Genomic DNA, 55,542 nt, shown 5'->3' with positions numbered 1-55,542 from the left:
ACCGGCGACGTACTCGCCCGGAGCGCATTGCCCCTTGTAGTGGCCCGAGGCGAAGTCACCGCCGGGAGATCCGGACGGGCGGTTGTCGCCGCGGTCGAACCAGACCGTCCGGCCGGCGCGGCCCAGCGGGGTGGCGGACTTGCCGCACAGCAGGGCGGAGAACGCCGCGCCCTGGACGCTGTAGCCGACGGCGGCGTGGTCGGGCGGGCATTGGACCTTCGTGTACCCGGACGCCCAGTCGGTGTCCACATAGGTCTCGCCGCGGACCACGGAGTATCCCGCCGGGACGGCGAGCGTGCCGGTGCACAGACCCCGGTTGCCGGTATGGGCGAGGCCGGTGAGCCGCTGGCCGTCGGGACAGGCACCCTTGCGCGCGCCCGGATTCCAGTCCGCCGTCGCGCGGACCTTGCGGGAGGCCTGGAAATCGGCGTAGTCGAGATTGAGCATCGACCAGCGCTCGGCCGCCGGGATCCGCCCGGTGCGGGACGGCGAGTCCACCAGCCGTCGCCAAGCAGGGCCACGCCAGTCGGTGCCGTCGAGAACGTCGACGCGCCGGCCCGCGGTGTCCCACGAGAGCAACGACCATCCGTTGCTCTCGCTGCCGTCGTGGAAACCGACGGCGGGCCAGTAGGCGAAATCGGTGTCGTTCTCGGCGAGGTAGCCGACGAAGTTCTCGAACCAGGCCCGGCTCGCCGCGTCGGTGGTATTGCGGCCTTCGCCGAACTCGCTGATCCAGAGTGGCGCGGTGTAATGCTTGCCGGTCTCCGCGGAGACGAAGAACGCTTGCCGGTAAAGGACATCGCGGAGTTCCTGCGGGGACAGGTCCCGGTAGCGCGGATCGTGGGTCTCGCCGGTGCCGGTCGCCCCGGAATGGTTCGGACCGGTGTAGCCGTAGAAATGCGCGGCGTAGACCAGTTTCCCGGAGTCCACAAGCGTATGCGACAGCGTGCGGGCGGGTTCCAGGGTGGGCCTGCCGTGGGGGAGGCCGTCCACGGGCAGTCCGGTCCAGTTGATGCCTTCGACGATGAGCAGCAGGTCCGGATTGGCCTCCGTCTGGAGGCGATCGGCCACCCGCTGGCTCGCGCGCTGCCAGTCGGTGCCGTTGCCCCAGCCCCAGTTGGGATCGTCGAAGACGTTGCGGCGGACCTCGTTGTACAGGTCGGCGCCGACCACCCGCTTGTTCGCGGCGTAGCGGCGGGCCATGAACAGCCAGTCGTCCTGCCATTGCTGCTCGGTCTGCGCGGTGTTCCAGCGCTCGTTGCCGTCGAGACCGCAGCACCAGCGCGAGGTGGTCGTGTGATTGTTGAGGATCACCGCGAACCCGCGAGCGGTCAGCCGCGTGACGACACGGTCGTAGACCTGCAGCGGGGTCAGGCCGCGCAGCTCCGGGTTCGCCGGGAGGGCGGGAACCGGTGCGCTGTCGTGGATCATGGCGTTGGAGAAGGGAAGCCGGACACTGTTGAGGCCCAGCTGTGCCAGCCCGTCGATGACGGTGTCGATCGAGACCCGGTCCAGCCCGAGCGGCGTCTGGTAGGCGATCTCGCCCGCGTGGTGCGAGTTCGGATCGTTCACGTCGCCCGAGCCGTTCCACGTGCCGCTCGCGCCGTGCCAGTTGGCGGCCTTGAGCTTGAACCGGTCGCCCGCCGCGTCGACGATGTAGCGGCCGCGCGTGCTGAGCGGCGCGACCCAGCCCGCCGGATCCGCCGCGGCTTCGGCGGCCGCGAGCGGGGGAGGGGGAACCACGACGCCGACGGTCACCAGCACCGCGAGCAGCACACTCTTGATCGTCACACGCCGGAGCTAACCAGTCGCACGGCCGGTTGTATACGGACGATCGGGTTCACCTGTTGGTAGCTTCCCGTCATGACCATCGCGTTGATCATCGGCGACCTCCAGCGAGGCATCACGGGAAACTACCCGTTCGCCAAGCAAGTCCTGCCGCCGCTCACGGCACTGCTGCCCCGTGCCCGCGCGGCAGGCACGCTCGTCGTGTTCGTGCACTTCGCGTTGCGGGGCAACGGCGCCGACCTGCCTCCGGGGAACGCGTTGTTCAAGACGTTCCACGAGTCCGGTGACACCTTCCACGAAGGCTCGGCCGGAACCGGGATCGATCTGCCGGTCGCCGGCGAGGACGTGATCGTGCTGAAACGCCGTGCCAGCGCGTTCGCGGGCACGGATCTCGATCTGGTGCTCCGCGCGCGGGGAGTCGACACCGTCGCGATCGCCGGGGTCGCGACCAGCGCGATGGTGACCGCGACGGCCTACGACGCGGCGGACCGCGGCTATCACGTGACCGTGTTGCGCGACGGCTGCGCCGACGGCGACGAGGCGATACACGACTTCCTCCTGGACAGGGTCTTTCCGAGCCGGGGTTTCGAGGTCGTGTCCTGTGAGGACTGGCCCTCCGGGAGTCCTCGATAAATGCCAGGCGGGATCCGCCCCCGATGTGGCACCGTGCACGGTGAGCGATCAAGGGGGCGGGGATGGAGACGCGGCGACTCGGGCGCACCGACGTCGAGGTGACACGGCTGGGGTTCGGCGGCGGCCCGCTCGGCGGGCTGTTCGCGCCACTGGACGACGAGACGGCGGCGGGGGCGCTGGCCGCCGCCTGGGACGCCGGGATCCGGTACTACGACACGTCGCCGCATTACGGCATCGGGCACTCCGAACGCCGGATCGGCGAATTCCTGCGTTCGCGGCCGCGCGATTCCTACGCCTTGTCGACGAAGGTCGGCCGTCTGCTGGTGCCGCAGGACCCGGACGGGAAGAGCGATCCGGCCGGTTTCCACGTCCCCGCGACGCATCGCCGTGTCCGCGACTTCACCCGTGACGGCATCAGGCGCAGCGTCGAGGATTCGCTGGAGCGGATGGGGCTGGACCGGATCGACGTCGTGTATCTGCACGACGCCGAGGAATACTTCGACGACGCGCTGCGCGAGGGATACCCGGCCTTGGCGGAACTGCGCTCCGAAGGCGTCGTCGGCGCGATAGGCGCGGGCATGTACGACACGGCCATGCTGACCACCCTCGTGCGGGAGACCGACGTCGACGTGGTCATGCAGTCCGGCCGCCACACGTTGCTCGACCACAGCGCGCTCGACACTTTCCTGCCCGCGTGCGAGGAACGCGGCGTCTCGGTCATCGCGGCGTCGATCTTCAACTCCGGGCTGCTCGCCGTGCCGCGCCCGGCCGAGGGAGCGCGTTTCGATTACGAGGCCGCGACAGCGGATGTCGTGCGGCGGGCGAACGAGATCGCCGACGTGTGCGAGGCACACGGCGTGACACTTCCGCAGGCGGCCATGGCCTTCCCGCTCCGGCATCCGGCCGTCGCCGGGATCGCGGTGGGGATGCGGTCCGCCGAGGAGGCGCGGCGCAACGCGGAATCCTTCGCCGTGGAGGTGCCCGCGCGGCTGTGGGGCGCTTTGCGCGTGGCGGGCTTGATCAGTTCGGACAACGATTAGGGTGGCTCGATGACGTCGGTCAAACAGGTCCAGATCACTTTCGATTGCGCGCAACCCGAGCGTGTCGCCCGTTTCTGGTGCGAGGTGCTCGGTTATGTCGTGCCGCCGCCACCGGAGGGGTTCGCCACCTGGGACGACTACACCCGTTCGCTCCCGCCCGAGAAGCAGGACGCGGGGTTCGTGTGCGGTGATCCCACGGGAGCGGGGCCGCGGATGTACTTCCAGCGTGTTCCCGAAGGCAAGGTCGCCAAGAACCGGGTCCATCTCGACGTTCGGGTCGGCACCGGGCTCGTGGGAGAAGAACGCCTCGCCGCTCTCGAGGCCGAGTGCGCCCGGCTGGTCGCGCTCGGCGCGGTCCGTGATCGGGTTCTGCTGGCCGACGAGGAAAACGAGTCGTGCATCAATATGAGGGATATCGAAGGCAACGAGTTCTGCCTCGACTGACACTCTTTCGGCTGACCGCCATTCGCAGGATCGATTCGCAACCGTTGCACAATTCGTGTATCGTCGTGGATCGCTCACGAAGCGCGAACGACCACCTGGAAAACGTGGGTGACGTGCCGTTTCGTCACCCTGCGGGCCCGGCCACCCTCCCCCTCGCGCCGGGTTCCGTGAGCCCGGCGGCGCCCGGCGGAAGCCGGCCCCCTCCCGGTCGATCCGAGGCGCCGCCGGGAACTCAACCGCACTCGCGGGCCAGGCGGGTCGTCGTGGGAAGACACGCGCGGCGGCGTCGTCGCGGCGGTCGGAACGAGACGTGATCTCGTAAGCTGGCCGCGGTGTGCGCCCGCGCAGGGAGGACTACACCTGAATTCGTGAGGTGTCGATGGACGTCGATGAGGTGAGCGCGGGGTCTTGGACCCCGGGCATGGTCGCCGAGGAACTGGGCATCTCGCCGGTGACGCTCCGGACCTGGGCGGCGCGCTATGGCGTCGGTCCCTCGCTGCGGCCCGACGGGCGTCATCGCCGGTACTCCGACGACGACGTCCGCAAGCTCCAGTACATGCGGCGGCTGATCGATCGCGGCATCCGGCCGCGCGAGGCGGCGGCCGCCGTGTTCTCCGGCATGGACGATGTGGTTCCCGAGATCTCCCTCGACCAGCGGCTCGGCGAGATCGAGCGGGCCGCGGAGGATCTCGACTTCCCGGTCATCGCGGCTCTGCTGGACGAAACGCTCGACACCATGGGCGCGGCGAGGACGTGGACCGAGATCCTGTTGCCGATCCTGCGCGACCTCGGCCTCCGCTGGAGCCGGGGCGACGTGTGCTTCGAGTCCGAGTGGGCGCTCACCAGCGAAGTCTCCTACGCGCTCCAGCGTTATGTCGCCCGGTTCGCCTACACGCCGTCGGATCGGCGCGTGCTCATCGCGTGCTGTCCCGAGGAACGCCACAGCCTGCCCGTCGAGGTCTTGCGCGCGTCGATGGCGGAGGTCGGCATCCCCGCCGTCTATCTCGGGCACATGGTGCCGGCGGAGACCACGGCCGGGATGGTCGCCAAGCTCGATCCGGTGCTGGTCGTGCTGTGGTCGATGTCCCCGGCGACCGTCGACAACCTGCTGCGCCAGCGCCTTCAGCGCCGCGGTTTCGAGGTCGCCGTCGCGGGTCCTGGCTGGGAGGGGCTCAACGTGCGCGGTGCGCCCTGGGTGAACGACCTGGCCGAGGCGATGGACCTCGCCGCCGAGCGGCTGAAGGCCTGAAGCCCTAGCATCGCGTCGATAATGAATCGAAACAAGAGCAATCCCGATCCGCTGTGGCTGTTCGGTGATCAGCTGGGACCGCACTTCCACGGCACGGACGGGAACCGGGACCGTGAGGTCCTGCTGATCCGCTCGGCCGCGGCTTTCGCGCGCCGCCCGTTCCACCGGCAGAAGATCCACCTGGTCGAGGCGGGGATCCGGCGGCTCGCAGCGGATCTCGGCGACCGAGCCCGGATCGTCGACGCGCCGACCTACGCGGAGGGACTGCGCCGGTTCGGGCGGCCGGTCGTGGTGCACGAACCCGGTTCGCACGCCGCCGAGACCCTCGTGCGGCGTCTGCGAGAGCAAGGTCTGGTCACCGAAGTGCTTCCGACACCCGGATTCGTCCGGTCCAAAGAGGACTTCGCGACCTGGGCGAAGGAACGGCAGCGGTTCGTGATGGAGGACTTCTACCGCGATCAACGCCGCCGGTTCGGCGTCCTGCTCGACCCGGACGGCGGCCCGGCGGACGGGAAATGGAACTTCGACCACGACAACCGCCGTCCGCCACCGGGCCGGTCGACGCTGCCTGTTCCCGCACCCTGGTTCCCGTCCGAGGACGACGTGGACGATCAGGTGCGCGCCGACCTCGACAAGGCGGAACAGGACGGCGAGATCCATCCCGTCGGTGTCGACGGCCCACGCCGTTTCGCCGTCAGCCAGGGCGAAGCGGAGGAGGCGCTGGACCGGTTCCTGGACCATCGGCTCGCGACGTTCGGTCCCCATCAGGACGCCATGCTCGGCGCCGACTGGTCGATGTCGCACGCACTGCTGTCGGTGCCGCTGAACCTCGGCCTGCTCGACCCGCTCGACGTCGTCCGGCGGGCCGAGGAACGGTATCTGTCCGGCACCGCGCCGCTGGCCAGTGTCGAAGGGTTCGTCCGGCAGATCCTGGGCTGGCGGGAGTGGATCTGGCACCTCTACTGGCATCTAGGGCCGGAGTACCTGAAGAGGAACGAACTCCACGCCCACCGGAAGCTGCCCCGGTGGTGGCGGGAACTCGACGCCGACGCGGTCGAGGCGGCCTGCCTCCGCACCGCCCTCGCCGGCGTGCGGGACCGCGGCTACGCCCACCACATCGAGCGGCTCATGGTGCTGGGCAACCACGCGCTGCAGCGCGGCTACGACCCGGCCGGGCTCACCGCCTGGTTCGCCACCGCGTTCGTCGACGGATTCCCGTGGGTCATGCCCGCCAACGTGATCGGGATGAGCCAGTACGCGGACGGGGGAGTCGTCGGCACGAAGCCGTACGCGGCGGGTGGCGCGTACATCAACCGGATGAGTGACCACTGTGGTGGCTGCACCTACAACCCGAAGAAACGAGTGGGCGCGGACGCCTGCCCGTTCACCGCGGGTTATTGGGCTTTCCTCGACCGCAACGCGGATCGGCTGCGGGCCAATCCGCGGATGCGGCAGCCGTTGAACGGCCTGGGCCGCCTGGCCGACCTTCCCGATGTCGTGGCGAGGGAAAGCCGGCGAACGCAGTTCTGACCGGCGCGGCGTCAGGCGTCGCGGATGCTGAAGGTCGTGAGGCAGAAGCTCCCGTCGTCCAGGCGATCAGCGATCACGGTTCCCTTGGCGGACCGGTTTTCGACCGTTCCGGCGACGTCCGCCAGAACGAATTTGGAAGTCCCGCTGGTCCTGGTGATCGCGACGCGGGAACCGAGCGGGAGAAGGGAATCGATCTTGTCGTCCATGAATCTCTTCTGCTCTTCGCAGGCCAAGGCGATCGCCCCCGCCTTGTCGGCCCCGGCGATCTTGCCGAGGAAGTCCGTGATCACCTGAACTCCCTTCTCCGGCGTTCGCGGCGCACGCCTCGTCACGGTGACCCTCGGCCGCGTCGCCCGGCTGATCGTCGTGCTGGTGGGGCTTTCCTCGCTGCTCGTGGGTGCCGAAGTCGGCACCGGGCTGGACCACGGTGCGGGCGGAGGGGTGCTGCCGCCTTTGCCGAGCAGGAATCCGGGAGTGGCGAAACCGGTGATGCAGAAAGCGACCAAGACGATCACGGCGATCAAGATCCCGACGGCGAGGCCGGGCTTCACGGTCGCCGGCCCCGCCGGAGTGTTCTGCTGGTCTGGATAGCTCATCGGATTCACCTTCCGTGCGGATCTGAATGGGCGATCCGACGGCGTGTTCCCGGCGCGGGTTCCGACCTTTCGGAGATCTTACGGTTTTCCGGATTCCTTTCCGTGAAAGGGAAAAGCGTGCAGGGGGAATTCGGCTTCGATGAGTGAGCGGCCGCCTGCCCGGACTTCGCCGCCGCGGCCCGTCGCCGTGATGGTGGCCGGGCTGCCCAGACTGTCGCCCATGTCCACGCTGATCGCCGTCCCGAGATACGCGGCGAGGCACGCGGTGCTGTTGGCGTTGGCGATGTCCTCCGGGACGCCGATGGACGGCGCGAACATCCGCGCCGCGAGCGACCCTTCCACCGACGGCCGGGAGTACACGTAGACGCCGAGAAGGCCGGAGCGGTCACACGCGTCGCGCAGACGGTCCATGTCCGGCGTCAGGGCCGCCAGCGTGGCGCGGTCGGGCACGGACGCCAGGACGCGTTCCCGGCCGATCCCGGCGACGCGCAGCTCCGGCTCGAACCCCAGTGCGGCCGACACCAGCGAGCGCTCGGCGGCGTCCGGCTCCCGGTGCTTGACCGGACCGGGGTCGAACGCTGCCTCGGACGACCTCCCGTTCGGTTCGCACCAGCCTTCGAAGACACGGTCGCCGGTCCGGAGCGTGGTTTCGAAACGCCGCCGGCCGCCGGCGAGGGCGGCCAAGGCGGCGATCGTGCCGTGACCGCAGGCGGGCAGCTCTCCCGCCGACGTGAAGAACCGCAGGTCGATCGGACCGTCGCCCGGCAGGCGGACGAAGACGGCGTGCGAGGTGCCTTGAGCGGCGGGGACCTCACGCCGCTGGTCGTCGGTCAGCGGCGCGTCCTCCAGTACCACCGCGGTCGGGCTGCCGCCCGCGTTCCCCCGCAGGCAGGCGCGGACAAGGATCACGGACGCGGTGTCATGTCTCATGTCACGAACACTATCGAAATTCGTTCATCCTTTCGTGGAAGCCGGAAAAAGAATCACCGAATTCGGCCGGAACTTTGCCATTCGGATGTCATTTCGGAGACGGTTCCGTGCAGCTGTCCCCAATTCCCCGAAATGAGTACGCTGAACGGCGTACCGGATATGCCAGAGGGGTTCGGGAGGGTGGCATGGACGCGGTTTCCGCGGCGGCGATCACGTCGTTCTTGATCAGTTATGGCCGACATTTGGCCGGTGTCGCGAGCGAGGTCGTCGACCAAGGAGTCAAGGAAGGACTTCGCGCAGGCGTCGGGAGCGCTGGACCGCCTCGCGGAGCAGCCGGACAACAAGCGACTGCAGGGCGCAGTCGAAGATCATCTCGACGAGATCCTGAGTGCCGACGCCGATTTCGCGGCCTCGCTTTCTGAACTGGTCGAGCGGATGAAAGCGACCGGTCACCCCGGTGTTCAGGTGCGGGACTCGGGAGCGGTGGCCATCGGCGGGAACGTGTCCGTCAAAGGAACCCGTCAGGTCGCCGGGCGGGACATCACCATCTCCGCCCCAGGGAAATGACATGACGCGCACGAACAGGGCCGGGATTTTCGCGGCCGGGCTCCTCCTGGTCGTGGCGCTGACGTCGTGCGGCCGTGAACCGGGCACCAAGGACCCCGATTCGCCACAGGTGACGGAAACGTCCACCGGGTTCACGTCGATCGTGCCGTCGTCGGAAGCGGTCCCGGTGCCCGGCGTGTCGACGTCGGCAGGCGCTGGGGGAGTACCCGGCGGCGATCAGCCCGCCGAGCCAGTGCCCGGCCAGCACGACCGGCTTGCCCCCGGCGATCCGGTCGAGCACCCCGGTCAGGATCTTCCCGGTGGTCTCGAAACTCTGCGGCCCGTCGGGCTGGTCGCTGGAGCCTCCGCCGTGCAGCAGAACGACGACAGGCCGTCCCCCGACCGGATTCCCCGTGCAGGACACGTTCACCGAACGCTCGCCGACCTTGATCTTCCGCGTTCCGGTGAACGCGGCACGCTCGGCCGCCGGGCTGCCGCTCGCGGGCGATCCGGACTCCGGTTCCGTGGCTTCGTCGCAGCCCGACAGCGCGGCGCCTGCCACGGCGCAGCACAGCGCGATCAGAGCGGATGCCTTACGGGACATGGTGAACTCCTGGGATGAGAGAACGATTCACGCGGCGACGCTACGGATTCGGCGGCCGGGAATCGTCACCACGCGGTGGACACCTCCGCGTAGCTCTCGCGGGGGACAAGCCCGCGCTACGCTGAATGATCGACAAGACGAGGAGCGCGGATGGAAAACGGCGGAGTCCGGGTCCACGGCGAGTCTGGGCAGGCGGTCCTGCTGCTGCCCGGTGGTGCCGAATCCTGTGACGGCTTCTTTCCCGGTCTGGTCGAAGGTCTCGTCGCCGACCCGGGCTGCCGGGTGATCGTGCACGACCGGCCGGGCACCGGCACCGCGACGGACGACGGCGCGCTGGCGGACGCCGCGTCCCACCTGAGCGCGCTCATCGACAGCCTGGACTGCGGCCCGGTCGTGGTGGTCGGGCAGAGTCTCGGCGGCGCCGTGGCCGTATTGCTCGCCCGCGAGCACCCCGAGAAGGTCGCCGGCCTGGTCCTGCTCGACCCGACGCCCATCGACGATCCCCGGACGTGCGCCGGTCTGGAACGCGCGGTGGGTGTGCTCGGCAAGCTTTCGACCGTTCCCGTGCTGCGTCACGTGTTTCCGCGGGTCGTCAAAGCCGCCGTTCTCAGAGCCGCGCGACGTCAGGATCTCCGGCCGGACTGCGAAGCCGCGTTCGTGCGGACGGCGGACGCCGACCTCCCGACGCTGGGGCGTGCGGTCCGCGGCATCACGGCGCTGTCGAAGGAGGTGCGGGGCGCCGCCCTGCCTCGGTTGCCCGCTGTCGTGGTGACCGCCGACCGCAAGCCGGACACCGCGATGCGGCGCTCCCACGAGCGTTTCGCCGCCGCGTTCGGCGGGCGGGTCGAGTGCTGGCCGGGGGCGACGCACAGCGTGCACCTCGACCATCCCGACGAAACCCTGGCGACGGTACGGGAACTGGTCTCCGAGGTCGGCCGCGCGGCCTGAGCCGATCGGGCTGTCAGGGGCGGACGAAAGCTTCGGCCGGTAGCGCGAGGCGCTGCGCCAGCGTCTCGTCGTGGCGGGCGATTTCCCCGAGAAGCGCTTCGATGGACTCCTCGTTGGCCCGGCGCAGTTCGCGGTCGTCCGTCGTGCGGGCGCGTGCCCGCGCCAGCTCGTCGAGCAGTTCGGACGGGAGCTTGTCGGCGTCCCGGCCATGGTGCGGGTTGAGGCCGGAGCGGACACAGGCCAGCGCGATGATCTGGTCACGCACACCGTCGAGCATCAGCATCGCCTGCCATCGGCGACCCCGAGCGATCGCGGAGCGCGCGTGCACCCCGTACAGCCAGCCCATCCCCGCGAGGTGATCAGGGTCGGGGCCCGCCGGGCTCGTCGGCGTGTTCGCCTTCCCGAACACAAGCTCGAATCCCGGCTCGGTCGCCCGGAACCGATCGTCCGGCCAGAACGAAATGTCGATCTGCAACGAACTGGTCAAGAGGAAAACCCGATAAAGGACACCTCGGGCCATGACATCGAGATGGTGGGCCACGTCGTACTCGGCATAGAGCTGGGCGGTCCAGCGTGCGCTGACCTCGCCGGGCTCCGCCTCGGACCCGATATCCGACCACGCGTCCTCACGTCCTGTCGCGGCGGAGCCGACCAGCGCCGCCGCACTCACCTCGGCATCATCACGTGCCCAGGACAGAAGAGTGTCCCGGACCGCCGTTCTCTGCGCGATCGAAAACATGCGACCGACCCTAGAGGCCGCCCTGCCGGTGATCCGCCGGGACTTCGTAGATGATCTCCAGTCCGTCCTCCTCGTCCCATTGTTCGCCGACCTTGACGAAGCCGTACTGTGACGCCAACCGGTAAGAGGCGTTGTTGTCGGGGCCGATCGTGACCCGGACGGTGTGCACTTGCGGCTCTTTGGCGGCCCGTGCCAGCAACGACTCCAGCGCCGCTCGCGCGTAGCCGCGTCGACGGTAGGACGGGTCGACGGCGTAGCCGATCTCCACCATTCCCGAAGTGTCGGGAGGCCCGTGGTAGCCGGCTGTTCCGACGGCCGACAGGTGTTGCCGATCCCAGATTATGCCGGTGACCCAGGCAGCGCTGTGGGGATCCGCCGCGACTTGCCTGCTGCGCCGCTGCCACAGCCCACGCCGGTCCGATCCGGTCAGGTAGGCGGTCAGCGGCACCGGGCTGGTCGCGGTTGCTCCGGCCAGATCACCGCGAGCGAGCGAGTCGAGCACCGGGCCCGTCAGACGCACGATATGAACATCCGGCTTCGGTCGTTTCCCTGTCGTTGCTTGATGCTCGTCCGGCACGGAGGCGAACCTGCCACGGATCAGCGCGCGACGCACCCGAAATAACACGGTCGCCGACCAGCCCGCCGCGTCGTAGAGCGCCGGCAAAGTGCTCGACAGCAGTGCAAGGCAATGAGCACACTGCGACGGTGATCCGTTTTCATTTCCGGTTGAGGCCGCTGGCCGAGGTGGAGCCCTGGGGTGAGCGCGGTCTGCACTGGTTCGCTTTGACGGACGGCTGGTACTGGATCGAGGTGGACGGGCACAAGCTGTTCCGGCACCCGTCGAACGCCGTTGAGGGGCTCGACCACTACGTCGTCCGGCTGTGGGAGGACGTCCAGGAAATGCTGCCGTCTGTGCTGGAACCGGTGCCCGCGGACCTCGTCGACCACCTGACCGGCGATCAAGACGCCTGGTGCGATGCGGCCGCGGAGGACGATGAGACAGCTCTCGACTGGTACAGCAGCCACTTCCTGTACACCGGTTACCTCTCAGCCTCGCCAGACATCGTCTGGTGGCGGTCGATCGCCGACCGGGACATGATCACCGTCGACTGGCGGCACACCGCCGAGCACGGACTTGACTGCGCGGTGCCAAGGCAAGGACGGGCAAGCGTCCCCACCGAGTTGTTCCTGCAAGCAGTGGAGGAGTTCGACCGGGAACTGATCGAGGCGATGGACAGGCGTATCACCGAGATCGAGACCCGCGGGCTGGCTCCGGACATCCGGCTCGACCTCGACCAGCTCCGCCACGAACACCAGCAGCGCTCACGATCCCTCGCCGTCACACTGCAGCACGTGCCCGCGACGGACTGGGCAGCCGTTCGCGAAGGCATCGCGCGCATCTTCCCGACACCTACGCGGAAGCCGTCATCCGTCGCCCACCGAAACCGGACGAGTGACCAGGAGCGGGTATGACCGACGACGTGGCCGGCCGAGTGATCAAGGCCGAGCAGGATCGGATCCGGTGTCTCCTCGACGTGGACCGCGACACCTACGAACGCTTGCACGCCGCGGAGTACCGGTTGTGCAACCCGACCGGCGCCGTGTGGACGAAGTCCGAATACCTGGATCTCCTCACCAGCGGGCGGGTCGCCTACCGGGAACTGGAGCTGACCAGCGAGGTGGACGCCATCGTCGGCACCGACGTCGTCGTCCTCCGCTACCAGTGCGTCATCGAACTCACCGTCGACGGCGCGGACATCCCGCGGCACGAGGCCTGGCACACCGACGTCTACATCACTGTCGACGGCACGTGGCGTTGTGCCTGGTCGCAGGCCACCGGCATCATGGACCTTCCGGCTGCCGCACCCGGATCCGGCACGTAGTTCTCGCCGCTCGTTACCCTCTCGATCTCGCGCGACTTGGGCGCGTGCCTGCCCATACGAAGCCGCGCTGAGCGAGTACCGGCCGTCGTCAGCGCAGCTTGTCGACCGACGCGATCCGCTCCCAGTGGGCACCGAGCGCGTTCAGCAGCGCCGCCGTGTCGACATCGCCTTCGCCGCCCAGAAGTGCCTTGTCCAGCCGTCGGGCGCGGCGGTTCACCTGGCTCAGGACCGTTTTGCCCTCGTCGGTGAGGGACAGGAGTTTGCGCCGGGCGTCGTGCGGGGACTCGACGCGCTTGATCAGGCCGCGCCGTTCGAGCCGGCGGCAGAGGTCCGCCATCGTCGAGGTGTCGAGCGCGACGGCGCCCGCCAGTGAGCTCTGGTCGCTGCCGGGGTAGGCGCGGACCGCGGACAGGACCGCGAACTGCGGGCCGGTCAGGACCGGGTCCACGTGCCGGTTCCAGGCGGCGAGGTAGGCCTGGTAGAGCCGCCGGGCGCCGTAGCCGGGGGCCGCCAGCAGATCCGAGGGCGGTGCGGGCGTGACTGCCGCCGTGTCGTCCCTGCGTCGGCCGGTGCGCGCCGGTTCACCCATCGCCTTCTCCTTGTCGGCTCCACCCGCTGCCCGGGCCCCCGCAGTGATCCTACGTGTCCGAACGGTCGCTCACGGGCAGGCCGCCGAGATCCGCCCGCGGCGACCTCTTGCGCATCCGGATAGTACGTGTTCGGATGAAAGAGCGTACTCGGATAGTACGTGCTCGGATTAGTGTGGAGGTGTTCGACGATGGACCAGAACCTGTTCAACGACATCTGCTTGCGCCAGCTGACGTTCTCGGGGGTGCACGAGGGCGAGACGGTGGTGGTGCTGACCCGAGGCGGCGAGCGGGCCGAGTACGCCGACGCCTTCCTGTGGGCCGCCCAGCAGCTGGGCGCTTCGGCCTACCACATGCGGCTGCCTTCGCCGTCCAGCGCGGCGGGCGCGTGGGCGGTGGGCGATTCGGGACTCGGGAACATCCCTTTGGCCGTCGAGGCGCTCAAGAGCGTCGACATGGTGGTCGACTGCACGTTCCTGTTGTTCAGCAAGGAACAGTTCGCCATCCAGGACGCGGGTACGCGGATCCTGACCGCCGTCGAGCCGCCCGAACTGCTGGCCCGGCTCATGCCGACGAAGGAACTGCGCGAGCGCGTCGAGATCGGGGCCGAGCTGCTCGCGAAGGCGGGCACGATGCGGATCACCAGCCCGGCGGGCACGGACGTCACCTATCAGCTCGGCGTGTATCCGACGCTGTCCGAATACGGCTACACCGACACCCCAGGCCGCTGGGACCACTGGCCGGCGGCGTTCGTGTTCACCGGCGGCGCGGACGACGGCGTCGACGGGAAGATCGTGCTGTCGCCCGGCGACGTCTTGCTGCCGTTCAACACCTACGTGCAGACCCCGGTCGAGATCACCATCGAGCAGGGCTTCATCCGCGACATCCGCGGCGGCGCCGGATCGTCCGGATTGGACGCGGATCTGCTGCGCTCGTACATCGAGAGCTTCGAGGACCCCCGCGGCTACGGCATGAGCCACGTGGGCTGGGGCCTGGACGAACGCGCGCACTGGCACGGCCTGACCCAGTTCCCCGGCGGGATGGGCATGGAACTGCGGAGTTTCTACGGCAACGTCATGTTCTCCATCGGGCCCAACAACGAACTGGGCGGCCCGAACGACACACCGTGCCACTTCGACATCCCGATGCGCGGCAATTCCCTGTACCTGGACGACGAACTGATCGTCGACAACGGCGAGCTGACCGTGGCCGACATGCGTCCGGCGGCTCGCCGATGAGCGACCACCACATCGGGATGATCGTCCCGAGCTCGAACCTCACGATGGAGACCGAGCTGCCGCGGATGCTGCGCGCCAGGGAGGAGATCGAGCCAGGGGACCGGTTCGTCTTCCATGCCGCGCGGGCCCGGATGCGGCACGTCGAACCCGAACAGCTGCGGGCGATGAACGCCCAGGCGGGCCGGGCGGCGGCCGAACTCGCCGACGCCCGGCCGGACGTGGTCGCCACGGCGTGCCTGGTCGCGATCATGGCCCAGGGCCCCGGCTACCACTGCACCGCGGAGGACGACATCACGCGCGTGCTGCGCGACGAGGGCTGCGAGTCGCCGGTCGTCTCCAGTGCCGGCGCGCTGCTGTCCGGCCTCGCGGCGCTGAACGCCCGCAAGGTCGCGATCATCACGCCGTACATGAAGCCGTTGACCAAAGCGGTGGCGGACTACATCGAGGACGCCGGGTTCGAGGTCGCCGACGCGCTTTCCCTCGAGGTGCCGGACAACCTCGCCGTGGCGCGGCTGGACCCGGCCGGGTTGCACGAGCACCATCGCAGGCTCAATCTGTCCGATGTGGACGCGCTGGTGCTCTCCGCCTGCGTCCAGATGCCGTCGCTGCCCGCGATCCAGCCGGTGGAGGACGAGGTCGGGATCCCGGTCCTGTCGGCGGCGACCGCCACGACGTACCGGATCCTCTCGGAACTCGGCGTCGAGCCGACGGTGCCGGGTGCCGGAAGCCTGCTCGGTGGAGCGAAAGCCGTGACGAAGACGGGAGGCGGGCATGGCCGCGAGTCAGTCGTTTGAGGTCGTTGTCGTCGGAGGCGGGCTCGGTGGGCTCTGCGCGGCGTTGTCCCTGCGGCAACGGGGCCTGCGCGTCACCGTGGTCGAGGCCGCACCGGAACTGGGCGAGATCGGCGCCGGGATCCAGACCGCGCCGAACGCCAGCCGGATCCTCATCGGACTCGGGTTGCGCGCCGACCTGGAGCGGGTGCGGACGGAGCCGCAGGACCAGGTCCGCCGCCGCTGGGCCGACGGGAGCATCATCGCCCAGCTGGCGCTCGGCGGGAGGGTGATCGACCAGTACGGCGCCCCCTACTGGCACTACCACCGCGCCGACCTGCACCGCGTCCTGCTCGACGCCTGTCTCGACCCGGACGGCGCCGGTCCGGTGGTGCGGGTGGCGACCGGCGCGCGGGTGGTCGAACTCGACCGGACGGTGCCGGACCGGCCCGCCGTGCTCACCGCCGACGGACGCCGGTTCACGGGCGACGTCGTGGTCGGGGCGGACGGCATCCGGTCTTCGGTGCGCGACCTGGCCGGATTCGACGACACGCTCGCGTTCTCGGGCGAGATGGCCTACCGGGCCCTGATCTCCGGCGACCTGATCGCGCAGGACCCCGCCACCCGGTTCCTGGCCGACCGGTACCACTCCACGATCTGGTACGGCCCCAACAAACACCTGGTGCACTACATGATCCGTGGCGGGGAGTATCTCAACGTGGTCGCGATCGTGCCGTGCACCGAAGCGGTCGCCAGGGACTGGAGCGGGCCCGCCACCGCCGCCGAACTCGCCGCCGAGTACCACGACTGGGACGATCGGGTCCCGACCATGCTGGCCAAGGCGAAGGACGAAGACGTCTCGGTGTGGGCGATGTACCGTCGGCGCCGTGATCCGGTGTGGGTGGACGGCCGGGTCGCCCTGCTCGGCGACGCGTGCCACGCGATGCTGCCGTACCAGGCGCAAGGCGCCTCGCAGGCGATGGAGGACGCGGCCGTGCTGGCCGAGGAGCTGGGCCGTGTCACGCGCGACGGGATCGACGGTGCCCTCGTCCGCTATGTCGACCGGCGGGCCAAGCACGCGGGGATGGTCCAGGACGCCTCGTTGCAGAACATGGACTTCTATCACCTGCCCGACGGTCCCGAGCAGCGCGAACGGGACGAGAAGCTGCGGCGCTTCGACGGCGAATCCGACGTGTCCTACGACTGGCTGTGGAACGGCAGCCCGCTCACCGACCCCGACACCGAGTCCATCCACTACCAGTTCGCCCGCTGAGGCGCGCTGGTCGGCAAATCGCAACGGAGCGGTTCATGCGTACTGGTGATCAGATCGTCCAGGACCTGCCCTGGCGTTGGAGCGTGCAGGGAAAGATCTTCCTGATCGGCGGGCTGGGCTACATGTTCGACGCCTGGGACGTCGCGTTGAACGGGTTCCTCACCCCGCTGGTCGGGACGGAATTCGGGTTGTCCGCCGGGACCAAGGGACTGGTGGCGACCGCGAACCTGATCGGCATGGCCGTGGGCGCGGTCGTCTGGGGCACGATCGCGGACCGGATCGGCCGCAAGAAGGCGTTCAGCGTCACGCTCCTGCTGTTCGCGTTGTTCTCCGTGCTCGGCGCGCTAGCCCCGAACGTCGAGACCTTCCTGGCCCTGCGGTTCCTGGCGGGTATCGGGCTCGGCGGCTGCATCCCGGTCGACTACGCGATCGTCAGCGAGTTCTCCCCACGCCGCCATCGCGGCCGGGTCCTGTCGGCGATGGACGGCTGGTGGCCCGTCGGGACGACGCTGGCCGCCGTCACCGCGACGGTGCTGCTCCCGGTCCAGGGCAACTGGCGCTGGATGCTGGTGCTGATGATCCTGCCCGCGCTGCTGCTGTTCTGGGTCCGGCGCGGTGTGCCGGAATCGCCGCTGTACCTGGTCCGCAAGGGCCGTGAGGCCGAAGCACGCGCCGTCATCGACGACCTCGTCCGCCGCACGGGGACGACACCGGAGCCGTATTCGATCCCGCCCGCCGTCGTGGAGGACACCCGGGGCGGCGCGATCGCGGCGGCGTTCGACCAGCTGCGCCGGGTATGGGCGTACAACCCGCGGATCACGGCGGTCGCGTGGTCGCTGTTCATCAGCGTCATGCTGGTCTATTACGCCGCGCTCAGCTGGATGCCGTCCATCCTGAAGGCGCAGGGGCTGAGCGAGATCGCCGCCTTCGCCTCGACCGCGTTGATGAACGCGCTCGGCATCGTCGGGGTCGCGGTGGCCGTGCTCCTGGTCGACAAGGTCGGCCGCAAACGGATCATCGCCGTCGCCGGGCCGCTCACCGCGCTGTCGCTGGTCGTGTTCTCGCTGCTGCTGGACTCGCCCGCGGCGGCGGTCGTGGCGATCGGCGCGTTCGGCCTGTTCGCGCTGTGTGTCATCCCGGTGATGTACGCCTACGTCTCCGAGCTCTACCCGACCGAACTCCGCGCCTCGGGCTTCGGCTGGGCGTCGTCGTCGAGCCGGGCGATCACCGGGTTCGCGCCGCTGCTGTTCGGCAGCGTCCTCTGGCCGGTGCTCGGGCTGCCGCTCACCTTCACCGTGCTCGGTGTCCTCGTGGTGGCCGCGGTCGCGTTCATGATGATGGGCGCGCCGGAGACCCGCGGCCGCGAACTCGACCGGATCGTCGACGCGTCCGAACCCGTCACCGAGACGCCTCCCGCCACGAGGTCCGCCCTGTGAAGCCCGCCGCGTTCCGCTACCACCGGGCCCACGACGTCACCGACGCCGTCAGCCTGCTCGGCGAGCTCGCCGCGGCGGGCGAGGACCCGAAACTCATCGCCGGCGGCCAGAGCCTGATGCCGATGATGAACTTCCGGCTCGCCCGGCCGACGGCGCTCGTGGACCTGGGCCCGCTGCGCCGGGAACCCGCGCTGAACGCCTTGCGGCGCAACGGATCCGTCCTCACGATCGGTGCGATGGTCACCCATCGGACGGTGGAGATCGCCGAGCTCGGCCCGGATTTCTCCGTGCTCTCCCGCGCGATGCGCTGGGTCGGGCATCTGCCGATCCGGTCGCGCGGCACGGTGGCGGGCAGCATCGTGCACGGCGACGCGACCGCGGAATGGTGCCTGCTCGCGCTGCTGCTCGACGCGGTGATCGTGGCGGAAGGCCCGGGCGGTCCCCGGGAGATCCCGGCCGCGGAGATGTTCCACGGCTTCTACACCACGGCCGTCGAACCGGACGAGGTCGTGACGGCCGTGAACTTCACCCGACCGGCGCCGAAGGCCGCGCTGACCGAGTTCGCCCGCCGCCACGGTGACTTCGCGATCGTGGACGCCGCAGTGAGTCTTGATGCCGAAGCCGGGGGACGGGTCGTGCTCGGCGGCGTCGCACCCGCGCCCGTCCGGGTGCCCGAGGCCGAGGCCGTGCTCGCCGGCGGCGCCCCCGGACCGGCGCTGTTCGCCGAATGCGGGGAGGCCGCGGCGGCGGCCATCGATCCACCCGACGACGCGGCGGGCAGCGCCGCCTACCGTCGGCGGCTGGCGCGCACCCTCGTCACCCAGGCGCTGCACGAAGCCTGGGAGAAAGGAGAAACGCGATGACCGCGCGGTTCGACGGGCGAAACGGGCGCTGGGTCGGGGCATCGGTACCCCGGCGCGAAGACCCTCGCCTGCTCACCGGCCGGGGCCGGTTCGTCGACGACATCCAGCTGCCCGGCCTGCTGCACGCGGCGTTCGTCCGCTCCACCGTCGCGCACGGCACGATCACCGGGATCGACCTGTCGGCCACCCTGGCGGTCGAAGGGGTCGTCGCCGCGTACACGGCGGCCGATCTGGAGCTCGGTGACATCGTCGCGCTGCTCGACCGTCCGCCCGAGGAGTTCTCGCCGACCGCGATGCCGATCCTCGCCCGGGAGAAGGTGCGGTTCACCGGCGAACCGGTCGCGCTGGTCGTCGCACGCGATCCGTACAGCGCCGAGGACGGTGTCGAGGCCGCCGTGGTGGATTACGCGCCGCTCGAAGCGATCGTGTCCGAGGAGACGGCGTTCGCCGAGGGCGCGCCGCTCGTGCACGACGAAGCGCCGGGAAACGTGCTGGTCGACGTCTCGATGTTCGACACACCAGGCGTCGACGCCGCGTTCGAAGCGGCTCACACGGTGGTCGAGGTCGTCACGAACAGCGGACGGCAGAACGCGCTCCCGCTGGAGACGCGGGGAGTGGTCGCGTCCTGGGATGATCGCGACGACCAGTTGCTCGTCCAGATGTGTACCCAGGTACCGCATCAGGTGCGCACGGCGATGGCGCGTTCGCTGCGGGTCGCCGAACGCACCGTGCGGGTCACGGTCCCGGACATGGGCGGCGGATTCGGCCAGAAATGCGTCGTCGGCCGCGAGGAGATCGCGGTCGCGGCGGCGGCACGACGGCTGAACCGGCCGGTGAAATGGATCGAGGACCGCCGTGAGGCGCTCACGGCGGGATTCCTTGCCAGGGAACAGCGTTACCGCACCCGGGCGGCGTTCGACGGGGACGGGCGGATCACCGCGCTGGACGTCGACGTCGTCTGCGACATGGGCGCCTATTCCTGCTATCCGTTCACGGCGGGGATCGAGCCGCTGATGGCGTCGGCCGAGATGCCGAGCGTGTACCAGGTGCCCGAGTACCGCGTCCGGGCTCGCGCCATCGCCAGCAACAAGGCGCCGACTGCGCCGTATCGCGGGGTCAGCCGTCCCCAATACGTCATGACGATCGAGCGGGTCATGGAACGCGCCGCCCGCGAACTCGGGCTCGATCCGGTCGAGATCCGGCGGCGCAACGTGATCACCCAGTTCCCGTACACCGGTGTCAACGCCATCACCTACGACCCCGGCACCTACCGCGAATCGCTAGAACTCGCCGAAGCCACGATCCGCGACGAGGGCTGGTACGACATCCGGGACCGCGCCGCCGCTGAAGGCAGGCACATCGGCATCGGCTACTGCTGCTTCTCGGAGCGGACCGGATACGGCTCGGGAGCCTTCGCCAAACGGAAGATGGCCGTGGTCCCCGGGTTCGACATCTCCGAGATCCGGATGGACACCACCGGTTCCGTCGTGGTCACCAGCGGCACGATGAACCACGGCCAGTCGCACGAGACGACGCTGGCGCAGATCGTGGCCGACCGGCTGGGCCTGCACCTCGACCAGGTCAAGCTCCGGCAGGGCGACACCGAACGCATCGCCTACGGCTGGGGGACTTTCGCGTCCCGCTCGGTGACGATCGGCGGCTCGGCGGTGGCCCTCGCGGCCGGGAAGCTCGGTGAACTGCTGTGCGAGATCGCCGCGCACCTGCTGGAAACGAGCGCCGACAACGTCCGCCTCGACGGTGACGGAGGCGTCGTCCAGATCGACGACCCCGAGCGGCGCGCGTCGTTCGAGGAGATCGCCGACGTCGCCTACCTGCGCAGTCATCTGCTGCCCAAGGACGTCGAACCGACGCTGACGGCCACGGCGAGCTTCGATGTTCCCGGCGACGGCACCTTCTCCAACGCCACGCACGCCGTGGTCGTCGAGGCCGATCCCGGGACCGGTCAGATCAAGATCCTGCGCTACGCGTGCGTGGAGGACTGCGGCGTGGTGATCCATCCGCAGGTCGTCGACGGACAGTGCCGCGGCGGGATCGCCCAGGGCATCGCCGGCGCGCTGTTCGAGGAGATCACGTACGCGGGCAACGGGGAGCCGTCGACCGCGAGCTTCATCGACTACCTCGTCCCGACCGCCACCGAGATCCCCGACATCTCCGTCACCCACCTCGAAACGCCTTGCGCGTTCACCGAAAACGGGGCGAAAGGCGCGGGGGAGGGCGGCACCATCGGCGCGCCCGCCGCCGTGCTGAACGCGGTCAACGACGCCCTGCGCCACACGGGCGTCGAACTCGACGCGACCCCGGTACATCCGCAGACCGTGCTCGCCGCGCTCGACGCGGTGAGCCACGGGGAAATGAGCGTCCCGACATGAGCGACCGGCACCTGATCGAACTGAAAGTCAACGATTCCGAACACGAGGTCCTCGTCGAGCCGCGCAAGACCCTGGTCGACGTCCTGCGCCACGACCTCGGGCTCACCGGCACCCACGTCGGCTGCGAGCACGGGGTGTGCGGCGCCTGCACCGTCCTCGTCGACGGAGAACCGGTGCGGGCTTGCCTGATGTTCGCCGTCCAGGCGGAGAACGCCGACATCCGCACGGTCGAGTCGTTGAACCGCGACGGTGAACTTTCCGATCTGCAGCAGGCTTTCAGCGCGCACCACGGTCTTCAGTGCGGGTTCTGCACGCCCGGATTCCTGATGCTGGCCGAAGGGTTCCTCGCCCAGCGGCCGGACGCCGGGCGCGAGGAGATCCGCGAGGCCGTGTCGGCGAATCTGTGCCGCTGCACCGGATATCAGACGATCGTGGACGCGGTCGAGGAGACGGCCGTCCGCCGTTGCCACGCCGCGGAAAAGGAGGCGACAGCGTGATCCTGGAGAACCAGCTTTCCGTCCCGGCCGATCCCGGCGCGGTCTTCGTCTTGATCAACGACGTCGAGCGCGTGGCGGGCTGCCTGCCCGGCGCGACCCTCGACGGCAAGGAGGACGACGCGTACCTCGGCCGCGTCAAGGTCAAGGTCGGCCCGATCACCGCCGCCTACTCCGGCACCGTGCGGTTCACCGAGGTCACCGAAGACGAGCGCAGACTGCGTTTGCTGGCCAGGGGAGCGGACAGCCACGGCAACGGTGACGCCGAAGCCGAGGTCACGCTGACCGTGCGCGAGGCGCCCGGAGGCGCCACCATCGAGCTCCGCACCGACCTGTCGATCCGCGGCAAACTCGCCCAGTTCGGCAAAGGCGCGATCGGCGCCGTGTCCACCCGGCTGCTCGACCAGTTCGCCCGCAACCTGGCGGACCAGCTGCGGGCGCGGCCCGGCCCGGCGGAACCCGCGTCCGTCCCCAAGGCCGTTCCCGCCGCCGCTCCGGAAGCCGTCGACGGGCTGGCCGTGCTGCTTCCCGCGGGCGTCAAGCGCTACGGCGTCATCGCGGCCGCCGCGGCGCTCGGCCTGTTCCAGGGCTGGCTGCTGGGCCGGATCCGCACCCAGGACAAACTGATCAAGGAGCTGCAGCGTGCCCGTCGATGACCAGCCCGGCCTGCACGGGGCCGAAACCGACACCGTGTACGACCGGGCCGGTTTCGGCGCGGCGGCACGCCGCGGATCGCGTCCGGCGCTGATCGTGGTCGACCTGACCCGGGGATTCACCGAACCGGAATTCCCCAGCGGCGCCGACCTCACCGCCGAAGTGACCGCGGCCGCCGCCCTCGTGGCCGAAGCCCGGCGGCACGGCGTCCCGGTGATCCACACCGCGATCGCCTACACCAGAGCCGAGGCGGACGGTGACTCCGTCGCCTGGCTCCGGAAAGCGCCGGGGATGCGGGCGCTGCTCGAAGGAAGCGACGCCGTCACCCTCGATCCGCGTCTGGACCAGCGCGACGGCGACCATCTCGTCGTGAAGAAGGGCGCGTCGGCGTTCCACGGGACCGCGCTGGCCGCCCACCTCTCGGGCTTGGCCGTGGACACCGTTCTCGTCTGCGGCGCCACCACTTCGGGCTGCGTCCGCGCGACCGCCGTCGACGCGGTCCAGTCCGGTTTCGCCACGCTCGTCGTCCGGGAAGCCTGCGGCGACCGCGCTCGCGGGCCACACGACGCCGCCCTGTTCGACTTGCAGGCGAAGTACGCCGACGTCGTCGCCCTCGACGACGCGGTGGCGTATCTCGCGGAAACCTCGGATCGCCGCACGCTCACCCAGCCCGCCTTGGCCGATCTCGGCGACGTGCCCGCGACCAGCCGCTGGGTGACGTCGGGGCAGGTCCGGCTGCACGTGCTCGACTACGGACCCGCCGACGGCGTCCCGGTGCTCGTGCTGCCCGGGATCACCAGCCCTGCGGTGACGATGGACTTCGTGGCGCGGCGGCTCACCGATCTCGTGCGCCCGCTCGTGCTCGACGTCCGCGGCCGTGGACTGTCCGATGACGCGCACGGTTACGACCTCGCTGGCTACGCCGCCGATGTCGAAGCGGTCGTGGCCGGACTCGGCCTGCGCGATCCGATCCTCCTCGGGCACTCCATGGGCGCGCGGATCGCCGCGCGGGCCGCGGTCACCGGCCGCTTGTCCCTTCGTGGCACCGTGCTGGTCGACCCCCCGCTGAGCGGCCCCGGACGCGGGCCGTACCCGACCACTCTCGACGCTTTCCTCGGCCAGCTCGACCAGGCCCGCAGAGGAACCGACGCCGACGAGGTGGCCCGGTCGTGGCCGCGATGGTTGCGCCGGGAACAGGAATTGCGCGCTCGCTGGCTCTCTTCGTGCTCCCGGGCCGCGATCGCCGCCACCCACGCCGGGTTCGAAGCCGAAGACTTCTTCGACGACTGGCCGAAGGTGCCCGCGCCGGCGTTCTTCCTGTACGGCGGCGCGAGCCCGGTCGTCACCGCCGCCGGTGCGGCCGAAGCCGTCGAGCACAATCCGTCGGCCGAATTCGCCGAGGTCCCGGATGCCGGGCACATGGTCTTCTGGGACCGGCCGGAAGAAGGACTGGCGGCCCTGCGTGAGGTGTTGGGGAAACTGGTGTCAGCGAGCGGCGGTCCGCGTGCCGGGGATGGCCAGCGCGGCGACGACGAGCACGGCGGCGAGCCCGAGTAGGCCGGTGCCCAGGGTGGCCGCGGCCGCGATCGCGCCGACCAGTAGCGGGCCCCCGGCGTCGCCGAGTTCGCGGCCGACCTCGGCCGCGCCCATGGACTGCCCGAGCCGTTCGGGCGGCGTCACCGAGGCCAGATGCGCGAACCCGAGCGGCGTCGCCAGCCCGACCCCGACGCCGATGGCGGCGGCCGCCGCCAGTATCCCGGCGACTCCGGGAACCAGTGCGCCCCAAGCCATCCCGGCCGCGGCCAGGCCGAGCCCACCGGCCATGCCGACGCCGGTACGCAGCCGTCCGTCGTCACCGGCGCGGCCGGACCACGGCTGCGCCAACGCGGAACACAGCGCCAGCAGCGACACCGCGCAGCCGGTCATCAGGGGAGTGCCCCGATCCGGCGCAGTTCGCGCCACACGGCGACCCGCCGCCGGAACCCGCACCACCAGCACCTGCCACTTGCCCGGCTTCTCCGTGCGCCAAGTCCGTGAAGGCCTCCTTGAGGGACTCTGCCCTCAAGGAGGCCTTCACGGACTGGTGCCCGGCGACGACGAGCGAGGCGAAGGGGACTTTCCTGTCATCGCACGCGCGGAAAGCCCCCTTCGCCTCGGGGCCGGCGCCAAGGTTGTCGTATCCACGGGGTGATGCGCCGTCGCCGCGGGCGCGCCATCCTGGACGAGGGTGGCGAGCGCGACCGAGGAGGCCGAACGTGCAGGAATTGCCGACGCGGATGCACGCCTGGCGGGTCGGACGCCCCGGCCCGATGGCCTCCGGGCCGCTCGACTGGTCACGGGTGGCCGCTCCGCGGCCCGGTGCGGGGGAGTTGCTGGTCCGGGTGCTGGTCTGCGGCGTGTGCCGCACCGATCTGCACGTCGCCGAGGGTGATCTGCCCGTGCACCGGGCGGGGGTGACGCCGGGGCACGAGGTCGTCGGCGAGGTGGTCGCCGCGGGAGCCGGGACGGACGGATTCGCCGTCGGCGACCGTGCCGGGATCGCGTGGCTGCGCGAGACGTGCGGCACCTGCCGATACTGCTTGCGTGGCAGGGAGAATCTCTGCCCGGGCTCGCGATACACCGGCTGGGACGAGGACGGCGGCTACGCGGAATTCGCCGTCGTCCCGGCGGCCTACGCGCTTCCGCTGCAGTCGGGCTACACCGACGACGAACTCGCTCCGCTCCTGTGCGCCGGCCTGATCGGCTACCACGCGCTGGAACGCGCCGCCGTGCCCGAAGGAGGGCGGCTGGGCGTCTACGGATTCGGCGGGAGCGCGCATCTGACCGCGCAGGTGGCGATCGCCCGAGGTGTCACCGTGCACGTGATGACCCGCAGCGAGGAAGCGCGCGAACTGGCGTTGGAACTCGGCGCGGCCACCGCGGTGGGAGCCACGGAGCCGCCGCCCGAGCCGCTGGACTCGGCGATCCTGTTCGCGCCCGCCGGCGAACTGGTGCCGCCCGCGCTCGAAGCACTCGACCGCGGCGGGACGCTGGCGATCGCGGGGATCCACCTCTCGGACGTCCCTTCGCTGAACTATCAGCGGCACCTGTTCCAGGAGCGCCAGATCCGGAGCGTCACGGCGAACACGCGCGTCGAAGCGCGGGAATTCCTGAGCTTCGCCGGAGATCATCACCTCGCGGTGAGCACGCGACCGTATTCACTCGATCAGGCGGACCGTGCGCTGTCCGATCTGGCTGCGGACCGGGTGAACGGCGCGGCCGTCCTCCGCGCGACCTGACGTCACGCGGGGCCTGCCCTCGTCCGATCGCATCTCCAAAACCTCGGAACCTTGCTGCGCGCCGTCGCGTCGTAGTGCATAGTGACACTCAGCTTGAGAATGTCACATGTCTCTGACGGAGGGGCTCCACATGTCAACTCGGCTCCTGTCCGCGCTGGTCGCGGGCATCGCCTTACTGGTCGCCGGGTGTTCCGGCGGCGGCGATTCGGCGGCGGGCGCCGGTGATGCGGCGTCCGGTGCCCCGGCCACCACCCAGTCCGGTCCGAAGTACACGCAGTTCGCCGACTTCCCCGGCCAGGCGCTCGCCACCACGGAATCGGGGATGGACCTGGGGATCCAGGTGAAGGCCGTCGACGCGGTCTGGACCCCGTCGCTGGCCGACGTGCCTGCCAAAGGGGGAAGCCACTACCTCGCGGTCTACGTGGCGGTGACCGGCGAACTCGCCGATCGCGGCGTGCAGAAGGCCAAGATCAAGTACCTGCAACTCCGGTACGACAACCCGGGCGGGAAGAAATGTGACCCGTACGCGCCGGACGAGGCCCCCAAGTACTGCTTCAAGGAGGCCTATCCGGCCAGCGATCTCAGGGACGAGGTCGCCGACAACACGTGGCGCGACGAGAAGTGGCAGGCGGATTCCCTGATGGGCAGGGACATCGGGAAGGGCGAGACCAAGATCGGCGTCGTCGGATTCAGCGTGACGGACAGCGAGAAGGCCGAGGGGCTGCAGCTGTGCGGACCGACCAAAGAGGACTCGGTCGACACCGGCAAATTCCCCTGTGTCCCGATCCCGAAACCGGAAGGCGCCCGGAGCTGACCGGCGAACGTTCGACGAAGGACGACACATGGCAAAACGCATTCTGCCCGCGCTCGTCGTGGGTCTCACGGTCCTGGTCGGCGCGTGTTCGGGAAGCGGCGGCGACAACACCGCGCCGGACGGCGCGCCCGCGAGCGAGGCCGGTCCGAAGTACACCCGGTTCGCCGATTTCCCCGGAAAGGCTCTGTCCACTGTGGAACCGGGCGCGCCGGTGGGCATCCAGGTGAAACCCGTCGACGTCGTGTGGACGCCGGAGCTGGCCGGGAAATCCGCCAAGCCTGGCGAGCACTATCTCGCCGTCTACCTGGCCGTGACCGGTGAACTGCCCGACCGCGGCGTGAAGGGGGCCAGGCTCGATTTCCTCGAAGCCAAGGTCAACCTCTCGAAGGGGACCTGCAACGGGTACAAGAACGAAAGCGCCGACGTCTGCTACCTCAAGGCGAGTCCGGCCACCGGGCTCGAAAAGGAGGTCGCCGACAACACGTGGCGCACCCGGACGTGGCTCGCGGGCGGCATCACCCGGACCGACATCGAGGCCGGCGACACCGTCATCGGCGTCGTCGGATTCCACCTCGCGGACGACGCGGACATCCCAGGGGACATGGAACTGTGCGGTCCCGGCAAGACCGAGTTCTACGACGACCGCAAGTTCCCTTGCGTCCCGATCCCGAAGCCCGAAGGAGCACGGAACTGAGGGACGGCGTCGCGCGGCCGGCCGGTGGATTTCCCGCCGGGCCGGCCGCGCGGGCGGTCACCAGGCGATCGGCACCGCGACCGGGCCCTGGAGCGTCAGGAACATCCGCCGCCAGGCGACTTCTTCGGAAGGCACCGCGAGACGCAGCCCCGGCGCGGCCGCCAGCAGGGCGGTGACGCCGGTCCGCAGGTGCAGCCGGGCCAGTGCCGCGCTGAGGCAATGGTGCGGTCCGTGGCCGAAGGTGAGATGTCCTTGCGTGCGAAGGGGATCGGCCAGTACGGGATCGGGAAACCGCCGGGGGTCGTGGTTGCCCGCGCGCAGCGAAGCGAGGACGAAGTCGCCCGCGCGGATCGGCACCCCGCCGATCTCGGTGTCCTCGATCGCCACTCGTCCCTGATCGGCGGCCGAACCCGCGTCCTGGCGCAGGAACTCTTCGATCAGCGCGGGCAGTGTGGCGGGATCGCGGGGAAGATCCGGCTCGGCCGCCAGCCGTAGCACCATCTGGGCCAAGGCGTTCGCGGGTGGGACGTATCCGCCGAGCAGGATCGCGAACGCGAGCTGGGTGACCTCGTCCGCTGACAGCGTGTCGCCGTCGTCGCCACGGGCCTGGAGCAGGCCGGTCAGCAGGTCCTCGCCGGGGGCGCGGCGTTTCGCCTCGACCAGTTTCGCGAGGTAGTCACCCAGCTTCCGTGCGGCCTCGGTCATCTCCTCGTAGCTCGGCGCGGTGAACACCGCGAGCATGCCGTCCGCCCAGGCCCGCAGATCGTCACGCGCCGACGGCGGGACGCCGAGGAGCTCGTTCAGCACCGCGAGGGAGAACGGGATCGCGTACCCCTCCAGGATTTCCGCGGGCTGCCCCTGCGCGATCAGCTTCGCGACCAGGTCCTCCGCGATCGTTTCCACTCGCGGTCGCAGGAGCTCCACCCGCCGCGGGGTGAGTGCCTTGCCCGCGATGCGCCTGAGCCGCGTGTGTCCGGGGCCGTTCATGGTGAAGAGCAGATCGTCCGCGCCGGTCGCGGGGACCCCGGGAAGCCAGACGCGGAATCGCGGATCGGCCAGCAGGGCGCGGATGTCGTCGTAGCGGGTGACGAGCCAGGCGTCCTCGCCGGTCGCGAGATGCACGCGGCTGACGGGTTCCTCGGCCTGTCTCCGGACGAGTTCGGGCGGGCAGCGCAGCGGTCCGGTCGCCGCGAACGGGTAGTCCATGTGTTTCCTCCCCCTTTACTTCTTCGGTTTGCCGGTCACCTCTTCGGCCAGTGAATGCAGCGGCATCAGAGCGTCCCCGCCCACCTTGAGCGCACGCGCGGTGAGCAGGCGGTACAGCTCGTCGGCCGCCCGGACCAGACGCGCGGCGCGCTCCTTGACCGAGCCGGTGTCCGGATCGAGCTCGGCGAGCGCGGCGGCGAGGACCTGCTCAGCGTCACGCTGCTGACGTCGCGCGACCGCCTGGATCAGGCCGTCGGCCGGGGTGACCAGCGTGCGGCGGCGGTCTGCTGGGTCCGGATGCGTGCGAAGCGCGCCTCGTTCACGCAACTTGGCGACGGCGGCCGAGACATGGCTCTGCGCGAAACCGGTGCGCGCGGTCAGCTCGCTGATCGACAGCCCCGGCGCCTCGACGATCACCGAGATCAGCACGAGGTAGATCTCCGGCACCTCGGGATCGGCGTCGTCGCGCATGCCCTGGGAGGCGAGCTCCATCAAGTGTTTGCCGAGCAGGTACAGCTCACCGGCTTTCATATCGGAAACGATACATCGAAAACGATGGAGTGTGCCAGTGGCGGGTCGCCGCCGCCTTCGTCGCCGCGCATAGACTTCGGCGGTGATCGGATCATGGGGGCTCGACGCCGCGATCGAGGTCGGGATCGCCGCGTTCTGCGCCGGCGAGGAACCGCCGGGCGACGAGCAGGTGTGGGAAGGGCTGACCGGCGCGGGAGTCGAGCCGTGGCTGGCCGAAAGACTGCTGGTCTTCCTGCCGATGGCATACGTCCGGCGCCTGCTGCCGGACGTCACGTACCCGGACGCTGTGCTCGATTCGCGCGGGAAGGTCCTCCTCGCGCAGGAGCCGGTTTTCGTGGCCGCGTTCGAACGCGCCCAGTACGCGAGCCGGGCGGAGTTCGAGCGGATCGCGCTGCGCAGCAGTACGTTCGCCGTGATCAACGAGGCTCTCAACGCGGGATCGCAACTCACCGACCTGGAACTCGGCGAGCCGAGGCTGTTCAAGGATCTGGAACCCGCCGGCGAAGGTGACGGCGGCGTGCCGTCACCGCGGGCGGTGTTCGAGGAGTTCCTGCGAGAGCACGGAATCCCGCTCGACGACGACACGAAGGTCGATGGGACGCTCGTCGTGCATCCGGCTCCCGCGGGGATGGTGATGGCGCAGGTCGATTTCGCCGTGTCGCATCCCGCGCTGGCCAAGCCGTGGCTGGTCGAGAGCTTCGCCGGGCACGGCGCCACGTGGCGTGACGCGATCGGCCGTGCGGTGAACATGTTCGGCACCGGGGCCCTGCACCCGATCATCGACGGCCTGCTGCTGCCCGGCTCCGCGTCCGATCAGGTCGAGCGCGAGCGGTACGACCATCCGGACGGCGTGTTCGACCTGGTGATCGGCGCGCAGATCACCCTTTTCGCCGAGAACGTGCCACCCGTCGGGCCACTTCTGGACCGGTTGCTGGACGCGCTGCGCGCGGAGAAACTCAGCCGGAAGGTGCACGGGCTCCGGTTGTTCGCCGCGCACAACGACGGCGAGTTGCTGAACAACGAGGTCCTGCTGGACAGCGAGCCGTGGTCCGGTGGTGAGGCGGTGGTGGCGGACAGCCCGGCGCCGCTGCCGGAGGGCCGGGTCGCGGTGCGGGTGTTCGGATTGCTCGTGCCCGCCGAGGCGTAGGTCCGGGATCAGGCGCCGGGCTCGGCACCGCGCCGGAAAGGCTCGACTCCGACGACATGGCGGGCGCGGGTCGGTTCGACGAGGATCTTGACCCGTCGCTCACCCGGGATCCGCCATTCGAACCGGTCGGTCCCGACGTACTTCTTCGCCAGCCGGTCCATGCTCTGCTCCGCCTCGTCGCCTTCGACGAATTCGACCACCCGGCCATGGACGACCACCCGGTCATAGGGATTGACACTGTCCATACAGGACAGTGACACGCGAGGATCGTGGCGCAGGTTCTCCTCTTTGACCCGGCCGACGGCGGTGTTGAACACGATGTACTCGCCTTCGACGTCGATCCACATGGGCGACACGTGAGGCGAACCGTCCCGGTTCACCGTCGCCAGATGCCAGAACTTCGCCGCCGCGACCCACTCGCGGACCTGTTCGCTCAACCCGGTCACGTGATCTCCTTCGTCGGCGCTCCCGTCAAGTCCCACGATAGGCGCGCAGGAACACGTCCACCCCGTCGGTGAGGATCCCGAGGATCTCCGGTTCTCCCGCCGTTCGGTCCTCGTCGGTCACGTCGAGGACCAGGCGCATCGTCAGGGCTACGAAATGCTGCATGGCGCGCCGCGGATCGGTCAGCCGGAGCCTCCCGTCCGCCGCGAACTTCGCGAAGCGTTCCTCCATCATCTGTTCGGGCTGGTCGCGCGCGGCCTCCGGTAGCCGTGGCGCCACGGGGGCCTGCGAACTCAGCCGCCTGAACGTCGCGTAGTCCGAAGTGGGGAACATCCCCGTCGTCACCCGCCGGGTGAAGCCGAGCAAGGCGTCGCGAATGTCCCTGTCGTCGGTCAATTCCTCGTCGATCGCCTTGCGCACGGTCGCGACCACGGCGTCGTTGGCGCGTCCGAGAACGCTGCGGAAGAGGGTCTGCTTGTCGCCGAAGTGGTCGTAGACGGTGCGCTTGGACACCCCGGCGCGCGCGGAGATCGCGTCGACGCTGGTGAGTTCGTAGCCGTCCGACACGAACAACGCCTCGGCCGCGTCAAGGATGGCCGCTCGTTTGGTCTCGGCCCGCAGTCGCCTGCCGGGTGTCCGCGCGGTCGCTCTCGGGGTCGCCATCTTCTCATCGTATTCTCAGTTCTACTACACTGCACTGTGTAGTGTAGTTTTTGAGGCGGGCAGGCCGTCTCCCTGAATCCCGCACAAGGAGTCTTCATGCAGGAGAGCAGGATCGACGCCGGACCGCATACGAGGTGGACCGGGCGGCTCATCGGCCTGGTGGCCGTCCTGGTCCTGGTCAACTTCATGGTCGACACGGCCATCACCGCGCCGCTGCTCGTCCTTCCGGAAATGCTCGACCACTTCGGCACCGATCAGACGGCGTGGATCAACGCCAGCGCGATGCTGGCGGGCGTGATGTGGGCGCCGCTGCTCGGCAAGAGCGCCGACGTCCACGGCAAACGCAAGGTGCTCGTGCTGACCTTGCTGATCAGCTGCGGGGGCGCCCTCGTCTGCGCGGTGGCCCCCAGCCTCTGGGTTTTCGTGCCGGGACGTCTGCTGCAGGGAGCGGCCGTCGCCGCCCTGTTCCTTTCCGTCGCGATCGTCCGCGAGATCTGCGCGCCCCGGATCGCGATGATCGTGGTGGGCATCGTGACCTCCGGATCCGCGGTGCTCAACATCGGATCCCGTTTCCTCACCGAGAAACTGGCCGCGGAGTTCGGTTTCCAGATCTTGTTCCTCATCTCGGCCGCCGTCGCGATCGCGATGGCGATCTGCGTGCACAACGTCCTTCCCGAGTCCGCGCTCAAGACGCCGGGCCGGATCGACGTCGGCGGGGCCCTGCTGCTCGGCGGTGGCCTGGCCGGGGTGCTCAGCTACGTCAGCCTCGGCTCGGAGTTCGGCTGGTTCGCCGTCGGTCCGCTGGGTCTGCTCGCCGGTGGTGTCGCGGCCTTCGCCAGGTGGTTCCTGGTTTCGAGCCGGCAGCCCGATTCCCTGATCGATGTCCGGAACCTCGGCGCGCCCTTGGTGCTCACACTGCTGGTGCTCGTGCTCGGCACCGGTTCGTACCAGAGCATGCTCCAGCTCATTCCGCTGGTCAGCGACGTGCCGGGGGAGCAGGGGCTCGGCTACGGCCTGGCGGGCCAGGGAACGCTGGCCCTGTTGCTCGCGGCGCCCGGCATCGGCGTCATGATCGGCGGCCCCGTGGCCGGAGTGCTCGCCACGCGCGTCGGGCCGGTCCTGACCCTGGCGGGCGGGATCGCGCTCGGAACCGTGGGGACCGTCGGGATGTTCTTCGGGGTCTCCCAGTTCCCCGTCGCGGTCTTTTTCGCTTTCCTGCTGGGTTTCACGGTCGGTGTCCTCGGCACCTCCGGTTTCAACGTGGCGGGCGGCCTGGCCTCCGCCGACCGGCAGGGGATCGTGTCCAGCCTGGTCATGGTCGTCGTGGCGATCGGATCGGTGGTCCTGGACTTCGTGGGCTCGGCGGTGCTCAAGTCGACCACCGTTTCCGCCGGCGGCGAAACGGTGAACTCGGGTGCGGGTGTCTTCACCTACATCACGATCGCCACCGCCGCCTTCGCGATGGCCGCGGTCCTCGTCGTCTTTCTGGTGCGCAAGTCGCGCCGTGGCGGCAAAACGCCGTTCCCGGCTTCTCTGTGACAGTGTTGGGAGTAAAGGAAATGAACACAGCGAAAGGCACGGTCCTGGTCTCCGGCGCGAGTATCGCCGGACCCGCGGTCGCGTTCTGGTTGCGGCGGCGCGGATTCTCGGTGACCGTGGTCGAGAAGGCGCACGAACTCCGAGGGGGTGGCTACCCGATCGACGTGCGGGGCACCGCGCTGGAAGTGGCCCGCCGGATGGGAATCCTGCCGCGGCTGCGGGAAGCACATATCGAAACACGGTCGCTGACCTTCCTCGACGCCGAGGGCGGCGAGGTGGCGTCCGTGCATCCGCAGGCGGTGGTCGGCGGAGTCGAGGGGAGCGACGTCGAAGTGCGTCGCGGGGATCTGGCGGAAATCCTGTACGGGGCAACGCGCGACGACGTCGAGTACGTGTTCGACGACTCCGTCGAGGCGCTCGCCGAACACGAAAACGGCGTCGAGGTCACCTTTCGCGGCGGGGCGCGGCGCGGTTTCGATCTGGTGGTGGGCGCCGACGGCCTGCACTCGCGGACGCGCGAACTCGTTTTCGGTCACGAGCGGCGGTTCCACCGCTATCTCGGATATTGCTTCGCCGGTTTCACCATGCCCAACGAGTTCGGGCTGTCGCGGGAAGGCGTGCTCTGGAACAAACCCGGCCGAGGGGCGGCGCTCTACGCGGTCAAGGGAAGCGACAAGGTCCACGGGTTCCTGGTCGCCGCCCGTCCCGAGCCGCCGTACGAGCTGTTCCGCGATCCTGAAGCGCAACGTGATCTGGTCGCCGAGACCTTCGCAGGCGACGGCTGGGAGATCCCGGCGATGATCGCCGCGATGCGCGAGGCGGACGACCTGTTCTTCGACACCGTCAGCCAGATCCACTTGCCGCGATGGTCTCAGGGCAGGATCGGCTTGGTCGGCGATGCCGCGTACGCGCCGTCTTTCCTGACAGGGCAAGGAACCAGTCTCGCGCTCGTCGGCGCCTACATGCTGGCCCGGTCCCTGGCCGTCCATCGCGACCACACCGCCGCCTTCGCCGGCTACGAAGGCGAAACCCGGCCGTTCGCCGAGTTGAACCAAGCGCAGGTCGGCGTGGGCGACGCGGCGCTCTTCCCGGTCACCGCGGAAGCCCTCGCGCACCGTACCGAGAGACTGCGCGGCTTGGGCACCTCGGCGCCGGAAACCGGGCGGCCGGCGCATACGGCTCTCGCGCTGCCTGATTCGCCCTTCTAGGCGCGGTCTTTCAGCCATCGGTCGGCTGCCCGCCAGATGGTCTGCGGATCGACTTCGGCGGTGTGCCAGCTGGTGGCGCGGGTGACGCCGAGATCGTGGTACTTCCGCATGATCCGGACGTGGGCGGGGAGCCCGACGAAACCGCGCAGACCGGCGCGGTCACGCCAGACCGAGACCGATCCCAGGCGCCGGTGCAGCGGTTCGGCCCACAACCACGTGCCGACCGCGCCCGGCAGCCTGGGCCATTCGCGACTGAGCGCGTAACCCGCCCAGTAGGCGCCGGGCGTTCGCCGGAAGTCGTTCAAGGTCAACTCCGTGACGCTGACCAGGACGTCTCCCTCGACGTCCGTCGCCGGGCCGGTGATCCACTTGCTCTTGAGCACGCGCGCTCCTCTTGTCCGCAATGATCTGACAGTATAGATGATACGCGCTCGCATACTACTTTTGGAGGTGGTTTCCCTTGACATGCATGACAGTATTTTTCCAACTAGACGACTAATGCGTTGCCGGGATTGTGGTTGTGCAGACGGTGATCCGGGTCGGCGCCTCTGGGGAGAGGAACTGTCCATGCAGTCAGTCCGCCGTATCCCGCTGGTTCTCGCACTCGGCGCCGCTTTGGGCATCGCGGTCGCGCCGCCGACCTTCGCGGGACCGGTGTCCGGTGACGACTACTACCAGGACGCCCTGGGCAAGACCGGTGCCGAACTCAAGACGGCGTTGCACGGGATCATCAGCACCAATACCAAGCTGACCTACGACGAGGTGTGGGACGGGATCAGGGCGACCGACGAGGACCCGGCCAACTCGGCGAACGTCGTGCTGCTCTACAGCGGCCGCTCGCAGGCGAAAACGGCCAACGGCGGGGGAGTCGACGACTGGAACCGGGAACACGTCTGGGCCAAGTCGCACGGCGACTTCGGCACGGCCACCGGACCTGGCACCGACTTGCACCACCTCCGGGCCGAGGACGCGTCGGTCAACAGCACCCGCGGGAACAAGGACTTCGACGCCGGTGGCTCGCCGGTCGAGGAGGCGCCCGGGAGCCTGACCGATGACGACTCGTTCGAGCCGCGCGACGCGGTCAAGGGCGACGTGGCCCGGATGATCCTGTACATGGCCGTGCGGTACGACGGCACGGACGGTTTCCCGGACCTGGAACCGAACGACGCCGTCGACAACGGCTCGAAGCCCAACATCGGCCGTCTCTCGGTCCTGCTGAAGTGGAACACCCAGGACCCGCCGGACGCCACCGAGCAGCGCCGGAACCAAGTCATCTTCGACAAGTTCCAGCACAACCGCAACCCGTTCATCGACCACCCGGAATGGGCCGCCTCCATCTACGGCTAGCGGGCCGGCGGCAGATCCAGGGCGCGGGCGAGGGCCGCGGCGACCGGACCGGCGTGGTGGGACAGGTTCTCGCCGGCCCAATCGGTCGCCAGCGCGAGGAAACCGGCGAGGTCTTCCTCGGCTCCGGCGAGCAGTCGCCGGAGTTCGAGGGCGGGCAGCTCGATTTCCGGGCTGTCGGACCGTTCGGCGTCGACGGTCAGCAGAACGGTCTCACCGCGGCGTTCGGCGCAGGGATCCGGATCGTGCCCGAACGAGATCTGCCACTCGCTGTCGAAGACCCGGTGCCAGTCGCGCCAGTCCTCGAGGCCGTTGCAGCAACCCGGCAGGAACGTCACGCCGGTGGCGCTGTCCGCCACCCTCAACCCTCCGGCGGCGAAGAGCGTGTCGAAGGTGAGCAAGCCGTGCAGGAACGACCCGAGTGGGTCGGCGGGACGGGGCGGGCGGTCGTCCCCCTCAGGATCGATGTCGTTGCAGACGGCGATGTGCATCACCGCTGTCCCGACCTCCAGAGGCGTGAGTTCGCCGCTGAGCGCCAGATAGCCGAACGACTCGACATCGGTGACAGGCCAGAGTCCGAAGTCGTCGGACGCGTGGACCTCCAGTACGGGCTGCATCGTGATCACCCGCGCAGTGTCGCGCAAGCACGTCCGTTCTGTCCGCCGAATTCTCTTGAGGGTAGGGCGAAGGTGTTCGGTTGAGGTGGCCGACGAGGGCGCGGATGTTACTCAGGCTGAGGGGTGTGGTTGAACGTCTCTGATCCCACACACCCCTTCGGCGATCTTCTTGAAGAAACACACGCGATCCTGGCCCGGGCCGTCGTAGTCGCCGTGGACGGGCAGCCCGCCGACCGTCCGGTCACCGGGTTCGAGCGTGAACCCCATGGCACGGTGGAAGGCGATGGATCCGGTGTTGCCCGGCGAGGTGATCGCCCGCACCTCGATCCGGCCCGCCTCGGCGGCCCGCCGGAAGAAGGTCGTGTACAGACGGCGGGCCGTTCCCTGCTCGCGAAGCGCCGGATCCACTCCCACGAAATGGATGTACGCCTCCGCGTCGTTTTCAGGGGCGTGAAAGCCGACGAGGAACGCCCTGATCCCGGTGTCGTCCTCCAGTACCAGGCTCGTGCCGGAGAAGAACTGCAAGAACAATTCGGGCAGTAGAAGGGAAAGCTCGCGGGCCCGTTCGGGGCTCCGGGAGTCGCCCCACCACTGCTGCACGCGAGTGACGATCGCTGTGTGGTCGGAGAGCCGGGCTTGGCGAAGGTCGGGCATTTCGGTCCTTCTCGGAGGCAGGGGAGTCGTGAGTGGTAAGTGTCGTTCCAACGGGCCGGTATTGCCTGCCCACGCCTGGCCTGCTTGAGACTGACGGTTCCGCGGAAGGTCGGGTTCGCCCCGCAAAGACAGCTTAGTGGGGAAACAAATGCCCGTCCGCCAGAACGGCACTTACCACTCACGACCACTGCCGCCCTTGTCGCTTGCAGTACATGAAGGCCCCCTTCCTTGCGCCAGGCGCAAGGAAGGCCTTCATGTACTGGGGCTGGTTGTGAAGGAGGCCCTCACGGACGATCAACCGCGGCCAAAGCCCGGCAGGTGCCTGGGAAGGGCTAACGGCCGTGCAGCAGCACCGGCAGCACGCGGTGTCCGTTGGAGATGAAGGAATCGAGGTGCCGTAGCTCCTCCGGAGGGGTCGCGAGCGTCATGTCGGGGAACCGTTCGAACAGCGCGGGCAGCGCGATGGCCGCTTCCAGCCGGGCCAGCGGGGCGCCGAGGCAGTGGTGCACTCCGTGGCCGAACGCGACATGAGACTTGTCGGTGCGGGCGACGTCGAAAGCGTCGGCGTCTTCCCCGTGCAGCGCCGGATCCCGGCCGGCGGCGGCGTATCCGGCCAGGATCGGCTCGCCCTTCCGGATGACGACGTCGCCGACATGGATGTCCTCGACCGCGTAGCGCAGCGGCAGATGCGCGACCGGCGCCTGCCAGCGCAGCGTCTCCTCGATCGCGTCCGGCCAGGAGATCCGCCCGGCGCGGATCTCGGCGAGTTGGCCCGGATGGGTGAGCAGGGCGGTGATGGCCTGATCGAGGAGATTCACGGTGGTCTCGTGGCCGGCCGAGATGAACAGGATCAGGGTGTCGATCAGTTCGGTCTCGTCCAGGCAGGCGCCGTCTTCCTGCGTGTGCGCGGCGATGAGCGCGGTCGTGAGGTCTTCGCCGGGGTCCGCGCGCTTGGCGGAGACGAGGTCGGTGAAGGTCGAGTGGATGTCCTGGTACGCGGCCAGCATCGCCACCTGGCTCGCCGAGGTCCGGAAGAAGACGTCGACGGATTTGCGCAGCCTGGCGCGGGCCCGGTCCGGCACGCCGAACAGCTGGCAGATCACCTCGATGGGCACCGGATAGGCGAAACTCTCCCGCAGGTCGACGGGTTCGTCCGCGGGCTTGGCCGCGATCGTCTCCAGCAGGCCGGAGACGATCGCGGTGATCCACGGTTCCAGCGTCGCGATCCGCCGCGCGGTGAACGCCTGCGCCACGAGCGAGCGCAGCCGCCGGTGGTCGGCGCCGTAGGCGGTGAACATGTTCCGCACCGAAACCCACACCAGCAACGGCCAGTCCGCGCTGATGTCGTCCAAAGCGGGCCAGTGTCGCCGGGCGTCCTTCGATACCCGCGGATCGTTGAGCAGACGGCGCAGCAATTCGTAGCTCGTCACCGACCAGGCCACGACACCGCCTGGCAGTTCCACCCGGGTGAGCGGGCCGCGCTCGCGCAGGCGATCGTTTTCTGCGTGGATGTCGTGGCCGTTCGGGTCCAGCACCAGCGGACGCGTCACCGGGGATCTTCCTTTCTCAGGGGAAAGAAGTGATCCCAGCGTGACAGCAGCGCCGCCGCCCGGGTACCAGCCAACCGGTGACGCTGTTCGGCTTTGTCAGCGGCGGCCGCTGAGGGTGGTGGCCCCGGCGTAGCGGGCTTCGGCGCCGAGCTCCTCTTCGATGCGGATGAGCTGGTTGTACTTGGCCGTGCGGTCGGAGCGCGACAGCGAACCGGTCTTGATCTGACCGCAGTTGGTGGCGACGGCGAGGTCGGCGATGGTGGTGTCCTCGGTTTCGCCGGAGCGGTGCGACATCACCACGGAGTAGCCCGCCTTGTGCGCCGTCTCGACCGTGGTGAGGGTTTCGGTGAGCGTCCCGATCTGGTTGACCTTGACCAGGATCGAGTTCCCGATGCCGCGCTCGATGCCGTCGTTGAGCAGGTTCACGTTGGTGCAGAAGACATCGTCGCCGACGAGCTGCACGCGGTCGCCGATGGTGTCGGTGAGCTGCTTCCAGCCGGCGAAATCGTCCTGCGCGACACCGTCCTCAATGGACACGATGGGGTAGCGCGAGGTCAGGTCGGCGAGGTAGGCCACGTGCTCCTCGACGCTGCGCTTGCGCCCCTCGCCGGTGTAGTCGTAGACGTCGCCGGTGTAGAACTCGGACGCGGCCGGGTCGAGCAGGAGGGCGATGTCCTCACCGGGGGTGTACCCGGACTTCTCGATCGCGCGGAGCACGAACTCGAGTGCTTCGTCGGCGGAGCTGAGGTTCGGCGCGAAGCCGCCTTCGTCGCCGACGTTGGTGCCGTGACCGGCTTCGCGCAGCGACGCGCGCAGGGTGTGGAACACCTCGGAGCCCATCCGGACGGCGTCGGCGAAGGTCTCGGCGCCGAGCGGGCCGATCATGAACTCCTGGAAGTCGATCGGGTTGTCCGCGTGCGCTCCGCCGTTGATGATGTTCATCATCGGCATCGGGAGCAGATGCGCGAACACGCCACCGACATAGCGGTACAGCGGGAGTCGCTTCGCGGCCGCGGCGGCCTTGGCCACGGCGAGCGAGACGCCGAGGGTGGCGTTGGCGCCGAGCCGCGCCTTGTTCGCGGTGCCGTCGAGCGCGATCAGCGCGCGGTCGACGTCGGCCTGCGCCTCGGCGTCGAGCCCGACGACGGCCTCGGCGATCTCGGTGTTGACGGCGTCGACGGCCTTGCGGACCCCCTTGCCGTGGAAGCGTGTCTTGTCCCCGTCGCGCAGTTCGACGGCTTCCTTGGTCCCGGTGGAGGCGCCCGACGGGACGGCCGCCCGTCCGAGCGAGCCGTCCGCGAGTTCGACGTCGACCTCGACGGTCGGGTTGCCCCGGCTGTCCAGGATCTGACGGCCGTGGACGCGGATGATGGCGGTCATGTGCACTCCTTGCTGGGTCGCGCCGCCCCCAGTGAGCAGCGGGACATCCGTGAGGTTAGCAGAAATCCGCTGAATCGATACCGAGCTCTGACCAGGCACTTCGTCGAAGTGGCTGGTGCGCCTCAAGTGCTCGGCCGGCCCCGCCGCGGTGCGTAGAGGCGATGCATGAGGAGTTCGAGCGGACCTCGGTCGAAGCGGCGGAGCCACACGACGGCGAAGGCGACGTTCACCAGTCCGACGAAGCCCCAGAGGCCGACGATCCACCATGGACGGGCGCCCGCGAACTGCTCGGCGAGACCGAAGCCCCAGCCGTAGCAGAGGATGCCGGCGAGCAGGTTCTGGAGTACGTAACAGGAGAGGGCGGTGCGGCCGACCGCGATCAGTCCACTTCGGACCGCTCCTGGCCGTTCACGCATCCGGAGGGAGAGATGGGTGATCAGCGCGAGCAGGCCCAGCGCGACGAGCGGGGGCAGCAGATATCGGTCGATGAGCAGCCAGTCCGGTCCGCTGAACCCGGTCAGCACGTTCAGCGGCAGGCCGACGGCGAAACCGAGGACGAGCAGTCGCGCGCGGAGTCGCGCGCCTTGCACCGTGTCTTCGAAGACGCCGGCCCTGCGCAGACGGGATCCGAGCAAGAACAGGACGACGGCGGACGGCACGATCAGGACGGTCTCCGCGCGCAGCATGAGGAATTCGTTCAGGCGTAAGGAGACCTGCGCGGGCCAGCTGGCCGTCGCGGCGGGACTGATCGGGACCGGTTCGCCGGAGACGTCCGGCTGGGACACGAGGTACGCCGTCACGGCGAGCAGCAGCGTGGTGTACGCGCCGCCCACCACCACGACGACGGTGCGTACGACCCGATCGCTCCGGCCGACGATGTACGCGACGAACAGTGAGGTGAGCCCGTAGGCCATGAGCACGTCGCCTTCGAAGACGAGCAGGTAGTGCGCGAAGCCTTCGAGGAACAGGATTCCCGCTCGAAGCGGGTATCTGCCCGGCCAGGGGGTGCCGCGCCGCCGGGCGGATTGATACTGCAGTTCCAGTCCCACGCCGAACAGGATCGTGAGCAGGGCGAGGAATTTTCCGTTGGACAGCACGCGAAGACCGAGTTCGGCGTGTTCGGCGAAGCCGGTCGCGGTCCCGACGAAGTCCTGGAAGAATCCCGTCGGCCCGCCGGGATGGGCGAACAGGAAGACGTTCGTGCCGAACGTGCCGAGAATCGCCACCCCTCGTAACAGGTCCAGGGAAGAGATGCGACCGCCGCGGGATTGACGCGCGGCGGCGACGGCCGAGGTCTGGTGGCTCATGTCTTCGAGCGTGCCACCGGCCGCATCCGGCCCCATCCGTCGTTGGGATGATCTTGCTCTGGTCACTTCGTAGCATTTTCCGATCGCGTAAGTCCTCCTGAGGAGGAACAAGAGGATTTGGTCACTGAACGTATTTCCGATCGGGCGAATTACTCTGATCGGATGTCATGCTTTCGTGGCGCCTGGAGTAATGACTCCTCGGGCTGTCCATTGTGGATTAGAGAGTGCTCGCGATTGGTCTGCTACACCTTGACCGCGCTCGCCATCGGTTGGTTCGAAGGTCGGGAGATTCGTTGCCCGCCAGGCGGTGTTCTGCGGAATCCATCGACGTGGAGATTGCGTCGGGTTCGCCTTCTGGAATTCCTTTACAGCGACTTCGCGGTCTCGGTACACAGGCGTTGTCGGTCTTCTCAAAGGGGAGCTGGGGTGAAGCTCGGGCGAATCGGGCGTACCGAAATTCGTCTGACCGACGGTGTGGGAACAATTAATCGGAAAGGAGGTGCACGCATGTATTCGAAGCCGACCTTGCTCAAGCTCGGTTCTTTCGAGCGGCTGACGAAGCACAGCCGTCCGGCGAAGAAGGACAAGGCCGGACGTCGGCGTCCGCGTCACGTTCTGCTCTGAGCCATGGCCGGTAGACGCGTGGTGGCGCGATACCTGTGAAACGGGATTATCACGCCACCACGTGTATTTCGGGACTCGTTTCGAACGGGGACGGTCTTGACGACGAACAATCGCGCTCAAGCGGGGGAGTGGCTGGTCGCGCTTCCCGATCATCCCGATACCGCCGCGGTCGTCGCCATGCTCGGGCCGACGTCGCTCGTCCGCGTCACTCGCGGCCATCGGCTCCCGATCGCCGGGGCGATGGGATTGGCGCTGCTCGGCGGTGTGACCGGGCTGGCGCAACCGTTGCTGGCGACCAAGACTATCGACGCGTTTTCCGGCAACCGCCCGTACGCGGTCCTGCTGACCTTTCTGGCCGTGGTCTTCCTGGCCGAGGCCGTGATCACCGCCTTCAGCCATTATCTGCTCGAACGCACCGGCGAGAGCATCGTGCTGGGGCTGAGGTTGCGCATCGTCGACCGGCTGCTGCGCTGGCCGATGCGCCGGTACCAGCAGCATCGGCTCGGCGACCTGCTCACCCGCACCACCAGCGACACCACCCTGCTGCGCGATTCACTGGCGTACGACCTGGTCGAGGCGACCGTCGGCGTGTTCATCATCATCGGCGGCATCGCCATGATGATCTGGCTGGACGCGATGATGTTCCTCATCGTGGCCGTGATCGTCGGCACGATCGGCGGTCTGACCATGTTGCTGCTGGCCGGAATCCGGACCTCGGTGGAAGACGCGCAGGACAGCCTCGGCGGGATGAGCGCCGAACTGGAACGCGCGCTTTCGGCCATCCGGACCGTGCGCGTGATGCGCGCGGAAGGCCGTGAGAAGGATCGGATCGGACGACTCGCCCAGGACGCCTACGAGAACAGCCTGCAGGCCGTCAAACGCAACGCCGTGATCAATCCGGCGATGACCCTCGCCGTCCACGGCGCCATGATCACCGTGCTCGTGGTGGGCGGACTGCGGGTGGCGGGCGGCGGTACCTCGCTGGCGGATCTGGTGGGATTCCTGCTCTACGTCACCTACATCGCCACGCCCATGGCGAACATGTTCGACGTCTTCGCCACGCTGCAACGCGGATTGGCCGCTCTGCAGCGAGTCGACGACGTCACGCGGATTCCCACCGAGGACGAGGAGATCACGCGCCCGGCGACCACCCGGCCCCGCGCCCACGGCAATTCCCCGGACCCCGAGGCCCCGGCGATCGAGTTCCGCGACGTGGGGTTCTCCTACGAACCCGACCGTCCGGTGTTGCGGGAGGTCTCGTTCAGCGTCGAGCGCCGCAGCCATGTCGCGCTGGTCGGCCCGTCCGGCGCGGGCAAGTCGACGATCTTCTCGCTGATAGCGCGGTTCCACGATCCGCAGACCGGGCAGATCCTGCTGGGCGGGCGGGACAGCAGTCACGAGATGTCCGTCGACGAATGCCGCCGGGCGATCAGCCTGGTCGAGCAGAGCGCGCCGGTCATGCACGGCACGTTGCGGGAGAACATCGTCTACGCCAAGCCCGAAGCCGAAGACGCCGAGATCGCCCGTGCCGTGGAACTGGCCAGCCTGCAAGGCCTCGTCCAGCGCTTGCCGCAAGGCCTCGACACCCCGGTGGGGGAGCACGGCAGCGCGCTCTCCGGTGGCGAGCAGCAACGCGTCGCTATCGCCCGGGCCCTGCTGCCGCGTCCGCAGCTGCTGCTGCTCGACGAACCGACCTCACATCTCGACGCCGCGAACGAAGCGGTCCTGGCCCGCACCATCGAGCACATCACCGCCGAATGCACGCTGCTGGTGATCGCGCACCGGCCGTCCACCATCCAGGCGGCGGACAAGACCGTCCTGCTGGATCACGGGCGTGTCGAGGCGATCGGGCCTTATCGGGAGGTGACGGGTCCCGGACGCGGCTCGCCGCCTGCCTGAGGATCGGCTGAAGATCCGTGCCGCTTCCGCCCCGGCGGGGAGAATGGGCGCATGGAACCGGACCGGGTACTGCTCGTCGAGGACGCGGAGGCGATCCGCGCCGCTGTCGAGTCGGCGCTGACCGGCGCCGGGCACCGGGTGCTCGGCCTGCCGGACGGCGACCAGCTGGAACGATGTCTCGCCGAGTTCCGGCCCGATCTGGTGGTCCTGGACGTCATGCTGCCCGGACGTGACGGTTTCGAGCTGCTGAAGGTCGTGCGCCGGTCCACCACGGCAGGCGTGGTGTTGCTGACCGCGCGGGACGCGGTGGACGACCGGCTCCGCGGCTTCGGCGAGGGCGCCGACGACTACGTGACGAAACCGTTCGTGCTGGCCGAACTCGTGGCCAGGGTGGAGGCGGTGCTGCGGCGGCTGGGCCGGACACGCCCGGTCGTCGAGGTCGGCGACCTGCTGATCGACGTCGAATCCGGGGTGGTGCGGCGGGGCGGTGTGCCGGTCGAGCTGACCGCGACCGAGCTGAAACTGCTCACCTTCCTCGCGAACCGCCGGGACCGCGTGGTCGGGAAGGCGCAGCTGCTCACCGGGGTCTGGGGTTACGACGACTACGCGGCGAACCTGGTCGAGGTGCACATCAGCGCCTTGCGCCGCAAGCTGGAGGCGAACGGTCCCCGGCTCCTGCACACCGTGCGCGGCCTCGGTTACGTCCTGCGCGACGGGGACGCATGAGCCGCCTCGGCACCGTTTCCCTGCGCCGCCGGGTGACCGTGACCGCGTCCCTCGTGCTCGGGGTGGTGCTGGTGGCGCTGGGATTCACCATCGCCGCCGTGTTCTCCGCGCAGGGCGAGCGGAACCTGAACGCGTTGCTCGCGGGACGGGTCCAGCTCGCTCAGCAACTGGCGAAGGAGAACGTCGCGCCGTCGAATCTGGTGCGCCGGATCGACGCGCGCGGGGTGGTGGTGAGCCTGCGCCTGCCGTCGGGGGACACCATCGGCGCGCCGCCGGAGCGTTCCGGTGACGTGAAACGGGTGACCGCCAAGCTGTCGGGGCCGCCGCGCATCAACGGCGCCGAACTGGTGCTGACCGCCGACACCGCGTTGCTCGACGGCGCCGAGCGCACCCTGGCCCGGGTGCTGGTGATCGGCGGGCTGGTCGCGATCGTGGTGACGGCGTTCGCGCTGCTGCTCGGCATGCGGGTGGCCCTCCGGCCACTCGACCGGATGACCGTGCTGGCGCGGTCGATCGCGTCGGGCAGCCGGGGCGGCCGCTTGTCGCCTTCGCGGACGGACACCGAACTGGGCCGGACGGCGGAGGCGTTCGACGAGATGCTGAACTCCCTGGAGGCGTCCGAAGAACGGATGCGGGTCTTCGTCGCCGACGCGGCGCACGAACTGCGCACACCGATCGCCGGGGTGAACGCGGCCGCCGACGCGGTCCTGGAACTGGGCCCCGACGCGCGGCCCGAGCAACGGGAGCGGCTGGAACTGCTGCTGATCCGGGAATCGCGGCGAGCCGGACGGCTGGTCGAGGATCTGCTGGACCTCGCGCGGATCGACGCCGGGGTCCGGCTGGAGAAAGAGACCGTGCGTTTGCGGGAGCTCGCGCGGAATCAGGCGGATCGGCTGACGCTGCTGGCGCCCTCGTCGACGGTGGTGGTGTCCGGCCCGGAGGCCGAGGCCGTCGCCGACGAAGCCCGCGTCACCCAGATCCTGGCGAACCTCGCGGACAACGCCAGGAACGCCGCGGGCGACGACGGCCGGATCGAGTTCCACTGTGGACAGTCGGCGGCCGGCGTCTTCGTCGTGGTGAGCGATTCCGGGCCCGGGGTGCCGGAAGCGGACCGGGAACGGATCTTCGGCAGGCTGGTGCGCCTCGACACCGCCCGGCGCCGTGATCGCGGCGGTTCGGGACTGGGCCTGACGATCGCCCGCGGCCTGGCCAGGGCCCACGGCGGGGACCTGACCTGCGACGCCGCGGGATTCCGGCTCACCCTGCCGTATGGATGAGGTTGTCCAGCCGGGTGGTGTGTCCCGACAGGACCCGGCCCGGATCGGCGCCGAGCACGTCTCCGAGCACACTGGCGTAGACGTCGCGGAAGTCGGTCGTCGCCTTGAGATCGTCGTCGTCGAGATCGGTCAGGCTCGGCTGCTCGCCGTGAAATCCGCCCTGGACGTGCTCGCCGAGCACGAACATCGGGCCCGCCGTGCCGTGATCGGTGCCTTCACTGGCGTTCGCGCGCACGCGCCGCCCGAATTCGGAGTACACCAGCACGGTGACCTGCTTGCCCCGGTCGCTGCCCTGCAGCCGCCGGACGAACGGCGTCAGCGCGGCGTCGAGTTCGGTGAGCAGCCGTTGCTGCGTTCCGCGCTCGTCGGAATGGGTGTCGAAGCCGCCGAGCGAAACGGAGTACGCGCGAGTCGGCACGCCGGCTTCGACCAGTCCCGCCACGAGGTCCAGCTGAGCGGCGAGGCCTGAGCCGCCTCCCGCCGACGCGCCCTTGTTCCGCTGCTCGTCCTCATCGTCCTTTTCGGCCGCGTCGTGCGCGGCTCCACCGAGCACGCGGACGGCGTTGTGCAGATCGCCGATCGAGCGGGAAGCCCTGGCACGCCAGGGATCTTCGCCGGGCACCGGGGCGCCGAGAGCGGCGAAAGCGCTGCCGAGCTTACCCTTCGGCAGCACCAGCCCGCTGACCGGCATCGACGCGGCCGCGGTGCTTTCCCCGGCCAGCAGCGGAGGGAGGACCGGCTCGACCGAGACCGCGCGCAGCGGATCCGCGCCGGTGGTGTCCAGCCAGCGGCCGAGCCAGCCGGTCGGCACCGAGGTGTCGGGGGAGGCGGTCTGCCAGATCGCCATCGAGCGGAAGTGGCTGTGGTCCGGCTTCGGATAGCCCACTCCGCGCACGATCGCCAGTTTTCGCTCGTCCCACAGGCTTTTCAGCCCTTTCATCCCGGGATTCAGCCCGAGTCCTTCGCCGAGGTCGAGCACTTCCTCCGGCTGATAGGCCAGTTCGGGCCTCGCGTCCTGGTAGGCCTTGTCACCCGCCGGGATGACCGTGTTCAGCCCGTCGTTGCCGCCGTAGAGCGTGACGACCACCAGGACGCCCGCGTTCGAGTCCAGCGGGGTGTCCGCGGCCGCGGACATCAGCGAGTCCCAGTCCACCCTGGTCGCGCCGACGGCGAGCGCGCCGGCCGCGGTCACTCCGGTCAGGGTGAGAAAACTGCGCCGGGTCACGGTTTTCATGCTGTCCTCCTCATCCGCTCACCACGTACTCGGGCGCGCACGCGGCCACCGTGAGCACTGTGCGAGGGTCCTTGGCCACGCCGTCGAGCGCTTTCTTGGTCCGGTCGGACCAGGTGTCCGTCCCGAAGGTCTCCCGCAGCCGCCCCAGCGCGTCGTCCCGCGCCTTCTGGGCGACCAGCCGCGCGAGGTTCAACCGAGCCACCCCGGCCGACGTCGTCAGCCACGCCCCGCCTGCGGGCCAGCCGCCGACGCTCGGCGGCCGGAACGGCAGCTGTCCCATCCCGCGCAAGCCGTTGAGCAGCTTCTTCGGATCGAGATCGCTCGCCTTCAGCCCGGCGCCGCGCAGCAGGCCGACGAGCCATTCGACGGGCTGTTTGACGATCGTCGCGGCCGTGTCCCGGAACACCGGCTCCGCGGCGATCGCCCGCAAAGCGGCCTGGATGTCCCGTCCCGGCCCGTATGCGGCGATGATCCGCTGATGCACGTCCGGCGGCGGTGGCGCCGGGGAAACCAGGCGGAACCACAGCCGCCCGGTCACGAAGGCCGCCGACTCCGGCCGCTCCAGCACGAGGTCCACAAAGGACTCCGTAACGAAGTCGGCTGTCCGGCCGAAGATCTGTTTCGGCCCGCGGTCCTGGCGTTGCGGCTTCAGCGTGGCCGCGCCGGTCTTCTTGTCCAGCGTCCAGCCGGTGAGCGCGCGTGCCGACTCGCGCACGTCCTGTTCGGAGTAGTGCCCCACGCCGAGCGCGAACAGCTCCATGAACTCCCGGGCCAGGTTCTCGTTCGGCGAACCGACCTTGTTGTCGTTGCCGTCGAGCCATTTCAGCATCGCCGGGTCGGCCACCAGCGCCTTCGCCAGCCCGGTGAACGCGCCGCGGCCCAGCCTGTGGAAGGTCTCGTTCTGCGCCAGCATCAGCGCCGGCCAGCGGACCTTCTGCTCGCTCGTGGCGAAGTGACCGTGCCAGAACCAGGTGAGGCGCTCGGCGTCGTCGGCGACCATGCGGTCCAGCCACCAGATCGCCAGCCGCTGCTCCTGCTCGGCTCTGGCCTGCTTTTCCTCCTTTTTGTCCTTGCGGTCGGGCAGCGCGGCCAGTTGCGGAGCCTGTCGTGCGCTTCCCGGTGCAAGGAGGACGTCCAGCGCGGGGAACGGCTCCCCGGGGCGGGGGCCGAATCCGAACCGATCGGCCAGCCGCCGGGCAGCGGCGCGGTCATCGAGAACAGCCATGGCCCGATTGTGGGCGGCGGCCGTCCGCGCCCGCCAGGAAAGCGGGCACATCTTCAGGTGACCCGAAGGTCGCGGCGTAGGACCCAGGGCCCGGGGAAGCGGGACAGGATCGGTCCCCGGTCCGACGCGAGCGGGTGTCCTCCTGGAATTGACTGGTGGGCGACGTGATCGTGCTCGACGGGAAGAAGCCTGATGCTCAAGTTCGACCGGCTCACCAAGCGACGAGGATCGGCGACGATCCTCTCCGTCGTCGACCCTGCGGATCCTGCTCGGACTGGACCGTCCGACTTCGGGAACCGCGCTGGTCGACGGCGTTCCGTTCGCCGGGCTGCGGGATCCCGTGTGTGGAGGATTGGGGACGTCCACCGTCCTGATCCTTCACGCTCGGCCTCGTCTCGGTGCTGAGTGGAGCTTGTGCCGGACGGCGGTGTGGTCGACGGACTCTCGCGCAGGTCAGGCGTGGGTAGGTGAATACGAGTCCGTTAGAACGACACTCACCACTCACGACCCGCTTTACCGGCGCCTCACCGGGCTGGGTCAGATGGCGTGCGCCAGTGTCAGCGCGCCACCCGCCGCCGAAAGCAGGAGGACGGACCAGCGCACGGAGCGTTCGCCGACCCGGCGGCTCAGCGCCCGGCCCAGCAGATCCCCGGCGAGAGCCGCCCCCGCGACCGCGAGGAGCACGCTCCCCGGCACCTCCACCCAGCCGAGACTGGGCAGCGCGACCAAGCCGAGCAGGAAGAAGTAGATCGACAGCGTCCCGCGGGTCTCGTCCGCGCCCCAGCCCGCGCTCGCCCCGTACACCGCCACGGCGGGTCCGGAGAGCCCGGCGACGGAGTTCATCGCCGCGCTCAGCACGCCCGCGCCGACGGCGCCGGTCCTGCCCGCCAGCCGTCTGCTGGTGATACCGCTCGCGAGCACGCCGACGGCGAGGACACAGCAGCCACCCGCGGCGAGCAACAGCGGACGCGCGGGAACGCCGCGCACGACGAGCGCGACGACCGGGGTGAACACCACGGCGGGCACCGTCAGCCAGGCGACCTGCGCCCACCTGATCGCTTGCCAATGGGTGATCGCGACCGCGAGGTAGACCGGGAAGCCGAGCAGCAGGGTGAGCCGGACGGCGTCGAGCGGGCCCAGCGCCAGCGCCAGGAACGGTACGCACAGCAGGGAAAGTCCCATGCCGGAGAGGCGCTGGGCGACGACCCCGGCCGCCGCCGCCAGCGAGGTCATGGCCAGGGTTCCCACCCGGCCACTGTGGACCGGCCGCGGCCGGAGCGGTAGCCGGAGCGCGGCGAGAACGTCATAGCCTGCCGCTATGACCGGGAACTGGACCCGTCGATCGCGTCGGTTCTGGCACTTCTGGCCGTTCCAGTCGTGCCGCACGCTCGGCGTCACTGCCTTTGGAACAGACGGGAGCGTGAGATGAGGATCGGTGTCCCTCGTGAAGTCAAGAACCACGAGTACCGGGTCGCGGTGACGCCCGCGGGCGTGCACGAGTTCACCTCGGCCGGGCACGAAGTGTTCGTCGAGCGCGGAGCCGGGGAAGGATCGTCCGTCCGCGACGAGGACTACGCCGCGGCCGGGGCGAAGGTGCTGGACAGCGCCGACGATGTCTGGGCGACCGGCGAGCTCGTGCTCAAGGTCAAGGAGCCGATCGCCGAGGAGTACCACCGCCTGCGCCGCGAGCAGCTGCTGTTCACCTACCTGCACCTCGCCGCGAGCGAGCCGTGCACGCGGGCGTTGCTGGACGCCGGGACGACGTCGGTCGCCTACGAGACGGTGCAGCTGCCGAACGGGTCGCTGCCCCTGCTGTTCCCGATGAGCGAGGTCGCCGGGCGGCTGGCCCCGCAGGTCGGCGCGCAGACGCTGATGCGCGCCAACGGCGGACGCGGGGTGCTCATCGGCGGGGTCTCCGGGGTGGCCCCGGCGCGGGTGGTCGTCCTCGGCGCCGGGGTGGCGGGGATGAACGCGGTCGCCGGCGCGGCCGGGACCTGGGCCGACGTCGTCCTGTTCGACAAGAACGTGGACAAGCTCCGCGCCGCCGACCGGATGTACCAGGGCCGGATCCGCACGGCCGCGGCGAACGCCTACTCGATCGCGGAGGCCGTGGTCGAAGCCGACCTCGTGATCGGCGCGGTGCTCGTGCCCGGGGCCAAGGCGCCGAGCCTGGTGTCGAACGAGCTCGTGTCCCGCATGAAGCCCGGCAGCGTGCTCGTGGACATCTCCGTCGACCAGGACGGCTGCTTCGAGGACACGCGGCCGACGACCCACGCGGAACCGACGTTCGCGGTGCACGGCTCGGTGTTCTACTGCGTCGCCAACATGCCCGGCGCTGTCCCGCACACCTCGACGTACGCGCTGACGAACGTCACGCTGCCGTACGCGCTGGAACTGGCGAACAACGGCCTGTCCGGAGCGCTCGCGCGGTGCCCGGAACTGCGCGGCGGGGTCAGCACGGTGGACGGGCGGCTGACGTCCGCGCCGGTCGGCGAGGCGCTCGGAATCGGCTCGGTCGCGCTCGACGACGCGCTCGGCCAGGTCGTGGCCTAGGTGGTGCGGGCCGGGATCTGAAGCTAGGTTCAGATCCCGGCCCCGTCGCCGTGAGGGAGGTGCCGTTGCCGCGAACGTTGATCGAAATCGACCGGACGTCCGCCGAACCGCTCTACCGGCAGGTGCGGCGCGCCATCGAGCACGGCATCGCGATCGGCACGTTCGATCCGGCCCACCGGCTGCCCAGCTCGCGGGAGCTGGCCGCCGAACTCAGCGTTTCCCGCAACACCATCAACCTCGCCTACCAGGAGCTGGTCGCCGAAGGGTTCGTGGAGAGCCGGGAGCGCAGCGGGCTGTTCATCAACGCGGAGATGCGGCCGCATTGCGCGGTGCAGGAGCGCGACACCAGCCCGTCCATCGACTGGAGCGCGCGGGTGCGCCGTTATCCGGACGCCGGGGTGCCGCACATCGAGAAACGCGTCGACTGGCACACCTACCCGTACCCGTTCCTCGCCGGGCAAGTGGACGTCACCGCCTTCCCCGCGCGGTCGTGGACCCGCTGCCTGCGTGACGCGCTGTACCGGCCGCACGTGTTCCCGAGCCTGCAGGACAGCGTCGGCTCCGACGACCCGATGCTGGTCGACCTGATCTGCCGTCAGCTGCTCACCGCGCGGGGGATCGAGGCCGATCCGTCCGAGGTGCTGATCACCGTCGGCTCTCAGCAGGGGCTCGACCTGCTCGGCCGCGCGCTGCTCGGGCCGGACAGCGTCGTGGCGATGGAGAACCCGGGCTACCTCGACGCCCGGCACATCTTCCTGCGCACCGGAGCCGGGTTGCGCGGCGTCGACGTCGATCAGAGCGGTCTGCGTCCACCGGAGACACTCGACGGCGTCGACCTGCTCTACCTCACCCCGAGCCACCACCATCCGACCAACGCGACGTTGAGCATCGGCCGTCGCCGACGGCTGCTCAGCCTGGCCGCGAGCGCGGGCACGGTGCTCGTCGAGGACGACTACGACAGCGAATTCCGGTACCACGGCAGCCCGACACCCGCGCTCAAGGCGCTCGACGGCACCGGCGACGCGATCTACCTCGGCACGTTCTCCAAGTTCCTCTCGCCGGGGCTGCGGCTGGGCTACCTGGTCGGACCGCGTGAACTGGTGCGGGAGCTGCGGGAGGTCCGGCGCTACGTGCTGCGGCATCCGCCCGGTCACCTCCAGCGGGCGCTGGCGTTGCTCATCGACAGCGGCGAGTACCACCGGTCCCTGCGGCGCTACCGCACGAAGCTGATGCGCAAGTGGGAGGCGACCTGTGCCGCGGTCACCGAACACCTGCCGTGGGTACAGACGACCTATCCACCGGGCGGGGTCAGCCTCTGGATGACCGGACCGTCCGAACTGGACTGCCGGGCGCTGATGGACCGCGCCGAACGCGACGGCGTCCTGATCGAACCCGGTGACATCTTCTTCGTCGGGGACGACCCGCCGCGCAACCACTTCCGGATCGGCTTCGCGGCCGTCCCGTTGCGCGACATCGACCCCGGTATCCGGCTGCTCGGCGAAGCCTGCCGCGATCTGCTCGGCGGCTGATGGGTAACTGGTACCACCGCACCGGACCGTTCTGGACCTGTTCATGCGGCCAGATGTGCCGCAGTGTCTGGGAATCCTTCGTGAGCCAGGCAACGTCGCCAGGAGGTCCGTGTGGTGGAGTCCTTTCGAGAAGATCCCCGTAAAGCAGCCGATTTCGTCGCGCTCGGGGGCACCGTGCTCACCCTGGACCCGGCGGGGAGACGGGTCCGCGCGCTGGCCGCGGACGGCGGGCGGATCACCGCGCTGGGGTCCGAACGCGAGATCTCCCGGCTGATCGGCCCGGAGACCACCGTGCTCGACCTGGCCGAGCGCACGGTGATTCCCGGCTTCGTCGAATCCCACAACCATCCGGCGTTCTTCGGGATGACGCTGGCCGCGCCGGTCGACGCGGGCAGCCCGCCCAACGACACCGTCGCCGACATCGCCGCCCGGGTCGCGCAGGCGGCCAAGGATCTCGGGCCGGGGGAGTGGATCCGCGGTTTCCGCTACGACGACACGCTGCTCGCGGACGGCCGCCATCCGACGCGCGCGGACCTCGACCCCGTGTCGGGCCGGAATCCCGTGGTGCTGACCCACGTTTCCGGGCACTTCTGCACCGCGAACTCGCTCGCCCTGCGCGAAGTCGGGATCACCGCCGAGACCCCGGATCCACCCGGTGGGCTCATCGTGCGTGACGCCCGGGGCGAGCCGACCGGGGTGCTGATCGAGACGGCGGCCTTCCTGGTCACCTCACGGCTGCCCGGTCAGAGCGCGGGCGAACTGGCCGAAGCCCTGCTCCTGGCGGACGAGGAGTACCTCGCCAACGGCGTGACCTCCGTGCACGACACCGGCATCGGGCTCATCGGCGGAGCGGCGGAACTGGAGGCGTACGCGCTGCTGCGGCGGGCGGGAAAACTGCGCGTCCGGGTGCGCGGCTACCTGTTCCACGACCTGCTGCCCGGCCTGGCCGAAGGAACCCCGGAAGCGCCGGACACCGGCGGCGCGAACGACAAGTTCGCGATGACGGGCGTCAAGATCGTCGCGGACGGGTCGATCCAGGGCAAGACCGGATGCCTCGCGGAGGGCTACACCTGCGACCCGGACGAGCACGGCATGATGCTGCTCGACCCGTCGGACCTCGGCCGCCGGATCGCCGCGCTCGACGCGGCGGGCTGGCAGGTCGCCGTGCACGGCAACGGCGACGCGGCGATCGAGGCGATCATCGACGGCTACTCGCGGCTGGGCTCGCCGGCGGGAACCGGCAGGCGGCACCGCATCGAACACTGCCAGACGGTGCGGGAAGACCAGCTGGACCGGATGGCCGCCCACGACGTCCTCGCGTCGTTCTTCGTCAAGCACGTCTACTACTGGGGAGACCGGCATCGCGACGTCTTCCTCGGCCCCGAACGGGCACGCCGGATCAGTCCGCTGGTTTCGGCCCGCTCGCGCGGGATCCACTTCGGACTGCATTCGGACACCCCGGTGACGCCGGTGCCGCCGCTGGAAGGCATCTGGTGCGCCGTACGCCGGATCACCAGACAGGGCAAGGTGCTCGGGCCCGAACAGGCCATCGACGTCGACGCCGCCTTGCGCGGCTACACGATCGACGCCGCGTACCTGGCGGGCGAAGAGAACGTCAAGGGCAGCCTGGAGATCGGGAAGCTCGCCGATCTCGCCGTGCTGTCCGGCGATCCCACCGCGATCGACCCCGGCCGCATCCGCGAGCTGACCGTGGACGCCACGGTCAGCGGCGGCGAGGTCGTCTGGCGGCGCGAGGCGGCGGGAGCGACTCGATGATCCGAAGCTGGCCCAGTGTCCTCATAGGACTTTTTGTTCCCGCTTCAGCCCTGCTGGTGGGCATTCTGGTGCTTTCGGGGTCGACGGCGTCGGTGCTGGGCGTCCCGGTGCTGTTCTTCTGGGTGTTCTGCTGCTGCCCGCTGACCACGCTGTGCCTGTGGATCAGCTGGCGTTTCTTCGACCGTGCCCACTACCCGGAGGACGACTGATGCTGATCGCGATCGTGGCGGTGGTGATGGCGGGTTCGATCGGGCTCGCCGTGTGGGCCGGACGCTCCACGCGAGGCGGCGGGATCTCCGAGTTCCTCGTCGGCGGCCGCTCGTTCCCGGCGTGGCTGATCTACTTCCTCGCGGTCGGCGAGGTGTACAGCATCGGGACGATGATCGGGTTCCCGAGCGGGATCTACGCGCACGGCGCGAGCTACGGGATCTGGTTCCTCGGGTACATCCTGCTCGCGTACTCGCTGGGCTACTTCCTGGCCCCGCTGGTGTGGCGGGCGGCGAAACGGTACGACGCGATGACCGTGCCCGACGTGTTCGGACGGCATTTCGGCAGCAGGCGGCTCGAATTGATCACCTGCGTCACGATGCTGATCGCGCTGGTCCCGTGGGGGCAGTACCAGTTCATCGGTCTCCAGGTGGTGCTGAGCAATCTGGGGCTGTGGCTCGATCCACTGCAGTGCGTGGTGCTGGCGGGCGTCGTGGCGTTCGTCTACATCGCCGTCTCCGGCGTGCGGTCGCCCGCGTTCGTGTCGATCCTCAAGGATCTGTTCATGCTGGTCGGCGTCGTGCTCGTCGGGGTGGCCGTCGCGCTCGCCGCCGGCGGCACCGCGAAGGTCAGCGGACCCGAGGTGCTCAGCGCCGCGCAGACCACCATGGGCGGCTCCGAACTGACGTTCGCGATGACGACGATCCTCTTCCAGAGCATCGTGTTCTACCTCGGCTTCGGTGGCGCGTATGTGTTCCCGGCCCGATCCGAACGCGCGGTGAAGAGCTCCACCGTGTGGATGCCGCTGTACATGCTGATCTACCCGTTCCTGGTGCTGGCCGCCTATTACGGCGTGACCGCGCATCCGGACCTGAAGAACCCGAACACGGTGTTCATGGTGACCGCCAAGGGTTTGCTGCCCGACTGGCTGCTCGGTCTCGTCGCCGCCGGCGCCGCGTTGTCGGGCGTCCTGGTGCTCGCCGCGACCGCGCTCACCATCGGCGGCATGGTCTGCCGCAATCTCGCGCCGAACGTCCCGGCCGCCGCGCAACGCCGGTGGACGGTCGTCGCGGTGGCGAGCTTCCTGGCCCTGGCGGCGGTCCTGACCCTGGTCGCCTCGACGTTGATGCTCACCGTCCTGAACCTGACCTACAACCTGCTGGCCCAGGTCGTCCCGGGCTGGCTCGCGATCCTGTTCGTGCGCCGGGTGCGGACGGCCGCGGTGGCCGCCGGGATGATCACCGGGGTGATCGCCGCGATCGTCCTGTACGTCACCGGCGCGACGTTCGGCGGGTTCAACGCGGGGCTGGTGTCGATGGGGCTGAACCTGGCCGTGGTGGCGGTCTGGAGCCTGGCGATGCCGGACAAGGCGCGGACGCCGGTGGCGCGGCCGGTGGAGAGCGCTCCGGCCGCGGCGACGGTCGGGGTGGTTGGGTAGTTGGTGTGAAATGGAATTTAAAAAAAAACAAGACCACAAAAAA

At 69.3% G+C, this 55,542-nt stretch carries 56 protein-coding genes (1 of these 56 only partly in view); 35 read left to right on the top strand and 21 right to left on the bottom strand.

Going from position 1 to position 55,542, the window contains the following annotated elements; all coding sequences use genetic code 11:
- Positions 1-1,791 carry the 5' portion of a cellulase family glycosylhydrolase gene (locus tag AB0N89_RS28915; protein ID WP_364210614.1) on the bottom strand. Its footprint begins 63 nt before the window's first position, so the window shows 1,791 of its 1,854 coding nt (coding positions 1-1,791); the start codon lies at positions 1,789-1,791; its stop codon lies off the left edge, out of view.
- A 72-nt stretch (positions 1,792-1,863) separates the two neighbouring features.
- On the opposite strand from AB0N89_RS28915, the gene AB0N89_RS28910 reads away from it, so the two are divergent.
- The 5 genes from AB0N89_RS28910 (at position 1,864) to AB0N89_RS28890 (ending at position 6,684) form a co-directional block, all read left to right on the top strand.
- Positions 1,864-2,421, top strand: a complete 558-nt coding sequence (locus AB0N89_RS28910; protein WP_364210611.1) for an isochorismatase family cysteine hydrolase — start codon at positions 1,864-1,866, stop codon at positions 2,419-2,421.
- 62 nt (positions 2,422-2,483) lie between these two features.
- The gene (locus AB0N89_RS28905; RefSeq protein ID WP_364210609.1) at positions 2,484-3,461 is read left to right on the top strand and encodes an aldo/keto reductase; all 978 of its coding nucleotides are present in this window, start codon (positions 2,484-2,486) and stop codon (positions 3,459-3,461) included.
- A gap of 9 nt (positions 3,462-3,470) precedes the next feature.
- Positions 3,471-3,905, top strand: coding sequence for a VOC family protein (locus AB0N89_RS28900; protein WP_364210606.1), 435 nt, complete (start codon positions 3,471-3,473; stop codon positions 3,903-3,905).
- A gap of 379 nt (positions 3,906-4,284) precedes the next feature.
- Complete coding sequence (locus tag AB0N89_RS28895; protein WP_364210603.1) at positions 4,285-5,154, top strand: MerR family transcriptional regulator; 870 nt, start codon at positions 4,285-4,287, stop codon at positions 5,152-5,154.
- Between the two features lie 21 nt (positions 5,155-5,175).
- Positions 5,176-6,684: a cryptochrome/photolyase family protein gene (locus AB0N89_RS28890; RefSeq protein WP_364210601.1), complete on the top strand. Its 1,509-nt coding sequence runs from the start codon at positions 5,176-5,178 to the stop codon at positions 6,682-6,684.
- Positions 6,685-6,695: 11 nt separating this feature from the next.
- Here the strand turns inward: AB0N89_RS28890 and AB0N89_RS28885 are convergent, their stop codons facing one another.
- Positions 6,696-6,974: a hypothetical protein gene (locus AB0N89_RS28885; protein WP_364210598.1), complete on the bottom strand. Its 279-nt coding sequence runs from the start codon at positions 6,972-6,974 to the stop codon at positions 6,696-6,698.
- Positions 6,975-7,017: 43 nt separating this feature from the next.
- On the opposite strand from AB0N89_RS28885, the gene AB0N89_RS28880 reads away from it, so the two are divergent.
- Complete coding sequence (locus AB0N89_RS28880; RefSeq protein ID WP_364210595.1) at positions 7,018-7,275, top strand: hypothetical protein; 258 nt, start codon at positions 7,018-7,020, stop codon at positions 7,273-7,275.
- Positions 7,276-7,358: 83 nt separating this feature from the next.
- Here the strand turns inward: AB0N89_RS28880 and AB0N89_RS28875 are convergent, their stop codons facing one another.
- Positions 7,359-8,210, bottom strand: coding sequence for a PhzF family phenazine biosynthesis protein (locus AB0N89_RS28875; protein WP_364210592.1), 852 nt, complete (start codon positions 8,208-8,210; stop codon positions 7,359-7,361).
- A gap of 249 nt (positions 8,211-8,459) precedes the next feature.
- Here AB0N89_RS28875 and AB0N89_RS28870 point away from each other — a divergent pair, with 249 nt between their 5' ends.
- Positions 8,460-8,777, top strand: coding sequence for a hypothetical protein (locus tag AB0N89_RS28870; protein WP_364210589.1), 318 nt, complete (start codon positions 8,460-8,462; stop codon positions 8,775-8,777).
- On the opposite strand, the gene AB0N89_RS28865 is transcribed toward AB0N89_RS28870, so the two are convergent.
- Positions 8,752-9,360: a hypothetical protein gene (locus AB0N89_RS28865; protein WP_364210586.1), complete on the bottom strand. Its 609-nt coding sequence runs from the start codon at positions 9,358-9,360 to the stop codon at positions 8,752-8,754. The two genes, AB0N89_RS28870 and AB0N89_RS28865, sit on opposite strands and share 26 nt — an antisense overlap.
- Before the next feature lie 150 nt (positions 9,361-9,510).
- On the opposite strand from AB0N89_RS28865, the gene AB0N89_RS28860 reads away from it, so the two are divergent.
- Positions 9,511-10,308: an alpha/beta hydrolase gene (locus tag AB0N89_RS28860; RefSeq protein ID WP_364210584.1), complete on the top strand. Its 798-nt coding sequence runs from the start codon at positions 9,511-9,513 to the stop codon at positions 10,306-10,308.
- 13 nt (positions 10,309-10,321) lie between these two features.
- Here AB0N89_RS28860 and AB0N89_RS28855 read toward each other — a convergent pair whose 3' ends face one another.
- Complete coding sequence (locus AB0N89_RS28855) at positions 10,322-10,978, bottom strand: nucleotidyltransferase domain-containing protein (protein ID WP_364210581.1); 657 nt, start codon at positions 10,976-10,978, stop codon at positions 10,322-10,324.
- Positions 10,979-11,057: 79 nt separating this feature from the next.
- Positions 11,058-11,567, bottom strand: a complete 510-nt coding sequence (locus tag AB0N89_RS28850; protein ID WP_364210578.1) for a GNAT family N-acetyltransferase — start codon at positions 11,565-11,567, stop codon at positions 11,058-11,060.
- 185 nt (positions 11,568-11,752) lie between these two features.
- Here AB0N89_RS28850 and AB0N89_RS28845 point away from each other — a divergent pair, with 185 nt between their 5' ends.
- On the top strand, positions 11,753-12,520 hold the full coding sequence (locus tag AB0N89_RS28845; protein WP_364210575.1) for a DUF5984 family protein: 768 nt from the start codon (positions 11,753-11,755) through the stop codon (positions 12,518-12,520).
- The gene (locus AB0N89_RS28840) at positions 12,517-12,930 is read left to right on the top strand and encodes a nuclear transport factor 2 family protein (protein ID WP_364210572.1); all 414 of its coding nucleotides are present in this window, start codon (positions 12,517-12,519) and stop codon (positions 12,928-12,930) included. The genes AB0N89_RS28845 and AB0N89_RS28840 overlap by 4 nt, the downstream gene beginning before the upstream one ends.
- Before the next feature lie 88 nt (positions 12,931-13,018).
- Here the strand turns inward: AB0N89_RS28840 and AB0N89_RS28835 are convergent, their stop codons facing one another.
- Entirely contained in the window at positions 13,019-13,519 is a 501-nt protein-coding gene (locus AB0N89_RS28835; protein WP_364210569.1) for a MarR family winged helix-turn-helix transcriptional regulator, read from the bottom strand.
- A 189-nt stretch (positions 13,520-13,708) separates the two neighbouring features.
- On the opposite strand from AB0N89_RS28835, the gene AB0N89_RS28830 reads away from it, so the two are divergent.
- The 9 genes from AB0N89_RS28830 to AB0N89_RS28790 are packed head-to-tail and all read left to right on the top strand — an operon-like array spanning position 13,709 to position 24,192.
- Entirely contained in the window at positions 13,709-14,755 is a 1,047-nt protein-coding gene (locus AB0N89_RS28830) for a leucyl aminopeptidase (RefSeq protein WP_364210566.1), read from the top strand.
- Complete coding sequence (locus tag AB0N89_RS28825; RefSeq protein WP_364210563.1) at positions 14,752-15,549, top strand: Asp/Glu racemase; 798 nt, start codon at positions 14,752-14,754, stop codon at positions 15,547-15,549. The genes AB0N89_RS28830 and AB0N89_RS28825 overlap by 4 nt, the downstream gene beginning before the upstream one ends.
- Complete coding sequence (locus AB0N89_RS28820; protein ID WP_364210560.1) at positions 15,527-16,798, top strand: FAD-dependent oxidoreductase; 1,272 nt, start codon at positions 15,527-15,529, stop codon at positions 16,796-16,798. Before AB0N89_RS28825 ends, AB0N89_RS28820 begins: the two co-directional genes overlap by 23 nt.
- Positions 16,799-16,833: 35 nt before the next feature.
- Positions 16,834-18,234, top strand: coding sequence for an MFS transporter (locus AB0N89_RS28815; RefSeq protein WP_364210557.1), 1,401 nt, complete (start codon positions 16,834-16,836; stop codon positions 18,232-18,234).
- Positions 18,231-19,097, top strand: coding sequence for an FAD binding domain-containing protein (locus tag AB0N89_RS28810; RefSeq protein ID WP_364210554.1), 867 nt, complete (start codon positions 18,231-18,233; stop codon positions 19,095-19,097). Before AB0N89_RS28815 ends, AB0N89_RS28810 begins: the two co-directional genes overlap by 4 nt.
- A complete protein-coding gene (locus tag AB0N89_RS28805; RefSeq protein WP_364210551.1) occupies positions 19,094-21,487 on the top strand; it encodes a xanthine dehydrogenase family protein molybdopterin-binding subunit in 2,394 nt (797 codons plus the stop codon). Before AB0N89_RS28810 ends, AB0N89_RS28805 begins: the two co-directional genes overlap by 4 nt.
- Positions 21,484-21,984: a (2Fe-2S)-binding protein gene (locus tag AB0N89_RS28800; protein WP_364210548.1), complete on the top strand. Its 501-nt coding sequence runs from the start codon at positions 21,484-21,486 to the stop codon at positions 21,982-21,984. Before AB0N89_RS28805 ends, AB0N89_RS28800 begins: the two co-directional genes overlap by 4 nt.
- Complete coding sequence (locus AB0N89_RS28795) at positions 21,981-22,637, top strand: SRPBCC family protein (protein WP_364210545.1); 657 nt, start codon at positions 21,981-21,983, stop codon at positions 22,635-22,637. Before AB0N89_RS28800 ends, AB0N89_RS28795 begins: the two co-directional genes overlap by 4 nt.
- The gene (locus AB0N89_RS28790; protein ID WP_364210542.1) at positions 22,624-24,192 is read left to right on the top strand and encodes an isochorismatase family protein; all 1,569 of its coding nucleotides are present in this window, start codon (positions 22,624-22,626) and stop codon (positions 24,190-24,192) included. Before AB0N89_RS28795 ends, AB0N89_RS28790 begins: the two co-directional genes overlap by 14 nt.
- Here the strand turns inward: AB0N89_RS28790 and AB0N89_RS28785 are convergent.
- Positions 24,121-24,597, bottom strand: a complete 477-nt coding sequence (locus AB0N89_RS28785) for an MFS transporter (protein ID WP_364210539.1) — start codon at positions 24,595-24,597, stop codon at positions 24,121-24,123. The genes AB0N89_RS28790 and AB0N89_RS28785 overlap by 72 nt on opposite strands.
- Positions 24,598-24,911: 314 nt before the next feature.
- Here AB0N89_RS28785 and AB0N89_RS28780 point away from each other — a divergent pair, with 314 nt between their 5' ends.
- From AB0N89_RS28780 to AB0N89_RS28770, 3 genes are all read left to right on the top strand, one after another.
- Positions 24,912-25,913, top strand: a complete 1,002-nt coding sequence (locus AB0N89_RS28780) for a zinc-binding alcohol dehydrogenase family protein (protein WP_364210656.1) — start codon at positions 24,912-24,914, stop codon at positions 25,911-25,913.
- A 130-nt stretch (positions 25,914-26,043) separates the two neighbouring features.
- On the top strand, positions 26,044-26,727 hold the full coding sequence (locus AB0N89_RS28775) for a hypothetical protein (protein WP_364210536.1): 684 nt from the start codon (positions 26,044-26,046) through the stop codon (positions 26,725-26,727).
- Between the two features lie 28 nt (positions 26,728-26,755).
- On the top strand, positions 26,756-27,421 hold the full coding sequence (locus tag AB0N89_RS28770) for a hypothetical protein (RefSeq protein ID WP_364210533.1): 666 nt from the start codon (positions 26,756-26,758) through the stop codon (positions 27,419-27,421).
- A 57-nt stretch (positions 27,422-27,478) separates the two neighbouring features.
- On the opposite strand, the gene AB0N89_RS28765 is transcribed toward AB0N89_RS28770, so the two are convergent.
- A complete protein-coding gene (locus AB0N89_RS28765; RefSeq protein WP_364210530.1) occupies positions 27,479-28,627 on the bottom strand; it encodes a cytochrome P450 in 1,149 nt (382 codons plus the stop codon).
- A gap of 15 nt (positions 28,628-28,642) precedes the next feature.
- Complete coding sequence (locus AB0N89_RS28760) at positions 28,643-29,158, bottom strand: MarR family transcriptional regulator (protein WP_364210527.1); 516 nt, start codon at positions 29,156-29,158, stop codon at positions 28,643-28,645.
- A gap of 82 nt (positions 29,159-29,240) precedes the next feature.
- On the opposite strand from AB0N89_RS28760, the gene AB0N89_RS28755 reads away from it, so the two are divergent.
- Positions 29,241-30,305, top strand: a complete 1,065-nt coding sequence (locus AB0N89_RS28755) for a DUF6348 family protein (protein ID WP_364210524.1) — start codon at positions 29,241-29,243, stop codon at positions 30,303-30,305.
- Positions 30,306-30,313: 8 nt separating this feature from the next.
- On the opposite strand, the gene AB0N89_RS28750 is transcribed toward AB0N89_RS28755, so the two are convergent.
- Together AB0N89_RS28750 and AB0N89_RS28745 are read right to left on the bottom strand one after the other, a co-directional pair.
- The gene (locus AB0N89_RS28750) at positions 30,314-30,751 is read right to left on the bottom strand and encodes a PPOX class F420-dependent oxidoreductase (RefSeq protein WP_364210521.1); all 438 of its coding nucleotides are present in this window, start codon (positions 30,749-30,751) and stop codon (positions 30,314-30,316) included.
- Between the two features lie 25 nt (positions 30,752-30,776).
- Entirely contained in the window at positions 30,777-31,412 is a 636-nt protein-coding gene (locus AB0N89_RS28745) for a TetR/AcrR family transcriptional regulator (RefSeq protein ID WP_364210518.1), read from the bottom strand.
- Positions 31,413-31,508: 96 nt separating this feature from the next.
- On the opposite strand from AB0N89_RS28745, the gene AB0N89_RS28740 reads away from it, so the two are divergent.
- Together AB0N89_RS28740 and AB0N89_RS28735 are read left to right on the top strand one after the other, a co-directional pair.
- Positions 31,509-32,951 (top strand): MFS transporter, encoded by a 1,443-nt coding sequence (locus AB0N89_RS28740; protein ID WP_364210515.1) that lies wholly within the window; start codon positions 31,509-31,511, stop codon positions 32,949-32,951.
- A gap of 20 nt (positions 32,952-32,971) precedes the next feature.
- Complete coding sequence (locus tag AB0N89_RS28735; RefSeq protein ID WP_364210512.1) at positions 32,972-34,159, top strand: FAD-dependent monooxygenase; 1,188 nt, start codon at positions 32,972-32,974, stop codon at positions 34,157-34,159.
- On the opposite strand, the gene AB0N89_RS28730 is transcribed toward AB0N89_RS28735, so the two are convergent.
- Positions 34,156-34,542: a hypothetical protein gene (locus tag AB0N89_RS28730; RefSeq protein WP_364210509.1), complete on the bottom strand. Its 387-nt coding sequence runs from the start codon at positions 34,540-34,542 to the stop codon at positions 34,156-34,158. The two genes, AB0N89_RS28735 and AB0N89_RS28730, sit on opposite strands and share 4 nt — an antisense overlap.
- 184 nt (positions 34,543-34,726) lie before the next feature.
- Between AB0N89_RS28730 and AB0N89_RS28725 the strand changes: the two genes are divergently transcribed.
- Positions 34,727-35,506 carry an endonuclease gene (locus tag AB0N89_RS28725; protein ID WP_364210506.1) on the top strand — a complete coding sequence of 260 codons (780 nt, stop codon included), beginning with the start codon at positions 34,727-34,729 and terminating at the stop codon, positions 35,504-35,506.
- Here AB0N89_RS28725 and AB0N89_RS28720 read toward each other — a convergent pair.
- From AB0N89_RS28720 to AB0N89_RS28700, 5 genes are all read right to left on the bottom strand, one after another.
- Positions 35,503-36,120 (bottom strand): hypothetical protein, encoded by a 618-nt coding sequence (locus tag AB0N89_RS28720; protein ID WP_364210653.1) that lies wholly within the window; start codon positions 36,118-36,120, stop codon positions 35,503-35,505. The genes AB0N89_RS28725 and AB0N89_RS28720 overlap by 4 nt on opposite strands.
- A gap of 111 nt (positions 36,121-36,231) precedes the next feature.
- A complete protein-coding gene (locus tag AB0N89_RS28715; RefSeq protein WP_364210503.1) occupies positions 36,232-36,774 on the bottom strand; it encodes a GNAT family N-acetyltransferase in 543 nt (180 codons plus the stop codon).
- A gap of 332 nt (positions 36,775-37,106) precedes the next feature.
- Positions 37,107-38,324, bottom strand: a complete 1,218-nt coding sequence (locus AB0N89_RS28710; protein ID WP_364210500.1) for a cytochrome P450 — start codon at positions 38,322-38,324, stop codon at positions 37,107-37,109.
- A gap of 96 nt (positions 38,325-38,420) precedes the next feature.
- Positions 38,421-39,704, bottom strand: coding sequence for a phosphopyruvate hydratase (eno, locus tag AB0N89_RS28705; RefSeq protein WP_364210497.1), 1,284 nt, complete (start codon positions 39,702-39,704; stop codon positions 38,421-38,423).
- A gap of 122 nt (positions 39,705-39,826) precedes the next feature.
- The gene (locus AB0N89_RS28700) at positions 39,827-41,011 is read right to left on the bottom strand and encodes a DUF418 domain-containing protein (protein ID WP_364210494.1); all 1,185 of its coding nucleotides are present in this window, start codon (positions 41,009-41,011) and stop codon (positions 39,827-39,829) included.
- Between the two features lie 507 nt (positions 41,012-41,518).
- On the opposite strand from AB0N89_RS28700, the gene AB0N89_RS28695 reads away from it, so the two are divergent.
- From AB0N89_RS28695 to AB0N89_RS28680, 4 genes are all read left to right on the top strand, one after another.
- The gene (locus AB0N89_RS28695) at positions 41,519-41,635 is read left to right on the top strand and encodes a lasso RiPP family leader peptide-containing protein (RefSeq protein WP_005163738.1); all 117 of its coding nucleotides are present in this window, start codon (positions 41,519-41,521) and stop codon (positions 41,633-41,635) included.
- A gap of 96 nt (positions 41,636-41,731) precedes the next feature.
- Positions 41,732-43,534, top strand: a complete 1,803-nt coding sequence (locus AB0N89_RS28690) for an ABC transporter ATP-binding protein (protein WP_364210490.1) — start codon at positions 41,732-41,734, stop codon at positions 43,532-43,534.
- A gap of 51 nt (positions 43,535-43,585) precedes the next feature.
- Entirely contained in the window at positions 43,586-44,260 is a 675-nt protein-coding gene (locus tag AB0N89_RS28685; RefSeq protein WP_364210487.1) for a response regulator transcription factor, read from the top strand.
- Complete coding sequence (locus AB0N89_RS28680) at positions 44,257-45,537, top strand: ATP-binding protein (RefSeq protein ID WP_364210484.1); 1,281 nt, start codon at positions 44,257-44,259, stop codon at positions 45,535-45,537. Before AB0N89_RS28685 ends, AB0N89_RS28680 begins: the two co-directional genes overlap by 4 nt.
- On the opposite strand, the gene AB0N89_RS28675 is transcribed toward AB0N89_RS28680, so the two are convergent.
- The 3 genes from AB0N89_RS28675 to AB0N89_RS28665 form a co-directional block, all read right to left on the bottom strand.
- Complete coding sequence (locus AB0N89_RS28675) at positions 45,518-46,771, bottom strand: DUF1501 domain-containing protein (protein ID WP_364210481.1); 1,254 nt, start codon at positions 46,769-46,771, stop codon at positions 45,518-45,520. The genes AB0N89_RS28680 and AB0N89_RS28675 overlap by 20 nt on opposite strands.
- Positions 46,772-46,781: 10 nt before the next feature.
- Positions 46,782-47,996 (bottom strand): DUF1800 family protein, encoded by a 1,215-nt coding sequence (locus AB0N89_RS28670; protein ID WP_364210478.1) that lies wholly within the window; start codon positions 47,994-47,996, stop codon positions 46,782-46,784.
- Positions 47,997-48,533: 537 nt separating this feature from the next.
- A complete protein-coding gene (locus tag AB0N89_RS28665; protein ID WP_364210475.1) occupies positions 48,534-49,244 on the bottom strand; it encodes a TSUP family transporter in 711 nt (236 codons plus the stop codon).
- 177 nt (positions 49,245-49,421) lie between these two features.
- Here AB0N89_RS28665 and ald point away from each other — a divergent pair, with 177 nt between their 5' ends.
- From ald to AB0N89_RS28640, 5 genes are all read left to right on the top strand, one after another.
- A complete protein-coding gene (ald, locus tag AB0N89_RS28660; protein WP_364210472.1) occupies positions 49,422-50,549 on the top strand; it encodes an alanine dehydrogenase in 1,128 nt (375 codons plus the stop codon).
- Between the two features lie 65 nt (positions 50,550-50,614).
- Positions 50,615-52,078 (top strand): PLP-dependent aminotransferase family protein, encoded by a 1,464-nt coding sequence (locus AB0N89_RS28655; RefSeq protein ID WP_364210469.1) that lies wholly within the window; start codon positions 50,615-50,617, stop codon positions 52,076-52,078.
- A 111-nt stretch (positions 52,079-52,189) separates the two neighbouring features.
- Complete coding sequence (locus AB0N89_RS28650) at positions 52,190-53,854, top strand: amidohydrolase (protein WP_364210466.1); 1,665 nt, start codon at positions 52,190-52,192, stop codon at positions 53,852-53,854.
- Positions 53,851-54,063 carry a hypothetical protein gene (locus AB0N89_RS28645; RefSeq protein WP_364210463.1) on the top strand — a complete coding sequence of 71 codons (213 nt, stop codon included), beginning with the start codon at positions 53,851-53,853 and terminating at the stop codon, positions 54,061-54,063. Before AB0N89_RS28650 ends, AB0N89_RS28645 begins: the two co-directional genes overlap by 4 nt.
- Positions 54,063-55,499, top strand: a complete 1,437-nt coding sequence (locus AB0N89_RS28640) for a sodium:solute symporter family protein (protein WP_364210460.1) — start codon at positions 54,063-54,065, stop codon at positions 55,497-55,499. Before AB0N89_RS28645 ends, AB0N89_RS28640 begins: the two co-directional genes overlap by 1 nt.
- Positions 55,500-55,542: the final 43 nt, after the last annotated feature.

It is taken from the genome of Amycolatopsis sp. NPDC089917, from assembly GCF_040684635.1.
GTDB lineage: Bacteria > Actinomycetota > Actinomycetes > Mycobacteriales > Pseudonocardiaceae > Amycolatopsis.
Note: the sequence above shows the minus strand (reverse complement) of the source record. Positions and strands in the feature narration are given on the sequence as shown.

Bases quoted from the DNA above. Each gene is read 5' to 3' on its own strand.
- AB0N89_RS28910 (WP_364210611.1), top strand. From the start codon at position 1,864: ATGACCATCGCGTTGATCATCGGCGACCTCCAGCGAGGCATCACGGGA.
- AB0N89_RS28905 (WP_364210609.1), top strand. From the start codon at position 2,484: ATGGAGACGCGGCGACTCGGGCGCACCGACGTCGAGGTGACACGGCTG.
- AB0N89_RS28900 (WP_364210606.1), top strand. From the start codon at position 3,471: ATGACGTCGGTCAAACAGGTCCAGATCACTTTCGATTGCGCGCAACCC.
- AB0N89_RS28895 (WP_364210603.1), top strand. From the start codon at position 4,285: ATGGACGTCGATGAGGTGAGCGCGGGGTCTTGGACCCCGGGCATGGTC.
- AB0N89_RS28890 (WP_364210601.1), top strand. From the start codon at position 5,176: ATGAATCGAAACAAGAGCAATCCCGATCCGCTGTGGCTGTTCGGTGAT.
- AB0N89_RS28875 (WP_364210592.1), bottom strand. From the start codon at position 8,210: ATGAGACATGACACCGCGTCCGTGATCCTTGTCCGCGCCTGCCTGCGG.
- AB0N89_RS28865 (WP_364210586.1), bottom strand. From the start codon at position 9,360: ATGTCCCGTAAGGCATCCGCTCTGATCGCGCTGTGCTGCGCCGTGGCA.
- AB0N89_RS28860 (WP_364210584.1), top strand. From the start codon at position 9,511: ATGGAAAACGGCGGAGTCCGGGTCCACGGCGAGTCTGGGCAGGCGGTC.
- AB0N89_RS28840 (WP_364210572.1), top strand. From the start codon at position 12,517: ATGACCGACGACGTGGCCGGCCGAGTGATCAAGGCCGAGCAGGATCGG.
- AB0N89_RS28835 (WP_364210569.1), bottom strand. From the start codon at position 13,519: ATGGGTGAACCGGCGCGCACCGGCCGACGCAGGGACGACACGGCGGCA.
- AB0N89_RS28830 (WP_364210566.1), top strand. From the start codon at position 13,709: ATGGACCAGAACCTGTTCAACGACATCTGCTTGCGCCAGCTGACGTTC.
- AB0N89_RS28825 (WP_364210563.1), top strand. From the start codon at position 14,752: ATGAGCGACCACCACATCGGGATGATCGTCCCGAGCTCGAACCTCACG.
- AB0N89_RS28820 (WP_364210560.1), top strand. From the start codon at position 15,527: ATGGCCGCGAGTCAGTCGTTTGAGGTCGTTGTCGTCGGAGGCGGGCTC.
- AB0N89_RS28815 (WP_364210557.1), top strand. From the start codon at position 16,834: ATGCGTACTGGTGATCAGATCGTCCAGGACCTGCCCTGGCGTTGGAGC.
- AB0N89_RS28805 (WP_364210551.1), top strand. From the start codon at position 19,094: ATGACCGCGCGGTTCGACGGGCGAAACGGGCGCTGGGTCGGGGCATCG.
- AB0N89_RS28800 (WP_364210548.1), top strand. From the start codon at position 21,484: ATGAGCGACCGGCACCTGATCGAACTGAAAGTCAACGATTCCGAACAC.
- AB0N89_RS28780 (WP_364210656.1), top strand. From the start codon at position 24,912: ATGCACGCCTGGCGGGTCGGACGCCCCGGCCCGATGGCCTCCGGGCCG.
- AB0N89_RS28775 (WP_364210536.1), top strand. From the start codon at position 26,044: ATGTCAACTCGGCTCCTGTCCGCGCTGGTCGCGGGCATCGCCTTACTG.
- AB0N89_RS28770 (WP_364210533.1), top strand. From the start codon at position 26,756: ATGGCAAAACGCATTCTGCCCGCGCTCGTCGTGGGTCTCACGGTCCTG.
- AB0N89_RS28765 (WP_364210530.1), bottom strand. From the start codon at position 28,627: ATGGACTACCCGTTCGCGGCGACCGGACCGCTGCGCTGCCCGCCCGAA.
- AB0N89_RS28760 (WP_364210527.1), bottom strand. From the start codon at position 29,158: ATGAAAGCCGGTGAGCTGTACCTGCTCGGCAAACACTTGATGGAGCTC.
- AB0N89_RS28745 (WP_364210518.1), bottom strand. From the start codon at position 31,412: ATGGCGACCCCGAGAGCGACCGCGCGGACACCCGGCAGGCGACTGCGG.
- AB0N89_RS28740 (WP_364210515.1), top strand. From the start codon at position 31,509: ATGCAGGAGAGCAGGATCGACGCCGGACCGCATACGAGGTGGACCGGG.
- AB0N89_RS28735 (WP_364210512.1), top strand. From the start codon at position 32,972: ATGAACACAGCGAAAGGCACGGTCCTGGTCTCCGGCGCGAGTATCGCC.
- AB0N89_RS28725 (WP_364210506.1), top strand. From the start codon at position 34,727: ATGCAGTCAGTCCGCCGTATCCCGCTGGTTCTCGCACTCGGCGCCGCT.
- AB0N89_RS28720 (WP_364210653.1), bottom strand. From the start codon at position 36,120: ATGCAGCCCGTACTGGAGGTCCACGCGTCCGACGACTTCGGACTCTGG.
- AB0N89_RS28715 (WP_364210503.1), bottom strand. From the start codon at position 36,774: ATGCCCGACCTTCGCCAAGCCCGGCTCTCCGACCACACAGCGATCGTC.
- eno (WP_364210497.1), bottom strand. From the start codon at position 39,704: ATGACCGCCATCATCCGCGTCCACGGCCGTCAGATCCTGGACAGCCGG.
- AB0N89_RS28700 (WP_364210494.1), bottom strand. From the start codon at position 41,011: ATGAGCCACCAGACCTCGGCCGTCGCCGCCGCGCGTCAATCCCGCGGC.
- AB0N89_RS28695 (WP_005163738.1), top strand. From the start codon at position 41,519: ATGTATTCGAAGCCGACCTTGCTCAAGCTCGGTTCTTTCGAGCGGCTG.
- AB0N89_RS28685 (WP_364210487.1), top strand. From the start codon at position 43,586: ATGGAACCGGACCGGGTACTGCTCGTCGAGGACGCGGAGGCGATCCGC.
- AB0N89_RS28680 (WP_364210484.1), top strand. From the start codon at position 44,257: ATGAGCCGCCTCGGCACCGTTTCCCTGCGCCGCCGGGTGACCGTGACC.
- AB0N89_RS28675 (WP_364210481.1), bottom strand. From the start codon at position 46,771: ATGAAAACCGTGACCCGGCGCAGTTTTCTCACCCTGACCGGAGTGACC.
- AB0N89_RS28670 (WP_364210478.1), bottom strand. From the start codon at position 47,996: ATGGCTGTTCTCGATGACCGCGCCGCTGCCCGGCGGCTGGCCGATCGG.
- ald (WP_364210472.1), top strand. From the start codon at position 49,422: ATGAGGATCGGTGTCCCTCGTGAAGTCAAGAACCACGAGTACCGGGTC.
- AB0N89_RS28645 (WP_364210463.1), top strand. From the start codon at position 53,851: ATGATCCGAAGCTGGCCCAGTGTCCTCATAGGACTTTTTGTTCCCGCT.
- AB0N89_RS28640 (WP_364210460.1), top strand. From the start codon at position 54,063: ATGCTGATCGCGATCGTGGCGGTGGTGATGGCGGGTTCGATCGGGCTC.